The 57,671-nt window shown below is 60.0% G+C and carries 44 protein-coding genes and 1 pseudogene (1 of these 45 running past the window's edge); 18 read left to right on the forward strand and 27 right to left on the reverse strand.

Going from position 1 to position 57,671, the window contains the following annotated elements; all coding sequences use genetic code 11:
• Positions 1-902, forward strand: a 902-nt coding sequence (locus AC6FTP_RS03420) for a sulfatase-like hydrolase/transferase (RefSeq protein ID WP_497205499.1), incomplete at its 5' end; no start/stop codon positions are given.
• Positions 903-912: 10 nt separating this feature from the next.
• On the opposite strand, the gene AC6FTP_RS03425 is transcribed toward AC6FTP_RS03420, so the two are convergent.
• Positions 913-2,361: an aminoacyl-histidine dipeptidase gene (locus tag AC6FTP_RS03425; RefSeq protein WP_497205500.1), complete on the reverse strand. Its 1,449-nt coding sequence runs from the start codon at positions 2,359-2,361 to the stop codon at positions 913-915.
• Positions 2,362-2,585: 224 nt separating this feature from the next.
• Here AC6FTP_RS03425 and AC6FTP_RS03430 point away from each other — a divergent pair, with 224 nt between their 5' ends.
• The 3 genes from AC6FTP_RS03430 to AC6FTP_RS03440 are packed head-to-tail and all read left to right on the forward strand — an operon-like array spanning position 2,586 to position 6,491.
• The gene (locus AC6FTP_RS03430; RefSeq protein ID WP_497205501.1) at positions 2,586-4,064 is read left to right on the forward strand and encodes a N,N-dimethylformamidase beta subunit family domain-containing protein; all 1,479 of its coding nucleotides are present in this window, start codon (positions 2,586-2,588) and stop codon (positions 4,062-4,064) included.
• Between the two features lie 22 nt (positions 4,065-4,086).
• On the forward strand, positions 4,087-5,409 hold the full coding sequence (locus AC6FTP_RS03435; RefSeq protein ID WP_497205502.1) for a dipeptidase: 1,323 nt from the start codon (positions 4,087-4,089) through the stop codon (positions 5,407-5,409).
• A 32-nt stretch (positions 5,410-5,441) separates the two neighbouring features.
• Positions 5,442-6,491, forward strand: coding sequence for a ComEC/Rec2 family competence protein (locus AC6FTP_RS03440; RefSeq protein ID WP_497205503.1), 1,050 nt, complete (start codon positions 5,442-5,444; stop codon positions 6,489-6,491).
• Positions 6,492-6,494: 3 nt separating this feature from the next.
• On the opposite strand, the gene AC6FTP_RS03445 is transcribed toward AC6FTP_RS03440, so the two are convergent.
• Both AC6FTP_RS03445 and AC6FTP_RS03450 read right to left on the reverse strand, forming a co-directional pair.
• A complete protein-coding gene (locus AC6FTP_RS03445; protein WP_497205504.1) occupies positions 6,495-7,079 on the reverse strand; it encodes a DUF2062 domain-containing protein in 585 nt (194 codons plus the stop codon).
• 16 nt (positions 7,080-7,095) lie between these two features.
• Positions 7,096-7,896 (reverse strand): undecaprenyl-diphosphate phosphatase, encoded by an 801-nt coding sequence (locus AC6FTP_RS03450; RefSeq protein WP_497205505.1) that lies wholly within the window; start codon positions 7,894-7,896, stop codon positions 7,096-7,098.
• 158 nt (positions 7,897-8,054) lie between these two features.
• Between AC6FTP_RS03450 and AC6FTP_RS03455 the strand changes: the two genes are divergently transcribed.
• Together AC6FTP_RS03455 and AC6FTP_RS03460 are read left to right on the forward strand one after the other, a co-directional pair.
• On the forward strand, positions 8,055-9,563 hold the full coding sequence (locus AC6FTP_RS03455) for a S1C family serine protease (RefSeq protein ID WP_497205506.1): 1,509 nt from the start codon (positions 8,055-8,057) through the stop codon (positions 9,561-9,563).
• Positions 9,564-9,605: 42 nt separating this feature from the next.
• Positions 9,606-11,198 (forward strand): S1C family serine protease, encoded by a 1,593-nt coding sequence (locus AC6FTP_RS03460; RefSeq protein ID WP_497205507.1) that lies wholly within the window; start codon positions 9,606-9,608, stop codon positions 11,196-11,198.
• Between the two features lie 87 nt (positions 11,199-11,285).
• Here AC6FTP_RS03460 and AC6FTP_RS03465 read toward each other — a convergent pair whose 3' ends face one another.
• Positions 11,286-14,873: a PVC-type heme-binding CxxCH protein gene (locus AC6FTP_RS03465; RefSeq protein WP_497205508.1), complete on the reverse strand. Its 3,588-nt coding sequence runs from the start codon at positions 14,871-14,873 to the stop codon at positions 11,286-11,288.
• A 144-nt stretch (positions 14,874-15,017) separates the two neighbouring features.
• Entirely contained in the window at positions 15,018-15,830 is an 813-nt protein-coding gene (locus AC6FTP_RS03470) for a hypothetical protein (RefSeq protein WP_497205509.1), read from the reverse strand.
• Positions 15,831-15,951: 121 nt separating this feature from the next.
• Between AC6FTP_RS03470 and AC6FTP_RS03475 the strand changes: the two genes are divergently transcribed.
• From AC6FTP_RS03475 to AC6FTP_RS03490, 4 genes are all read left to right on the forward strand, one after another.
• Entirely contained in the window at positions 15,952-16,428 is a 477-nt protein-coding gene (locus AC6FTP_RS03475) for a 23S rRNA (pseudouridine(1915)-N(3))-methyltransferase RlmH (protein WP_497205510.1), read from the forward strand.
• Between the two features lie 234 nt (positions 16,429-16,662).
• Positions 16,663-19,485, forward strand: a complete 2,823-nt coding sequence (locus AC6FTP_RS03480; protein WP_497205511.1) for a PAS domain S-box protein — start codon at positions 16,663-16,665, stop codon at positions 19,483-19,485.
• Between the two features lie 26 nt (positions 19,486-19,511).
• Positions 19,512-21,821, forward strand: a complete 2,310-nt coding sequence (locus AC6FTP_RS03485) for a hybrid sensor histidine kinase/response regulator (protein WP_497205512.1) — start codon at positions 19,512-19,514, stop codon at positions 21,819-21,821.
• 72 nt (positions 21,822-21,893) lie between these two features.
• Positions 21,894-24,554, forward strand: coding sequence for a cation-translocating P-type ATPase (locus tag AC6FTP_RS03490; protein ID WP_497205513.1), 2,661 nt, complete (start codon positions 21,894-21,896; stop codon positions 24,552-24,554).
• Between the two features lie 78 nt (positions 24,555-24,632).
• On the opposite strand, the pseudogene AC6FTP_RS03495 reads toward AC6FTP_RS03490, so the two are convergent.
• The 6 genes and pseudogenes from AC6FTP_RS03495 to proS all read right to left on the reverse strand — a co-directional run bounded on the left by AC6FTP_RS03495 (position 24,633) and on the right by proS (position 29,118).
• Positions 24,633-25,341: pseudogene (locus AC6FTP_RS03495) on the reverse strand (DNA alkylation repair protein).
• A 121-nt stretch (positions 25,342-25,462) separates the two neighbouring features.
• The gene (locus AC6FTP_RS03500) at positions 25,463-25,594 is read right to left on the reverse strand and encodes a hypothetical protein (RefSeq protein ID WP_497205514.1); all 132 of its coding nucleotides are present in this window, start codon (positions 25,592-25,594) and stop codon (positions 25,463-25,465) included.
• A 12-nt stretch (positions 25,595-25,606) separates the two neighbouring features.
• Positions 25,607-26,221 carry a hypothetical protein gene (locus AC6FTP_RS03505; protein ID WP_497205515.1) on the reverse strand — a complete coding sequence of 205 codons (615 nt, stop codon included), beginning with the start codon at positions 26,219-26,221 and terminating at the stop codon, positions 25,607-25,609.
• The gene (locus AC6FTP_RS03510) at positions 26,218-26,493 is read right to left on the reverse strand and encodes a DUF2089 domain-containing protein (protein WP_497205516.1); all 276 of its coding nucleotides are present in this window, start codon (positions 26,491-26,493) and stop codon (positions 26,218-26,220) included. Before AC6FTP_RS03510 ends, AC6FTP_RS03505 begins: the two co-directional genes overlap by 4 nt.
• A gap of 221 nt (positions 26,494-26,714) precedes the next feature.
• The gene (locus AC6FTP_RS03515; protein WP_497205517.1) at positions 26,715-27,473 is read right to left on the reverse strand and encodes a ThuA domain-containing protein; all 759 of its coding nucleotides are present in this window, start codon (positions 27,471-27,473) and stop codon (positions 26,715-26,717) included.
• Between the two features lie 130 nt (positions 27,474-27,603).
• Positions 27,604-29,118, reverse strand: a complete 1,515-nt coding sequence (gene proS / locus AC6FTP_RS03520) for a proline--tRNA ligase (protein WP_497205518.1) — start codon at positions 29,116-29,118, stop codon at positions 27,604-27,606.
• Between the two features lie 82 nt (positions 29,119-29,200).
• Here proS and AC6FTP_RS03525 point away from each other — a divergent pair, with 82 nt between their 5' ends.
• The gene (locus AC6FTP_RS03525) at positions 29,201-31,351 is read left to right on the forward strand and encodes a tetratricopeptide repeat protein (protein ID WP_497205519.1); all 2,151 of its coding nucleotides are present in this window, start codon (positions 29,201-29,203) and stop codon (positions 31,349-31,351) included.
• Between the two features lie 10 nt (positions 31,352-31,361).
• Here the strand turns inward: AC6FTP_RS03525 and AC6FTP_RS03530 are convergent, their stop codons facing one another.
• Positions 31,362-32,438 carry an NHL domain-containing protein gene (locus tag AC6FTP_RS03530; protein ID WP_497205520.1) on the reverse strand — a complete coding sequence of 359 codons (1,077 nt, stop codon included), beginning with the start codon at positions 32,436-32,438 and terminating at the stop codon, positions 31,362-31,364.
• A 97-nt stretch (positions 32,439-32,535) separates the two neighbouring features.
• Between AC6FTP_RS03530 and AC6FTP_RS03535 the strand changes: the two genes are divergently transcribed.
• On the forward strand, positions 32,536-33,240 hold the full coding sequence (locus AC6FTP_RS03535; RefSeq protein ID WP_497205521.1) for a hypothetical protein: 705 nt from the start codon (positions 32,536-32,538) through the stop codon (positions 33,238-33,240).
• Positions 33,241-33,422: 182 nt separating this feature from the next.
• On the opposite strand, the gene AC6FTP_RS03540 is transcribed toward AC6FTP_RS03535, so the two are convergent.
• The 6 genes from AC6FTP_RS03540 to AC6FTP_RS03565 all read right to left on the reverse strand — a co-directional run bounded on the left by AC6FTP_RS03540 (position 33,423) and on the right by AC6FTP_RS03565 (position 40,421).
• Positions 33,423-34,415, reverse strand: a complete 993-nt coding sequence (locus AC6FTP_RS03540; protein WP_497205522.1) for a M23 family metallopeptidase — start codon at positions 34,413-34,415, stop codon at positions 33,423-33,425.
• Positions 34,416-34,454: 39 nt separating this feature from the next.
• Positions 34,455-36,728: a tetratricopeptide repeat protein gene (locus tag AC6FTP_RS03545; protein WP_497205523.1), complete on the reverse strand. Its 2,274-nt coding sequence runs from the start codon at positions 36,726-36,728 to the stop codon at positions 34,455-34,457.
• An 82-nt stretch (positions 36,729-36,810) separates the two neighbouring features.
• Positions 36,811-37,806 carry an OmpA family protein gene (locus AC6FTP_RS03550; RefSeq protein WP_497205524.1) on the reverse strand — a complete coding sequence of 332 codons (996 nt, stop codon included), beginning with the start codon at positions 37,804-37,806 and terminating at the stop codon, positions 36,811-36,813.
• 163 nt (positions 37,807-37,969) lie between these two features.
• On the reverse strand, positions 37,970-39,601 hold the full coding sequence (locus AC6FTP_RS03555) for a PrsW family glutamic-type intramembrane protease (RefSeq protein WP_497205525.1): 1,632 nt from the start codon (positions 39,599-39,601) through the stop codon (positions 37,970-37,972).
• A 21-nt stretch (positions 39,602-39,622) separates the two neighbouring features.
• Positions 39,623-39,934 carry a hypothetical protein gene (locus AC6FTP_RS03560; RefSeq protein WP_497205526.1) on the reverse strand — a complete coding sequence of 104 codons (312 nt, stop codon included), beginning with the start codon at positions 39,932-39,934 and terminating at the stop codon, positions 39,623-39,625.
• A 10-nt stretch (positions 39,935-39,944) separates the two neighbouring features.
• Positions 39,945-40,421: a GNAT family N-acetyltransferase gene (locus tag AC6FTP_RS03565; RefSeq protein WP_497205527.1), complete on the reverse strand. Its 477-nt coding sequence runs from the start codon at positions 40,419-40,421 to the stop codon at positions 39,945-39,947.
• Between the two features lie 99 nt (positions 40,422-40,520).
• Between AC6FTP_RS03565 and AC6FTP_RS03570 the strand changes: the two genes are divergently transcribed.
• Positions 40,521-41,312, forward strand: coding sequence for a helix-turn-helix domain-containing protein (locus AC6FTP_RS03570; protein ID WP_497205528.1), 792 nt, complete (start codon positions 40,521-40,523; stop codon positions 41,310-41,312).
• A gap of 12 nt (positions 41,313-41,324) precedes the next feature.
• Complete coding sequence (locus AC6FTP_RS03575; protein WP_497205529.1) at positions 41,325-42,599, forward strand: amidohydrolase family protein; 1,275 nt, start codon at positions 41,325-41,327, stop codon at positions 42,597-42,599.
• A 22-nt stretch (positions 42,600-42,621) separates the two neighbouring features.
• On the opposite strand, the gene AC6FTP_RS03580 is transcribed toward AC6FTP_RS03575, so the two are convergent.
• Together AC6FTP_RS03580 and AC6FTP_RS03585 are read right to left on the reverse strand one after the other, a co-directional pair.
• A complete protein-coding gene (locus AC6FTP_RS03580; RefSeq protein ID WP_497205530.1) occupies positions 42,622-43,011 on the reverse strand; it encodes a hypothetical protein in 390 nt (129 codons plus the stop codon).
• Positions 43,012-43,014: 3 nt separating this feature from the next.
• Positions 43,015-43,209: a hypothetical protein gene (locus tag AC6FTP_RS03585; RefSeq protein WP_497205531.1), complete on the reverse strand. Its 195-nt coding sequence runs from the start codon at positions 43,207-43,209 to the stop codon at positions 43,015-43,017.
• A 60-nt stretch (positions 43,210-43,269) separates the two neighbouring features.
• Between AC6FTP_RS03585 and AC6FTP_RS03590 the strand changes: the two genes are divergently transcribed.
• From AC6FTP_RS03590 to AC6FTP_RS03600, 3 genes are read left to right on the forward strand one after another with little or no spacing between them, the layout of a single operon-like run.
• Entirely contained in the window at positions 43,270-44,229 is a 960-nt protein-coding gene (locus AC6FTP_RS03590) for a DUF6807 domain-containing protein (protein ID WP_497205532.1), read from the forward strand.
• A gap of 58 nt (positions 44,230-44,287) precedes the next feature.
• Complete coding sequence (locus tag AC6FTP_RS03595) at positions 44,288-48,145, forward strand: LamG-like jellyroll fold domain-containing protein (RefSeq protein WP_497205533.1); 3,858 nt, start codon at positions 44,288-44,290, stop codon at positions 48,143-48,145.
• Between the two features lie 58 nt (positions 48,146-48,203).
• Entirely contained in the window at positions 48,204-49,334 is a 1,131-nt protein-coding gene (locus tag AC6FTP_RS03600; RefSeq protein WP_497205534.1) for a hypothetical protein, read from the forward strand.
• 7 nt (positions 49,335-49,341) lie between these two features.
• On the opposite strand, the gene AC6FTP_RS03605 is transcribed toward AC6FTP_RS03600, so the two are convergent.
• From AC6FTP_RS03605 to AC6FTP_RS03635, 7 genes are all read right to left on the reverse strand, one after another.
• Positions 49,342-51,129 carry a M3 family oligoendopeptidase gene (locus tag AC6FTP_RS03605; protein ID WP_497205535.1) on the reverse strand — a complete coding sequence of 596 codons (1,788 nt, stop codon included), beginning with the start codon at positions 51,127-51,129 and terminating at the stop codon, positions 49,342-49,344.
• 69 nt (positions 51,130-51,198) lie between these two features.
• Positions 51,199-51,810, reverse strand: a complete 612-nt coding sequence (locus tag AC6FTP_RS03610) for an RNA polymerase sigma factor (protein WP_497205536.1) — start codon at positions 51,808-51,810, stop codon at positions 51,199-51,201.
• Positions 51,785-52,246, reverse strand: a complete 462-nt coding sequence (locus AC6FTP_RS03615) for a Spy/CpxP family protein refolding chaperone (RefSeq protein WP_497205537.1) — start codon at positions 52,244-52,246, stop codon at positions 51,785-51,787. Before AC6FTP_RS03615 ends, AC6FTP_RS03610 begins: the two co-directional genes overlap by 26 nt.
• Positions 52,243-52,518: a hypothetical protein gene (locus AC6FTP_RS03620; RefSeq protein ID WP_497205538.1), complete on the reverse strand. Its 276-nt coding sequence runs from the start codon at positions 52,516-52,518 to the stop codon at positions 52,243-52,245. The genes AC6FTP_RS03615 and AC6FTP_RS03620 overlap by 4 nt, the downstream gene beginning before the upstream one ends.
• A 12-nt stretch (positions 52,519-52,530) precedes the next feature.
• Positions 52,531-54,663 (reverse strand): SGNH/GDSL hydrolase family protein, encoded by a 2,133-nt coding sequence (locus AC6FTP_RS03625; protein ID WP_497205539.1) that lies wholly within the window; start codon positions 54,661-54,663, stop codon positions 52,531-52,533.
• Positions 54,664-54,712: 49 nt separating this feature from the next.
• A complete protein-coding gene (locus AC6FTP_RS03630; protein ID WP_497205540.1) occupies positions 54,713-55,417 on the reverse strand; it encodes a hypothetical protein in 705 nt (234 codons plus the stop codon).
• 27 nt (positions 55,418-55,444) lie between these two features.
• Positions 55,445-56,482, reverse strand: a complete 1,038-nt coding sequence (locus AC6FTP_RS03635) for an SMP-30/gluconolactonase/LRE family protein (RefSeq protein ID WP_497205541.1) — start codon at positions 56,480-56,482, stop codon at positions 55,445-55,447.
• A 109-nt stretch (positions 56,483-56,591) separates the two neighbouring features.
• On the opposite strand from AC6FTP_RS03635, the gene AC6FTP_RS03640 reads away from it, so the two are divergent.
• Positions 56,592-57,671, forward strand: partial view of a DUF5675 family protein gene (locus tag AC6FTP_RS03640; RefSeq protein WP_497205542.1) — the 5' portion only. 525 nt of this gene lie beyond the right edge of the window; the window shows 1,080 of its 1,605 coding nt (coding positions 1-1,080); the start codon lies at positions 56,592-56,594; the stop codon falls past the right edge of the window.

A 57,671-nucleotide genomic window follows, 5' to 3' on the forward strand; every position in this document is an offset into this window, starting at 1 on the left:
ATAAGCGCTTCCAAGGTGTCGATTACTCGCCTGATCTCATTGCCGAACAGGCACGGGCCTTCGTGCGTCAGCACAAAGACAAGCCATTCTTTCTCTACTGGCCCACGACCGTGCCGCATGTGGCGCTACAAGTGCCCGATGACTCTTTGAGCGAGTACATCGGACTCTGGGACGACCCGCCCTACACCGGCGGAAAGGGCTACATCCCACATTTTAGCCCGAAGGCCGCCTACGCTGCCATGATCACGCGTATGGATCGTGAGATCGGAGGACTCATGGCGCTCGTGGCAGAGCTCGGACTCGATGAAAACACCGTCTTCATCTTCATCTCAGACAATGGCCCACTCAATGGCACCCATGCGAAGCTTGCGGGCACCGACTGCGATTTCTTCAATTCCAACCAAGGCCTGCGCGATGGCAAAGGCACGCTCTTCGAGGGCGGCATCCGCTCCCCTGGAATCGTGCGCTGGAAGGGGGAAATCAAACCTGGAAGTGTCTCGAATCGCGTCTCCGGATTCGAGGATTGGCTGCCTACGCTAGTCGATCTAGCGGATGGCAAAGACAAGATGCCTGAGGATGTCGATGGCATGAGCCTCGCGCCAACATTGCTTGGGAAAACCCAGCCCGAGCGTGAATTCCTCTACCGCGAATTTGCCGGCTACGGCGGCCAGCTTTGCGTCCGCATGGGCTCCTGGAAACTCATCAAGACAGGTCTCGCTGGTCGTAAGATGAAAGCAGCCACGGCAGTGCCAGCCACTCTGCTGTTCGATCTCTCGAAAGATGAAAAAGAAACCTCCAACGTCGCTGCCGATCACCCTGAGATCGTGGCGAAGATGGAGGCCATCATTCAGTCACAGCACACACGCAGTTCTGACTTTCCCATTGCAGGGTTAGATCATTGATCAAGATAAACTACATCGCCGCCAGCGTCGCGGTGAGCAGCTTCCAGAACTTCTGCACGGAGGAGATGCTGCAGCACTCTTTCTCGGAGTGGGCCTCATGAATGTTGGGGCCGAAGGAGATCATATCGAGGTCGGGATAGGCGATGGCGATGACGCCGCATTCGAGGCCAGCGTGGCATGCGCTGACAATCACGTCGTGGCGGAACAGTTCGCGGTAGAGCGACTTCATTTTCTCCAAGATGGGCGATTCGGCGCTGGGGCTCCAGCCGGGATAGCCAGCATCATGGACAACCTTTGCGCCGATCATCTCAAAGGGAGCGGCGAAGGTCCGAGCGACATCCGCCTTGCTCGAATCGACCGAACTGCGCTGAAGGCCGCTCCATTCCGCGTGACCATTGCCGAGCGAGATGAGCGACAGATTCGACGAAGCCTCCACCAAGCCTGGCACGACCGGACTCATGCGATAGACGCCATTCACCACGGCCTGGAGAGCGAGGACGAAGGGTCTTTGCTCATGGGCAGTCATCGTTGAGATGGAGCCGTGATCGGGCTTCATCGGCTGCGCGGTGATGCTCAGATTTGGTTCGATGAGGCGGAACTCCTCGCGGATGCCTTCGATCTCTTTTTGGAAGAGTTCATCAAAACGCGACTGATCGCGGATGGCGACCTGCGCGGTACATTGCGCCGGAATCGCGTTGCGGGCGCTGCCGCCGCGCATGGTGCTTAGAGCGACGACTTCAACACCACAGGCGCAAAGGATGCGGGCCATGAGTTTGATGGCATTGGCGCGTCCTTCGTGGATTTGCAGACCGGAGTGACCACCACGCAGGCCCGTGACGTGAATGGCGAAGTATAGCTCATCGGGGCCGAGCCTTGACTCCGTGTAGTCGAGACTCGCCAGCGTGTCCACGCCACCTGCGCAGCCGATGGTGAAGGTGTCGTCCTCCTCAGAGTCGAGATTGAGCATCGTTTTGCCCGTGAGCAGGCCGGGTTGCAGTCCGAGCGCGCCGCCCATGCCCTGCTCCTCATCCAGCGTAAAAAGTGCCTCAATGGGTGGATGTGAAAGGTCTTTCGAAGCCAGCACGGCGAGGATCGCGGCCACGCCGAGGCCATTGTCAGCACCGAGCGTGGTGCCGCGAGCCCGCACCCAGTCGCCATCCACCCACATGTCGATGCCTTGCGTGTCGAAGTCGAAGTTCAGTCCATCGGCTGCCTTGTGGACCATGTCGAGATGCGCCTGCATGATGACGGCAGGCTGGGCCTGCCGATCCGACGTCGCGGGCTTCTTGATGATCACATTGCCAGCGCTGTCGAGCATCGAAGTGAGGCCGTGGCGCTCTGCAAACTCACGCACGAAGGCCACCACACGCCCCTCACGCTTCGATGGCCGCGGTACGGCATTGAGATCGGCGAAGCAGTTCCAGAGAGAGTTGGGTTCGAGGGCGCGGATGTCGGACATGGCTCGCAGCATAGGCTTTCCAGCCAGTGTTCCAACCAAACAGATTGGCAGCCTGTCAGACGCAACCCAACGTCAGAGGTCAATGCGGTGGCTTCCCGATGGGGATGGTGTGGCGAGTTTGGTCGGCTGGGACACGTGCCCTCATTCCGATTCATCATCCGGGGTAGTGACCGCCTCACGGAACTCGAAGAAAGGAGCGTCTCACGGCGTGCTTATTCTCTGGTATGAACCTGATTGAAAAAGAAAACGCGCTGCCGGGATCGAACGATTGGCAGCTCACACGGATGAAGCCAGATGGCAGCGCGTATCGGTCGGCGGTGATCGAGGGCTACTGCTCGCGCCAGTCGGTGAAGACGGGGGAGGTGCTGGACTTCTACGTGAGCGCGAAGCCGGCGGCGAAGTTCAAGATCGAGATCTTCCGCACGGGTTACTACGGCGGCAAAGGCGCCCGCTTGATGACGGAGCTGGGGCCATTTGAGGCCAAGGAGCAGCCGACGCCGCCTGTGGGTGAGAAGCGTCTGCGCGAGTGCCAGTGGGAGAAGAGCGCCTCCCTGATGATCCCGAGTGACTGGGTCAGCGGCGTGTATCTCGGCAGGCTGACGACGCTGCCAGGAGTTCGTAGTTCGGGCTTTAGCCCGTCTGGAGAAACGAAGACCCCAGAACGGGCTGAAGCCCGAACTACGAGCGATGAACCGTATTGGCAAAGCTACGTGGTTTTCATCGTGACCGATGACCGCCCGGCGGACATTCTGCTCCAATGCAGTGACAACACCTGGCAGGCCTACAACAAATGGCCGGACAATTACTCGCTCTATACGGACCCGAAGGGAAACCAGGGCTCGACGGCGGATGTGAGCTTTGACCGGCCGTATGCGAAGTATGCGCAGATCTATGAGAACCCGCAGTCCGTGGGCAGCGGGGAGTGGCTGTGCTTTGAGTTCCCGATGGGCTTCTGGCTGGAGCAGCAGGGCTACGATGTGAGCTACTGCTCGAACGTGGACATGATCACGCCGGATCATGGCTTGAAGTGCAAGGCCTTCATCAGTGTGGGTCACGACGAATACTGGGACATCCGCCAATACCAGAGCGTGGAGAAGATGAAGGACGCGGGGGTGAACCTGCTCTTCCTCTCCGGCAACTCGGTGTGCTGGGTGACACCGTTTTCACCGAATGCGAGCGGCGCTCTGAACCGCCGCATCTTCCGTGGTGGGCCGTATGGGGGCGACTACAAGTATGCGATGGATCGCGAGAAGGACTACGGGCCGTATCCGCATCGCGGACCGGATGAAGGCTACCTGATGGGCGTGCGCAACATCGACCCGGTGAACGGTGGCGGCGACTGGGTCTGCACGAAGCCGGAGCACTGGATCTTTGAGGGCACGGGCATGAAGAAGGGCGACTCGATCCCCGGCATGATTGGTTGGGAATATCACGGCGATGCGCCGAGAGACCTGCCTGGGCTGGAGATCGTGGCCGGTGGCACGGCTTTCCAGGGCGGGCGGAATCCGCAGCAGTGGGAGGCTGTTATCTTTGATGGGCCAAAGGGAAACTTCATCTTCAATGCCTCGACCATCTGGTGGGCGCAGGGCCTGAGCAAACCGCCCGGTCACATGCCGGTGTGGAGCCACTACTCGCGTCCGCATGGCACGGACAAACGCGTGCAGCAGATCACCGCGAACCTGCTGAAGCGCGCCCTGAAATAAGTCCCACACCTTTGCTCTCCGCATGAACTCACCGCTCTCACGTCGTCATCTGATCAAGTCTCTGCCGCTGGCCGCGCTCGCCAGCAGCTTCCACATTCACGCCCGCTCGCAGGAGGCGAAGAAGCTGTGGATCACCGGCAATCCAACCATCGACAAGCCACGCGAGATCGCGATCAACCTGCTGAAGCCGACGCAGGCGCAGATCGAGCACGCGTGGGAGCTGCATTTCGGCTCGGTGGTGTTTGAGAGCTACGGCTTCGCGCCTCGCTGTGCTATTGATGCGGAGGCGATGAACGAGGCCATCAAGTCCGGCGCTTCAGCCGCAGAGATCGCCGATCTTCGTGAGTCGATCTCGATGAACCGCAACGCAACGAACGAGCGCGAGCGGAAGGAATTCCTCGATGCCTTCTATGCCGCTGGCGTGACCTGCATTTTTCAAAACACGGGCGAAGAAGGCAGCGACCCGATGCGGCTGATCAAACGTCTGGCTCATTTCACGAAGGCGACGGATCTGATGAAGCCTGCGCTCTCGAAAGTGGTCACGGCGGAGGAGATCGTGGCTTTGAAGAAGGCGGGGAATGTAGGACTGTGCTTCACGACGAACGGCGTGCCGTTGATGATGGACTGGGAGAGCGTGAAGGATGAGCTGCGCTTCGTGCGCATCTTCCACGAGCTGGGCACGCGCATGATGCATCTGACCTACAACCGGCGGAATCCCATCGGCGACGGGGCAGGGGAGCCACATGACGGCGGGCTGAGTGATTTCGGTCATGCGGCGGTCGCTGAGATGAACAAGATCGGCGTCATCGTGGACACCGCTCACAGCGGCTGGAAGACTGCCTACGATGCCGCGAAAGCCTCCGCGAAACCGATGGTGGCGAGCCACACGACCTGCGCGTCTTTGTACAAGCACTTCCGTGGCAAGCCGGACGACACGATCAAAGCCATCTGCGACACGGATGGGCTCGTGGGCATCTGCTGCATCTCGCGCTTCCTTGGCGGCAAAGGAGACATCACCGCGCTGATGGATCATCTCGATCATCTGATCAAAAAGTTCGGAGCGAAGCACGCGGGCATCGGCTGCGACGTGGCCTACACCTCCCGCTATGACAAAGAAGAGCGCGCCAAGCTCCTGAAGTCACCCGGTGGCCCCGCTGACAAGTGGGAGCACCTCTGGCCGAAGGATGATTACGTCACGACGCTGGAGGCAGAGCAGAGCATCGCCTGGAGCAACTGGCCTCTTTTCACACTCGGCATGATCATGCGCGGTCACAGCGACGATGCGATCCGTCAGGTGCTCGGTGGCAACATGCTGCGCGTGCTGAAGGCGAATGAAGTTGCCTGATGTGGCCCGTTCTGCCTGAATCAAATCACACCATGAAATCACTGCTCGCCGCCTTCTTTGCCCTCACGCTCGCTGCCAACGCACGCGAGAAGACACTCGACGTTTATTGGATCGACTCGGAGGGCGGTGGCTCGACGTTGATCGTGACACCGGAAGGTGAATCCGTGCTCGTGGACACCGGCAATCCCGGCGGTCGAGATCCGCAGCGCATCCAGAAGGTGGCGACGGAGATCGCGGGACTGAAGCGCATCGACCATGTCGTCATCACGCACTTTCATGTGGATCACTTCGGTGGTTTGGCTGAACTGGCGGCGCTGATGCCCATCGGCACTCTTTACGATAAAGGCATCACCGAAGGTAGTCCGGATGGCAAGGCGCAGGATCTACGCTGGACGCTGGCGAGCAGGCCGTATCGCGATGCCAAGGTGGAGAAGCGGGTGACGCTCGCTGCGGGTGACGTGGTGCCGCTGAAGCAAGCGGAAGGCAGTCCCAAGATCTCGCTGAAGTGCCTGGGCGCGAATCAGAAGTTCATCCCGCCGTATCCCGATCAGCCGGAGAATCCGCTCAAAGGCTCCGTGCCACCGAAGGCACCTGATCCAAGCGATAACGCAAACAGCGTCGTGCTGGTGCTCGACTTCGGTGGCTTCCGGTTCTTTGACGGGGGAGATCTGACCTGGAATGCGGAAGAGAAGCTCGTCTCACCGTTCAATCTCGTCGGGACGGTGGATCTGTATCAGGTAAATCATCACGGTCTGGATGTGAGCAACAACCCCATGCTCATTCAAAGCCTCCAGCCGACCGTTTCCGTAATGAACAACGGCCCGCGCAAAGGCACCAGCAAGTCTGCGATGGATGCACTGAAGTCCACGCCGACGATTCAAGCCATGTATCAGGTGCATGAGAACGTCCGAGAAGATCATGAGAACACGGCAGACAAGGCCTACATCGCCAACCACGGCGATCTGGCCGAAGGCTGCGCCGCGCAGCACATTCACTGCACCGTCAGTGCGGAAGGGAAGAGCTACACGATTGCGGTTCCATCGCAGAAGCATTCACGCACGTTCCAGACAAGGGCGAAATAAGGCTCATCCTTTGCTACTGTCATCGAGCGGAAGCACGGGCTGCTTGCGCTCACGATTCCAGTGCTCCAACCAGCCCCAGCTAAAATACGAGGCGACATACGACAGCGGAGCCAACAACCCGCCGAGGATGACGCCGCCGAAGAGCATGACGGGGGCGTGCTCCTTCAAGGCGAGCCACATCCCCGCGACATCTGGGGGAAGCTCGGTAGGGAAAGGCGTCGAGGGCACCTCGGTGAGCCAGGCGAGCACCCATTTCCCCACCTGATACTCAAGTGGAACGAGCGCTGCCATCGTCACCGGATTGCTCAGCCAGCACATCACGAGTGCGATGGGGATGTTCACTCGGAAGATGGCCGCGAGGATCGTGGCGGAGGGCATCTGGATGGGCAGCAATTGCAGTGTGATGAAGGTGCCGATGGCCATGCCTCCCGAAAAGGTATGCTGCGTGGGCTTCCAGACTCGCTTGTTCAGAAAGTGGAGGGCAAACCAGCGCATGAGACCGCTGTGCTTCAGCTTCCTCGGATGTTTGAGGAAGCGGATCGTTTTAAAAACGGTGCGGCGGAAGTAGCCTCGGACGTAGTCGAGCATGGGCGCGAGGATGAGATCAGTGACCCGACTTGGCCGCCATCACCAGCAATAGGACGCCGAGGATGATGCGATACCACGCAAAGCCGACAAAGGTGTGACTCTGAACGAAGTGGATGAGCCACTTCACGACGACGAAAGCGGAGATGGCAGAGACGAGGGTGCCGAGCGCTAGCAGACCCCAGTCTTGCTGAGCGGCCTCGCCATCAAGGAAGGCGGAGACAATCTTCAAACCGCCCGCTGCCATCAGCGTCGGAATGCCAAGCAGGAAGGAAAATTCCGTTGCAGCCGGGCGCGCGATGCCGAAGGCCATGGCCATCAGGATGCTGGCCCCAGAGCGGGATGTGCCAGGAAAGACGGCGGCGATCAACTGCGCCACCGCCACCGCGACAACGACGGCCCAGGTAATCTCGACGACGCCTGTCTTGCCACGATACAGACGCTCCAAGACGAGGATGATGATGCCGCCAATGAGCGTCGCCCAGGCCACGGGGGCGATGGTTTCCGGCAATTCGATGTCGAGCTTCTTGATCACCAGTCCGCCAGCCGCGGTGATCAAGAATGCCGCGCCAAGCTTCATGAGGTAATCCTGCGTCGTGCGATCCCCCAGCGTGGTGAGGAGATGCTTCACGCGCTTCGTAAAGACAGCCAGCACGGCCAGCACGGCTCCACTCTGGATCACCACATCAAAGAGATCACCCTGCTTCGGCAGCCAGCCCAGATTTTGAGGAATGAGCAGGTGCCCGGTGGAGGAGATGGGCAGGAATTCGGTAACTCCTTCGATGATTCCAAGGATGATGACGGCGAGCCAGTCGGGCATGTGGGTGGGAAAAAGAAACGAGAGTGAAGTTGGCGGCGTGAACAGTCGGGCGGGTGGCGTTGAATGCAAGCCTCCCGGCAGGAAAGCCAACGTTTTGACGAAGCTCTTGTCATAGTCGCGCCCTGCTGCGTATCTTTCCCGTCACGAGATCCCGAATCATGAATCCACGCCATATTTTGCCTGTCCTCGCCCTGCTCTGCGGGGTTTGTTTGAATCCAACCGCCCACAGCCAGGAAGCGCCAAACGCCAGCCAGGCCATCGACATGAACTCGGGCGAGTGGGAGGGCATCGTGAACATCGACGTCTCCGTGCTCTTCCCCGACTTCCGCGAGCCGTGGAACGCCGGGCAGCCTTCGGGCGGCAGCGGCACCGGATTCCTCATCGGCAAAAACCGTTTCCTGACCAACGCCCACGTCGTCAGCAATGCGACGAAGATCGTGATCCGCACCACGAACGACCCACAGCCGCATCCCGCGCGCATCGTCCACGTCGCGCATGACTGTGACCTGGCGATCATTGAGGCCGAGGACGGCGCTCCCTTTGAGAAGCTGAAGCAACTCACCTTCGGCGGCATTCCAAAGCTCAACACGGAAGTGATCGCAGTCGGTTATCCGATCGGCGGTGACCGCATCTCCGTCACACGCGGGGTGGTCTCTCGCATCGACTTCCGCACCTTCAGCCACAGCGGTGTGGATTCGCATCTTTCCATCCAGGTCGATGCGGCCATCAATCCCGGCAACTCCGGCGGACCTGTGCTGCAAAGCGGCAAAGTCGTCGGCGTGGCCTTCCAGGGCTTCAGTGGCAGCGTGGCGCAGAATGTCGGCTACATCATTCCCGTGCCCGTCATCCAGCGCTTCCTCAAAGATGTCGATGACGGCAAATACGATCACTACGTGGACCTCGCCATCACCGATTTTGCGGTCGAAAACTCCGCTCAAAAGAAGGCGCTTGGCATCGGCGATGACGGCATCGGCGTGATGATTGCCGATGTGGAGCCTGCCGGCAGTGGTGCTGGCATTTTGCAGCGTGGCGATGTGCTGCTCGCCATGGATGGCAATCCCGTGTTGAACAACGGGCTGATCCGCTTCGAAGGCGAACTGATGGACATGAACGAAGTCGTCGAGCGCAAGTTCGCCGGGGACAAATTGAAGCTCTCCTATCTGCACAATGGCAAGAAGCTGGAGAAGGAGATCGAGCTGAAGCGCTTCGATCCCTATGTCCGGCTGGGTTCTCAATACAATCAACGCCCGCGCTACATTGTCTATGCAGGGCTCGTCTTCCAGCCGATGGACCGCAATCTGATGGACGCCCACCAAGTGCGCGATTCCGTGGCGAACTTCCTTTTCGACAACTACCTCACAGACAAACTTTACGTCGAGCGGCCGGAGCCCGTGATGCTCACCTCCGTGCTCTCCGACGAGGTGAACACGCATTTCAGCGTGTATGCTCAGAGCGTGATCGACGAGATCAACGGGGTGAAAATCCGCAACCTCCAGGACGTGGCCGAAGCCCTGAAGAAGGAGGGTGAAAAGAAAGAGTTCGTCGTCATCAAACTGCTGGAGAAAGGCCGCCCGATCGTGCTGAAGCGCGACCTCGCCGAAGCTGCACATCCCCGCATCATGCAGACGTATGGCATCCCCGAGGACTCCTACCTCGGCAACGAATAATCCGACATGGCGACACCACCTCGATCCCAACATTTGCCCGCCATGAAGACTTTTCTCTCGCTTACTCTCGCTCTCACCACCGGCCTCACCTTTGCGCAGGCGCCCGACAAGAAGGATGCCACCATCTGGCCCACTCCTTTGGCACCCGCACAGCCACCGGTCGGCATCCGCAAACCCATCGGCACCATGATTCGTCCGCCGCAGCTTCCGCAGGCGGTGATCAACACGAACTCACTGCTCAAGGTCAACGTCACCTACCAGAACTACAACGTCCAGATCCCCTGGCAGAAGGAAAGCGCTGGAGGACGTCGTGGCCTCGGTGTCGTGCTGCCAAACAACCGCGTGCTCGTCACCGCGCAGATGGTGGCGGATGCGAACTACATCGAACTCGAGCTGCCCGAGAGCGGCCAGAAGATCCCAGCGAAGGTCGAAGCCGTCGATTATGAGGCGAATCTCGCCTTGCTGGCACCGAACTCGCCAGCCAAGGAGAAAGCATTCTTCACCGGTCTCACTGGTGTGCAGGTGGACACCTCGGCGCGGATTGGCGATTCCCTCTCGGTTTGGCAGGCAGGTCGAGTGGGTGACCTCATCGTCACGCCCATGCGCATCAGCAAAGTCATGACGCAGGGCTACATCGTCGATAACGCCGCCTTCCTCGTCTATGAAGCCACGGGCATCATCCGCAGTGAGTCGAACAGCTTCACGCTCCCCATTGTGAAAGGTGGCAAGCTCGCCGCACTGCTGCTGCGTTACGACTCGAAGAACCAGGTCGCCACGCTCCTGCCTGCACCCATCATCCAGCACTTCCTCAAAGATGTGGCTGACGGCAAGTATGATGGCTTCCCCTCGCTCGGCATCGAGTTTCAGGTCACGCTGGATGAACAGTTCCGCGAGTACCTCGGACTCAAGGACAATGCTCCAGGTGTCTTCATCAGCAAGGTCATGAAGGGCGGCTCCTCCGACAAAGCAGGTGTGAAGCCAGGCGACATCCTGACTTCCATCAATGGCTTCAGCATCGACTCGCGTGGCGACTACCAGGACCCGCAGTTCGGTGCCGTCAGCGCCAGCCATCTCGTGCGTGGGAAGTCCTTCGTCGGTGATGATGTGGAGATGAAAGTCATCCGCGATGGCAAGGAAATCGTGCTCAAGAGCAAGCTCACCCGCAAGCAGCCCGATGACTACCTCGTGCGGCCATACCTCTTCGATAAAGGACCGAAGTATGTGCTCAGTGGTGGCGTGCTTTTCCAGGAACTCACCTCTGCCTACCTGAATTCCTTTGGCGCTGAACAGCGTGGTGGAGCGCTGCTGCGTCTCCAACGCATCGCCACGAATCCCGATGAGTTTGAAAAAGAAGGCCGCAAAAAAGTGGTCTTCATCGGTGCCGTGCTCCCCACCACCAGCACACAAGGCTACGAGCGCATGAGCGGGCAGGTCGTCGAGGAAGTCAACGGCAAGAAGATCACCGAACTCGCCGATGTGGCCGCCGCTTTGAAGGAACCGAAGGATGGCCTGCACATCCTGAAGCTACGTGAGTTTCCCTTCATTCTGCACCTCGACGCCCTGCGGGTGGAGCGCGATAACATGCAGCTTCTGAACGGCGTCTTCCGCGTCAGCGAGCTTTCGAGGTTGGAGTAATACAGAGAGTGGTCTGCACAGTCCTCTGTGCGGAAGGATTGCCTCGCTGATTCCAGACCGCACAGAGGACTGCGCGGACCACTCTGCTTACTCCAGCGTGATCCCCTGCCAGTAGCCGAACTCCATGCTCCAGCCGTTGGCGTGGCCTTCGAGGCGGAGCGTGATCTCCTGGCCCTTCCATTTCGCCAGATCGACCTCCACAGTCTTCCAGCGCGGCTTGTCATGGTCCACGGTCATCGTCTTGACCTCTTGACCGTTGACCAAAACCTTGACCACCCAATCCCCCCGATCATCGGCCGCAACGTTGAAGGTCAACTTCGTCTTCTCGACCTTTAGCTTTCGCTCAAAGCTCGCTGGCGTCTTCTTGTCCGGGAAGGGGTGCATGAGCAGCACGTTCGTTTTGCCGTGGTATTCGGCCAGTTTGACCGGGGTGCGCTCAAAATCGGGCGCGTTGACCTTCCAATCGGGATTCCAGAGGCTGACGCTCTCCCAATCAATGGCACGCCAGTTGGTGCCTTTGGGTTTGGCGGAGACTTCGGCAAATTCGACGCCTTTGATCAAGAGGTCTTTCTTCGCCGGTGTCAGCGGACCTTCCTCCGGCGGAGCCAGGATGTACCAGATCATGTCGCGGAAAGCGGTGTCGGGGAACGCGCCGAAGCCCATGGGCATGAGGCTCTGTTTCGTGTTCGTAAGCGTGGCGATCTGATCGCGCGGCACGACCTGCGCGGCACCACCGGCTCCGAGGAGTTTCACATGGCTCGGGGTGTCTTCGACCACTCGGCCCGCAAGCGTGCGGCCGTCCTTCGTACTCACGGTGAAGTTCTCGTAGCCATTGCCGATGATCTGGTTCGGATCGATCACGTTGGCGAGGAGCGCATCAAGATTGCTGCGACCACTGCCGATGAGGTCGGGGCCGACCTTTTGCCCGCCGCCGTGGAACTCGTGGCAAACCATGCACGTCGCTGTGAAGAGCAACTTGCCGTTTGCGAGGTCGGGCTCGCCGGTCAAAGCGGCCTGCCTCTTCGTGGCGATGAGTGACTTCATATCCTCCGATGAATCCTGCCACGCGCCGAGCACTTTGAAGGCCTGATCGCGGATGGCTTTGTCCTTACTGGTGGCCAGCGCCCGCCGCACCGGAGCCGGAAAGCCACTGGAGCTGACTTTGCCCTCGGCGATGGCTTCGAGCATGGATTTCGTCCAAGTCGCACGGCTGCCAAGAGCTTCGAGGGCGGCGGTGCGGATGTTGAAGTCTTTCGATGCTGCCTGCAAGAGCAGCGGCGCGATGAAATCATCGCTCCCAAGGTCCGCCGCCGCACGAATCGCCGCCACGGCGAGTGCTGTGGATGTGCTGGGAGCGAGCAACGGCTTGATGCCTTCCTTCACCGCGTCCGTCTTCACCTTCCGCAGTGATTGCAGCACCACGATGCGGTCCCTCTCCGGCTTCGAGACATCGTGCAACGCCGTGATCATCTCCTTCACCGCCGCTGCATCGCCCCACAGCACCGCGAGCGTCTGGGCGGAATTGCCAACGTCGATCCGTTTGTGATGCCTCCATCTGTCGAGCTTAGCAGAAACGTCTTTTGTAGGTTTGATCACGCCGCCTTCCTGGCCTTTCACGAGTCCATCCAAAGCATGGGCAAGCAGGACGTCATGAAGCTCAATCTTTTCGCAAAACTCGACCGCGAGATCGAGGTTCGTCGCCTTTCGAGTGTCGCACAGGCGGCGCATGGCTTTGTGGGAGAGGACGCGGGAGAGGGGCTGGGTGGTGGGGACGAGTGATGTGAATACTTCGAGTGTTTTCGGTGTGGCAGCGGCCATCATCGGCTCCATCGCCATCCAAATGTGAAAAGGTAGAATGCCGTCGGCATCACCTTTGCTGGCACTAAGTAGCGCTGAAAGTGTTTGAAGCCCCTCGGGAGGGAGAATTGCGGATGATTTGTCCACGGTAAGTCGGACATTCGAGTGCTGTCTGACCGCGATAGCAACAGCAGCCCTCACACTAGGATCAGCATCTCCAGCAAGTTTTGGGAGAAGCTCGACACCTGTTACTTCAGAGCCGACCGCTCCCATAGCTCTAGCAAACCAAATTTTGTGGAAGGAGTCTGTGCTGTCGGCAGCACGGAGGACATCGGTGTTTTTTCCCATGTTTTCGAGCGCCCAGAAGGCTTCGGCATTTTTTGCCTGATAGGCATCCTTGGTGAGCGCTTCCAATTCGGACAGTGTGAGCCTGTTCCTCTCCACCAGCATCCTTCTCGCCATCCGGCGCATCCAGTTGTTGGGGTGCTCCAGGGTCTTCACGAGGTCGGCGGTGGAGAGTCTTTTGAGGTCGAGGGGAGCGTGGTCACGGGTGGGTGTAGCACGAACTTCCAAGTTCGTGGCGTTGGGAACGGACTTGGAAGTCCGTTCTACAGTGACGACGCGCCAGATGCGGCCGCGTTCGCGGTCCACTCCTTCGGGGTTGGCTTTGGCGTTTTGGTAGCAGGGATACTTGTCGCACCAGTCCATGATCCAGAGGAAGCCATCGGGGCCGGTCTGGGTGCTGACGGGGCGGAACCAGCCGTCGTTGGCGCGCAGGAAGTCGCGACGTGGCTCGCATTTGAAGGTGGCACCGACGGGCGTGAGGACTTCCTCGTGGATGGCGTTGTCGTGGATGTTGCCGATGAAGGCGTGGCCGTGCGTGTCGGCGGGATAGCGGCCGCCTTGATAAATCTGCACACCGGCATAGGCGGCGCGGAAGTGTTTGTGTTTCACGATGCTGGGCAGCAGTTCGTAGGCATACGGATTCTCCGGCGCACCGCCCTGGCGGACGTAGATGCCGCCGGGAGCCATGTGGAAGAAGTGATCGATGACGCAGGCGCTGACGAAGAAGTTCCCCGCAGCGTCGTAGTCGCAACCCCAGGGATTGCTGGTGCCATCGGCGAAGACTTCGAATTCCCACTTCGCTTCTTTTTCACGACTCATCGGGCGTGCGCGACCAATTCCGGCATCGAATTTGAAGCCTTCGCTCTCGGGCTGGCCGGGGCGGCGGACTTTGCTGTTGGTGAAGACGCCGTGGGTCATGTAAAGCCAGCCGTCGGGGCCCCAGGTGAAGCTGTTGACGAGCTCGTGCGTGTCCTCGCGACCGAAACCGGTCAGCACGACGCGCCAGGCATCCGGTTTGTCGTCGCCGTCGTCATCGCGGAAGTGGATCAAATGGGGCTGCTGGCCGATGTAGATGCCGTTGTCGCCGCAAAGGATGGCGGAGGCGAGATCGAGGCCTTCGACGAAGACGGTGCGCTTGTCGGCCTCGCCATTGTTGTCGGTGTCTTCGAGGATGATGACGCGGTCGCGGGGGATCTTTTCGCCCAACTTCGGCATCGGGTGATATTGGTCATCCTTCGCCTCGCCGCCAAAGGGTGCAGGATTATCGGAGCCATTCGGGTATTCGTAGGCCTCTACGACCCACAGGCGCCCACGATGGTCCCAGGTCATGGCGACAGGATTCTGCACCATCGGCTCGTGCGCAAAGCAGCGGACTTCGTAGCCATCAGGGACGCTCATTTTGGCGCGGGCTTCCTCCGGCGTTGGGCAGGCGGTCTGGGCGGCTTTGCGCTCGCCTTCCATTTCCTTGCCTGCTCCGAGGAGCTGGGCAGCGATGATGAGGTAAGTGATGGTGGCGGAAAGCAGCTTCTTCATGGTGGCATCATGCTACGAGAAGCTGGCCGAGGATTAGCAGACAAATTTTTGGGGAAATCAGCCAAGATGATGAGCGGAGACACAAAAAGCCCCGCATCATTGCTGAAGCGGGGCTTGATGAGAAAGAACTCAGAAGCTGACGAACTACTGTGGTGGCACGCGGAAGAGCTTGCCGGTATAAGGGCACTTCACTTCCATGCCCGTGGGCAAGCCGGTGACATCGACGAGCTGGTGCTTGGCGGCATACGGGCTGTTCACGAAACCAGCGCGCCCTGGGATGGCACTGCCGTAAGGCAGATCGGATGCTGGAGCCGAAGCGGTGGGAGCGGGTGCAGGCTCCAGGTTGGGTTCAGGTGCTGGCGTTGGCTGAGTCATCGCCGCCACATTCGTGTTTGGCTTTACCGATGACGGTGCCGAAGGCTTTGGCTCGCTGCGAGGTTCCGGCTCAGGATTGTGCACTACACGAGGCGTGGTGCGGACTCGGGGAGTCGGCGCAGCTGCGACACGAGGGGCGCTGTTGTCCACCCCGTTTGGTACGATGAATGGCTTCTGTGTGTATGGGCAGACGACTTTAGCACCGGGGCTCATCCCACGAACATCGACGAGGCGTCCTGGAGTCGTGTAAGGGGTGCGGACGTAGCCAGGGAGATCAGCGACGACACGTGCGACAGGAAGATCACCTGAAATCTGTGAAGGCGGCGGAGTGTTGACTGGAGGCTGAAAGGTCCGCTTCGTAGCGCTGGCGGATGAAGTCGAGTTGGTTTTTGATGCTACTATTTGGCGCGAAGCCGCAGAGCCACCCAGCGGTGCGCCGGATGGATTACTCATATAGTAGGAGATCAATCCGCGGCTTTGGATCTGATTCAATGCTTCGCGGGGAGGCATCGAACAGGAGACAACGGCCATGACGGTAAAACCGAGCAATGGCAGACGAAAGAGCGCTTGTGGTGAGTTCATGGGAATCGAATTTTTAATTTCGCGTTCCTATTTTAGTGAACTTTTTTGTTTTTGCAACAACAATGACTATAGGAAGTAGCTGGATCAGCTTTATTATCCATTAATGTTATATTTATCACAGGTGGCCTTTTCGTTCTTTTGCCGCCAGTCTAAGGTTATGCATTGGAAAATCATCACCGTCGGCAAACCAGCTCTGCCGTGGACTCGGACAGCGCTGGATGACTATCTGCGAAGGCTCAAGCGAGCGGTTCGGGTCGAGCATGTCATTGTCAAAGAGGGACCGCGTGACCAGGTGGAAAGTCATCTGCTACAAGCCAGCGCAGATAGTCTGCGGATTGTTCTGGATGAACGTGGGAAAGCCTATCGAAGCATCGAACTTGCTCAGTGGATTCAGGATCATGATCTTCGTGGTACAAAGCGGGCCAGCCTTATCATAGGTGGTGCTGAGGGCCATTCTCAGGCTTTCCGCAAAACGGCGGATGAGTGCTGGACGCTTTCCTCCCTCACTCTTCAGCATGAGATCGCTCTCGTGGTTCTGGTGGAGCAGCTATATCGCGCCTACAGCATCCTCCGGAAAGAGCCTTATCATCGTGAATAGTGAATATGGCGGGAAACACGAAAAAGCGCTGAATTGAGAATCAGAATTGAGCAGCTTTCTCCTTGTTGATAAGCTAAGCTTTGCTTATATTTCAAAAAAACCAAGTTTCTATCTTCTGGGCCTCTCATGTCATCGTCTGTCCTCCGAAACGTGATCCAACCCCGTCAACCACCGGGCTCTGACACGATGCCTTTGCCGTCTCAGGAAAGTGCCCCACCTTACTGGGGAGAGGATATGGAAAAGGTTTTAGGGGTTCTGGTGGAAAATGCGCCTGTCGCCATGGCGATGTTTGATCAGCATCTGAGATATATGCTGGCCAATCGTGCCTGGGTTGAGGAATTTGGCCTCTCGGGCGTAACACCGCTGCTGGGTCGCAGCCAGTTCGATATCTTCCCCAGCCTGCATCCAGGCTGGCGTCAGGTCTATGAAAGAGCGCTTCAGGGGCACATCATCCGCAGCGAGCATGATGCTCTCGCAGGGCCTGATGGGCGGCGCATTATTTACCGCTGGGAGGTGCGCCCGTGGCGTCGGCAGGCAGATGCAAGCGTCGGTGGGCTGATGATTATTTGTGAGCGCTTCGGTGAGAATGCATCAGCGCCGGACTCGGGTGGGGAAGATTCCCAGCTCATCGTCCCGACCGCCAGCGCTCCCAAATCCGTCCTGCAAGATCTGGCTGTGCCGATGGTCACCCTTAATGTGCTGGGAGTCATCCACCAGGCAAATCTGGCGGCCACGAACGTTTGCCTTGCCCGTGGTTTGAAGGAAGGGGAAACGGAATTTTGGGAGGCATTTGGCGATCCCCCGCAGTCTGGTCTTTTGAAGCAGCAGGTGCTTTCCACGCTTGAGACACTCGCTGATCCAAACGAGCCAGGATATGTCACTCTCACCCTGCCATCTGTCATGGCGACCAACCTGACTCCGTGGGGGGCGGCGGTGGAACTCAGCAATGTCAGTCGTCCCCCCCGATGGTTGTTGACCCGATCGGATCACGCCGACGGCATGCAGCTTTTCACTGCCCTGGCGCTGCCGCCTGAGCCCGCTCCGCGAGTGGCTCTACCCCCGGCAAATTTACCAGCCATCGCGACAGCGCTGGCTTCTATCGCACAGCCGCCAAGTGCAGAGAGTCTTGGCAACAGCCTCGAAATTCGCCGCCTTCAGGACGATCTAGCTCGTGCTCGTCAGGAACTGCGAACTCTGCACGAAGCAGAGCGGACTTTTTCCCAGCATGAAACGCATTTGCGGCATTATCTGGATTCACTGCCCTTCGGCGTGCTCGTGCTTGATGAGTTGGGCGCGCCTTTGTTTCAAAACCAGCCGCTCATGCGACTGCTCGGACGCTCGGTGCAAAAGGACGAATCCGTGGAGCAATGGCTCGCAGCCGCCTGCCCCAACGACACCCATCGTGAACATATCGCCACGCTCTGGCGCGAAGACGTGTGGCGTCGGCAACTCACCCGCACTTTCACACTCGCCACAGCAGACGGCCTGCTCAAGGACCTCGAGTTTCAACCCGCAGGCATGCCGGGCGGCGGACTGCTCGTCAGCATCCAGGATGCCACTGAGAAATGCCGTCATGAGGAGCAACTCCGTGCCACGGAGGCGAAATTCCGTGCCTTGCTTCAGGAAGCCCCCCTGCCCATCGTCCTGATGGACAAGGCGGGTTCCGTCTTTGAGGTCAACCACCTTGCCGAAGAAATGCTCGGTCACCCGAAGAATGAGCTGCGCCGCCATCCCCTCGACCGTTGGTTGGAACCTCAAAGTGGCATCGCTCACGCGAAAGCCCTGCGTGATCTCCGCCTACGTAATCAACGCAGTGCCAGTCTCGAAGTGAGTATTCTTCAAGACGGCTCAGAGCCCCGACCTGTCAGATTGCATCTAGCACAGGTCATGGATGCAGAGGGTGAGCCTCATTGCACCATCCACTACTTCGAGCTTGAGCCGGCTTCCATCACCCGCGACGCGGCAGCTCTTGGTGCTGCTTTCACTTCTTTCCCAGCTTCACCACCGACACAGGCTGGCCAGCGCAGCGTCTCCAGCCAGGCGTTGCTTTTCCAAACCAACGTCCATGGCCGGATCAAGACCTGCTCCGAGCGTGGGCTCGACCTGCTCGGCCTATCCGGAGAGGAGGCCCTCGGACGTCCTCTGCATCTGCACTTCCGCCCGTCCGACGCCACCGGCTTTTACGCTGACCTTGGCGAGTGGGCGAAAAATCCAGGTGCCATCACCGAACTCGTCTGCTTCTCTCATGCTGGCACCCGCCATCCCGTTCGGGTCAAAGTTCAGCCACTTGGCAGCGGGGGGCACGACTTCGCCCTCCATGAAATCACGGAAGCCGCCGCCCCTGCCCGACAGAGTCTGCCAGAGACTATTTCCCACGCGGACTCTGCCATGCTCCAGATGGCTGATAGACTGCCTTGCCCTGCGGTCAATCTGACCCGCGAGAAGCTCCTGCTCTCCGAGACCCATCACCGGATCAAGAACCACCTCCAGATCATCTCCAGCCTGCTGAATCTGGAATCCAACAGCACCATCGACCCCACTGCGCGCGGTGCCCTGCGTTCCAGCCAGAACCGTGTCCGCTCCATCGCCGACCTCCATCAGCACCTTTATCAGGTCGCCCTCGGAGCAGGGGATGACTTTCGTGAGTTCGCGGTAGTCCTGCTTCAGCGCCTGCGCGAATGCTACGGAGTCACCTCCGAGCGCGTCCAGGTTCTCCTCGATCTCAAACCTGGCGTGGTTCAGCAGGAGTGGCTCATGCCCCTGGCCCTCACTTTGAATGAAACCCTCTCCAACTGCTTCGAGCACGCCTTCCCAGACGGGCGCACGGGCGAGATCCAAATCTCCCTTCGATACAGTGGCAGGACCGGTGAGCTTACCGTCTCAGACAATGGCATCGGCCTCTCTGAAAGTGTCCGTCCGGGCAGCAGCTCAGGCCTCGGTCTGAAGATTCTAGCCGTCTTCGCCGAGCAAATGCGCGGCCAACTCCAGCTCTCCCGACCTGAACGAGGCGGAACCGAAATTCGTTTGCGATTTCCTATAGCAAGTTCTGATATTTAGAGTTAGCTTGGTTTTGCTAACTCCAAATGACCGGTTTTGACCGAATCCGCATATTAATCGTCGAGAACGAAGGTCTCGTCGGCTGTGACATGGCCGCGTTTCTGAACGACCTCGGATATCGTGTCGTGGGCACTTGCTCCACCAGCGATGACGCCATTCGGCTCTTCGATGATCTCCGCCCAGACCTCGTGTTGATGGACGTCCACCTCGACGGCCCCACCGATGGCATCGAAACCGCCCTCCGCCTCCAGAAGCGCGGTCCTGTGGCCATCGTCTATGTCACCGCCTGCGCCGATCTGGAAACCGTGAATCGCGCCCGCGAAACCCACCCCCAGGGTTACCTCCTCAAACCCTTCAGCCACGACGAACTCCGCCTCACCGTCGAAGTCGCCGCCACCCGAGTTCAGGAGGAGATCGAGCGCCGCCGCCGCGAGCAGAGCTACTTCGAGACCTTCGAAAGTCTGGCTGATGGCGTCATCGTAGCCGATCTCGCCGGCCTCATCGTCTTCAGCAATCCCGCCTCCGCGCGCGTCACCGGCTGGTCCCAGCAGGAGAGTGTGGGCCGCTCCTTGCATGAGGTCTTTCGCATCTACCTGCCCAGTGGCGAGCCCGCCATGGTCGAGCTGGCCACACCTTCCCAGCCCTCTCAGGAGCGCACTGTCTGGCTCACCACTCGCGAGGGCCAGCGCGTCGCCGTCCAGGACCGTTCCACCCCGTTGCGGGACCAGCGCGGCCAGCTCACCGGCGTCGTCATCCTTTTCCGCGCACTCCCTGCCTCATCTGCAGTCGCCATCACCGCTGCCGAGCCTGACACGAGCAGTTCCACCCAGGCACCGCTCGTCGATGTCGTCGAAAGCATCTCCGATCCCCTCATCACTCTTGATGGGCGCTGGCGCATCACCTACGCGAATGCCAGCGCACAGCAGCTCTTCGGGCGCAGTTCAGAGAAGCTCCTCGGCGCCGATCTCTGGGATCTCCTGCCCGCAGCTACGCGTGAAGAGCACTACAGCTCCCTTGGGCGTGCCATGCTGCACCGCGAGTCTGTCAGCCGGGAACTCTACCTGGAGGAAAAGCAAATCTGGATCGAACTGCGAGGCTATCCCTTTGCCGAAGGGCTCCTGCTCCTGCTCCAGGACATCACCTCCAAGCGTGAAGAAGCCGAGCGCCGCAGCCGCCTCGACCGCCTCGAATCCCTCGGCCTGCTCGCGAGAGGTTTTGCGCATGAGTTCAATAACCTGCTCACCGTCCTGCTCGGCAATCTCTCGCTCGCCGAGATGCGTCTGCGCACCGTCATTCAGCTCCCCGAGATCCACACCGCCAAGCAGGCCACCCTCCAGGCCCAGGGCCTTGTCCAGCAGTTGCTCACCTTTGCACGCGGTGGAGCGCCCATCAAACGGCCCACCCAACCCGGCGAACTCATCGAGCAGTTCTTCCAGCATCACAGCCGCGCCGCGCGCATCGAGTACTGCCTGGAGATTGTCCCGAATCTACCCACGCTCGCCATCGACCCCGCCCAGATCCGCCGCCTGCTTGGCAATCTCATTCGTAACTCCGAGCAGGCCCAGCCCGACGGCGGCGTCATCACCGTTCGCTGTCATCCCCATGATCCAGGGGAAACTTATCCGCATGAGCTCACAGGCGATCAGCCATCCAGCCCCACAGGCATCCTGATCGAGGTCCAGGATCAGGGCGAAGGCATCTCCACCGAGAACCTTGCGCACATCTTCGAGCCCTACTTCAGCACACGCAAAGCCGAAAACGCCACAGGCCTTGGACTCACCGTTTGCGAAAGCATCGCCAAAGCCCACGGCGGCTCCATTTCCGTCCGCAGCGAGCTGGGCAAAGGCACCAATGTCAGCCTCTATCTCCCCGTCGATGCCGATGGAGAGGAAGTCGATGACCTCGGCCTCAGCCGTGCCTTTGAAACAGCTCCTCAAGCCGCCATCACCCGCATCCTCGTGCTGGAGGATGATCCTCTCGTCCGCGCCCTCATCGTCCGCAATCTCACCAGTCAGAACTACGAAGTCACCGAAACTGCTGAAGGCAGCGAGACCGTCCGTGCTTATCAGGAGGCCAGGCAAAACAACCGCGCCTTCGATCTGGTCATCCTCGACCTCAGCATCCCGAATGGCATGGGCGGTGTCCGCACGATGGAGAAACTCCGCCAATACGATCCCGAAGTGCTCGCCATCGTCTCCTCCGGCTACAGCGACGACCCCGTCATGGCCAAACCCGCCAGCTACGGTTTTGCTGCCGTTCTTCCAAAGCCCTACGAACCCGCTGACATGATCCGCCTCGTGAAGAGCGTCCTCAATCAGCGAGCCGTCGGCAAGTGACAGAGTGCCGCCAGAGACAAAAGAGCAAAAACATTGCACAGCGGGTGCCGGTTTGCTGTCGTAGCATCCACCATGCCTGCGTTCACCCCTCTCAACTGGCACGCTGAGAAAATCGAAACCACGCTGACCACGCTGCAAAGCGAAGCCCGCTCCGGCCTCTCCGGCCCCGACTCAGCAGCAAGACTCAGCGAACACGGGCCAAACGAACTGCCCGAAGCCAAACACAAAGCGCTCTGGAAAGTCTTCGCCGCCCAGTTTGCCAGCCCGCTCATTTACATCCTCTTCGCCGCTGCGATCATCTCGTTTGCGATGTCTCATGCGAGTGATGCGGTCGTGATCCTGATCGTCGTGCTGATCAATGCCGTCATCGGTGCCATCCAGGAAGGCCGGGCTGAACACTCCATGACAGCACTGCGGAAGCTTTCGACTCTCAAAGTCCGCGTCGTGCGTGATGGTGCCGAATCCAGCATCGAAGCTCGTGATCTCGTGCCGGGCGACATCCTCCTGCTCGGTGCAGGGGACCAAGTCGGTGCCGATGCACGTCTTCTCGAAGCCGCCGCCCTGGAGGCCACTGAGGCGGCGCTCACCGGCGAGTCGCTGCCCGTTTTAAAACACACCGATGTGCTGCCTCAGGACGCTTCTCTGGGGGATCGAAAAAACATGATCTACTCCGGCACGCATCTCACGGCTGGCCGTGGACGCGCCGTCGTCGTCGCCACAGGTCTGCAAACCGAGGTTGGCAAGATCGCGCGCATGACAGCGACTGCGGAAGAACCAAAAACGCCGTTGGAGCAGCGCCTCCATCAGTTCGGGCAATGGCTCGTCGTCGCCAGCATCGTGCTCTTTGCCCTCGTGCTCGCCTTTGGCCTCATGCGCGGCATCAAGTTTGTGGACATCTTCATGGTCGCCATCAGTCAGATGGTCTCGATGGTGCCCGAGGGCCTGCCCGTGGCCGTGACCATCGCTCTCGCCGTCGGCATGCAGCGCATGGCACGGCGCGGAGCCATCGTGCGTCGTCTCGCCGCCGTGGAGACGCTGGGATCGACGAGCATCATTTGCAGCGACAAAACCGGCACACTCACGAAGAACGAGATGACCTTCACCACGCTCGTTCTGCCAGACGGACGCCGCATTGAGGCAACCGGCGCGGGTTACTCCCCCGAAGGCAGGCTGCACCTTGATGGCAAGGATATCACCGCGACAGACGACCCTGCCCTGAAGTCCCTGCTCGAAGCCGTGGTGCTCTGCAACGACGCCCAGCTCGTCCCACCCGATGCCGGTGACGCCCGTTGGCGTGCCCTCGGCGATCCCACGGAGGCAGCACTGCTCACCGTGGCTTTCAAAGGCTGCGTGGAGCCGGATTCGCTTCGCCATCACCATCCCCGCCGCGCCGAGATCCCCTTCGACTCCGCCGCCAAGATGATGGCCACTCAGCATGGCCACCGCATCCTCATCAAAGGTGCGCCCGAGATGCTCCTCGATCTTTGCGATTCCTCGACACTCGATCTGGCCAGGATGCATGAAACCGCCGTCGAACTCGCTGCACAGGCCTTGCGGGTGCTCGCCGTCGCCGAGATTGATCAGGCGGAACTCGATGAAAAAGCCGGGTTCGAGCCCTTCCGCGGACGATTGCGTTTCCTGGGCCTGCTGGGCCAGATGGACCCGCCTCGCGATGAAGCAAAACTCGCCGTCGCGGAATGTCTGGATGCAGGTATCCGGCCCGTGATGGTCACTGGCGATCACAAAGCCACCGGCCTCGCCATCGCCACTGCCCTCGGCATCGCCAGACCTGGCGACATCGCCGTCGATGGCAGCGAACTCGAACTCATGCCCGAACAAGACCTGCGGGCAAACCTGGACCGCATCTCCGTCTTTGCCCGCGTGCATCCGGCGCAGAAACTGCGAATTGTCGAAGCCTTCCAATCCCAGAGACAAGTCGTCGCCATGACCGGTGACGGAGTGAATGACGCCCCCGCGCTTGCCACCGCTGATGTCGGCGTCGCCATGGGCATCACCGGCACCGAGGTCGCCAAAGGGGCCGCGAAGATCGTCATCACCGACGACAACTTCGCCACCATCGTCAAAGCCGTCGAAGAGGGCCGTCTCGTTTATCAGAACCTCAAGAAGGTGGTGCTCTTTTTGTTCGCCACTTCCATTGATGAAGTTGTTGTGCTGCTGCTCGCCCTGCTTTGCGGTTACCCTCTGCCTTTGGCCGCCGTGCAGATCCTGTGGATCAACATTGTCACAGAAGGCACTGTCACGGTGAACCTCGTCATGGAAGGTCTGGAAGGCGACGAAATGCGCCGCAGGCCGACACCCATGAACGAGCCGCTCATCACCCGCCCCATGTGGCAGCGCATGGCGCTCATGGTCACGACCAGCGTCGCTGCCATCTTCGGTTTCTTCGTCTGGCGGCTGCAAAGCGGTGCGCCCTTTGAACTCGTGCAAACAGAGACCTTCACGCTCGTCGCCATCAGCCAGTGGTTCAACGTGCTGAACTGCCGCAGCGCCCTCAAATCATCCCTCAATCTCGACGTGCTCAAAAACGTCTGGCTCGTCGGCGGGCTACTGCTGGGAAATCTGCTTCATCTTTTCGTCATCTACAGCGAGACGATGAACCACATCTTCCATACCGTTCCGATTCCGCTCACTGATTTCTTCCTGCTAGGTCTGATCGGCAGTAGCGTGCTCTGGGCCGAGGAGATTCGGAAGTGGTTTGCACGGCGGCGCTGAGGAAAGTGGCCGGGATTGAATCCTGTGCGTCTGATGCGGAGGGAAGAGGAGGCAATCCTGTTCCTCTTTCTGGATGGGTTACGATTTCATCGCCAGGTAGGCTTTTCGGGTCTTTTCGGGGAGTTTTTCGAGGGCGTAGCGCAGCATGGTGCGGGGCATTTTGGCGGCGTGTGAGTCGAGGAAGGTCCGCAGCGGCTTCACATCGCGTTTGCCGACCTCGCGGAGCATCCAGCCGCAGGCTTTGTGCATGAGATCATGGGGATGAGATAAAAAGAGCGCACCGAGCCGGAGAGTATCGGCGTAATCGCCAGCGCGGATGAAGGCCTGCGTGGCGAGGACGGCGATGCTCCCAGAGGCTGGTGGAGGCGGCGAGGGTATCGAGTACGGAACGATCACGCTGCAGCAGCCAGGTGCCGAGGATGTGAGGGGCGCTGCTATCGACGAGGTCCCAGTTGTTGATCCATTTCGTGTTCGCGAGGTAGAGGCTGACGATGCGCTGCTGGGCGGCGGTGTCCCTTTTGGCCCGGCTGAAACGGCGCACGAGCACCAGCAGGGCGAGGAGCCGCTCTTCATGCCATTCGGAGTGCAGCAGGTCCAAGACGTCCGCCTCGCGGAGGGCATCGGTGTGGGGCAGCTCCGCACGGATTTGGGGCACCTTGAGCCCGAGAAAGTGATCGCCCTCACCATACTCACCGGGCCCCGTTTTGAAAAAACGCCGGGCGATGGCTACCTGGGAGGGATGAGAGGCTTCGCGGAGCTTTTGACGTAGTTCGGGGAGATTCAGCATGACTGTAGCCTACCTATTTAGCGACCATTGCCAGCATCGGTGGGCGGCATTCGACTGAAGCGAATGAGCAGCGCTGCGATCAAGATCGGCGTGCCCAAAATGGCAGCGGCGAGCAGCAGGTTCATGGCCTGGGAGTTGAGGTGTGGTGGCTGGCGTTGCGTGCTGGAAGATCCGGCGTGCAGTCGAGGTGCAGTTTGACCAGTGCCGCTGCCGCCAGCAGGAGGACAATCCAGGAGAGGAGCCCTTTTTTCATGATCGCGGGAGGTTACAGGAGCTGAAAAAGCTGCCCGATGAGCACTTTCGAGAGCAGCTCAGCCAGTAACAGGACGATGACAAAGGTGCCGACAGCCTTGCCGCCACGGAGGTTGCAGCAGTGGGAGAAGGACTTCCACATCAGCGCCACCATCCACACGCTGCAGGTGAGCATGAAAAGCGTGACGAGGGCGAACACGACGGCATCCGGCCCTGCGGCGGGCAGTTCCGGGACCTGACCTGGCTTGAGGCCGATGATGGATTTCGTCAACGCATCGCTGAAGCGATGAAATCCCGGTGTGAGGCAGGCGAGTGCCACCAGCATCGTCGGCCAGCGAGCGAAAGCCTGCGTGCCGACAAGGTCGATGCTGCGAAAGGCGGTCTTGGAGATGATCCGGCCTGCGATGAGGAGCAGCACAGCGAGGCTGATCCAGTCGATGAAACCCTCGGTCACGAAGAGCCACCACGGCCCGCTTTTTCCGGCATGAGTGTCCAGCACGCCGTCGAAATGAAGCCCCTGTCCGGCCCCGATCAGACCGGTGAGTGTGATGGCAGCCAACCCAAGCAGGAGCGCGGTGCCCCCGGCGATGCGGTGGAAGGGATGGAAGAGGATTTGGCTCAGTTTCATGGTGTGGGAGGTGTGGGTTGGAGCTTGGCGATGACCTCATCGAGCCGGTTGCGCACGGTGGGGTAACTGACCTTCAGCAGCGCGGCCATTTCCTTGAGGCTGCCGCTGGCTTTGACGAAGTCGCAGATGAAGGCCTGATCCTCCGCCGAGAGCGCAGCGAGCACGGGGAGTGGGTAAATACCCTCCACTTCGGTCCCGCAATGGTCGCAAGCGAGCCGCTTGACCTGGAGTCGATGCTCACAGCTCGGGCAGGTGACGGGGAATCGCTTCATTTGAATAATATTGATACGAGGTTCAATATTATTCAAGTTTGTTTCACTAAATCAAACGGTTACACAAGGGGGCCAATTCCGAAACCCCAGTCACCACGCCTCGATGGGACCCGAACTCCGCAGGAGTTTCCCATCACCCGTTCGCGGGCATTGGTGCTGAATCTGCCAGGGGGCGTTCCTCTTCGAAAGGGGTGATGTGGGATGAAGTCGGTGGCTCCGTTTCAATGCACTGTCCCACCTCGCGTCGTGATCTTTTCCCGAGCCTGCTCCACCGGCACATGGCGCGGCGTGTTCGCCGCCACGCCTTGCGGTTGCGCCCAGCGGATGCCATTCGCGATCACGCGCTGCACGTCTGGGTGATGGTAGATCGGGTACACCTCATGCCCAGGGCTGAAGTAAAAGATGCGTCCACTGCCACGCGTCCATGTGGCACCACTGCGGAAGATTTCGCCGCCTTGAAACCAAGAGACAAAGATCAGCTCGTCCGGCGTCGGGATGCCGAAGGGCTCGCCATACATCTCGGATTGCTCGATCTCGATGCAATCGCCCAGCCCCGCGGCGATGGGGTGGCCAGGATTCACCACCCACACGCGTTCGCGCTCGCCCGCCTCGCGCCAGCACAGCGCGCAGGTCGTGCCCATGAGCCGCTTGAAGACCTTTGACCAATGCCCGGAGTGCAAAACGATCAGCCCCATGCCCGCGAGCACCCGCTGTTGTACCCTCGTCACAGTTTCATCCAGCACCGCATCGTGCGCCGCGTGTCCCCACCAGAGCAGGACATCGGTTTCATCCAAAACGGACTGTGGGAGCCCTTGTTCTGGTTCATCCAGCGTCGCTGTGCGGATGACAAAGTCCGCATTCACCCCCAAAGCCTCCGCCAGTGCTCCGTGGATTCCCGTTGGGTAAATGGCTGCGACAGCAGGGTTCTGGCGCTCGTGGACGAACTCGTTCCAGAGGGTGACTCGGATAAGGTTGGGCATGTCGATAGGGTTTATGCCGGGAGCTGATCCCTATTGCTTTTTCATCGCGAACGAAGCTTCTGCGTCTTTCATCCGACCTGTCTTGCGAGTCTTATCTCGCAAGACTTTGGCCGACGATGGAAACCAGCACTCAATAACTCCGCGCGAACACCACACGCTTCGAGCTGGGTTTGCCAGTGAGGAAGCATTTGCCCTCTTCGGCGAACTCATCACTCAGCGGGATGCAGCGGATGGTGATCTTCATGTCTTTGGCGATCTTGTCTTCCTCTTCGTTGCTACCGGCCCAATGCATGAGGGCAAAGCCGCCGGGTCCGCTTTCGGCGAAGAAGGCCTGGAACTCCTCCATGGTGTCCATCTTCTTCATGTTCGCGTCACGCATCTCGGTGGCGCGCTTGAGGAGGCTGTCCTGGATGTCTTGGAGACGCTCGGTGACGTCGCGGATGAGATCTTCTTTGGGGATGAACTCTTTCGCCTTCGGTCCCTGATCGCGACGGCAGACGGCGACGCTGCGGCTGGTGATGTCGCGTGGTCCCATTTCAAGGCGAAGGGGGACGCCTTTTTTGATCCACTCCCAGTTCTTCGCACCGCCCTGGAGGTCACGTTTATCGACGTGAACACGAAGAGGCTCGCCGTGGAAGGTCTGGGTGCGCAGAGTGGTGGCGAGCGCCTCGCAGGCCTCGATGACTTCCTGACGCGTGTCTTCTTTCGGAGTGACGGGGAGGATGACGATCTGATGCGGGCTCATGCGTGGTGGCAGGATGACGCCGTCGTCATCGCCATGCGCCATGATGAGCGTGCCGATGAGGCGCGTGCTCATGCCCCAGCTCGTGGTGTGCGCGTGCTGGCGGGTGTTGTCGCGTCCCAGGAACTGGATACCTGCGGCTTTGGCGAAGTTTTGACCGAGGTAGTGGCTGGTGCCAGCCTGGATGGCCTTCTTGTCCTGCACCATGGCCTCGACCGTGTAGGTATCGACCGCACCTGGGAAGCGCTCGTTCTCCGTCTTCACGCCAGGGATCACGGGGATGGCGAGGTGGTTACGCAGGAAGTCGGCATACACTTTGTGCATGAGCTTGGTTTCCGTGATGGCCTCCTCAGCAGTCTCGTGGGCGGTGTGGCCTTCCTGCCAGAGGAACTCGGCTGTGCGGAGGAAGAGGCGCGGGCGCATTTCCCAGCGCATGACGTTGGCCCATTGATTGATGAGCAGGGGCAGGTCACGGTAGCTCTGCACCCAGCGGGCAAAGGCAGCACCGATGATGGTTTCGGAGGTCGGGCGGATGACGAAAGGCTCCTCCAGCTTGCCGGTGGGGATGAGCTTCGTGCTGCCATCGGGCTGCTTCTGCGCTTCGAGACGATGATGCGTGACTACGGCGCACTCGGTGGCGAATCCTTCGGCGTGCTGGGCTTCTTTTTCTAGGTAGCTCAGCGGGATGAGCAGGGGGAAGTAGGCGTTCACATGCCCGGTTTCCTTGAACTTCACATCGAGCTGCTTTTGGATGTTTTCCCACAGGCCGTAACCCCAGGGCTTGATGACCATGCAGCCACGCACCTCGGAGTTTTCAGCGAGATCAGCGGCGCGGACGACCTGCTGATACCACTCGGGGAAGTCTTTTTCACGGGTTGGGGAAATGGCGGAGGCTTGGCTCATGGGGCGCGGAGTATGGGACGATCTGGCGCGCAATCAAGCGGGGAGCTGTCAGCCCGTCTTGACGGCAGGACACCTGATGCCCATGCTCGGCTTCGAATTCATGCGCCACGACACCTGCTTTATTTTCTTCCGCCTGTTCCCTTGGGTGACAGTCCTGGCCGCGTCCAGCCTGCACGCGCAGGAGTCTGCGGAAGCCTGCCTGAGAGAGTACCCTGCTTTGTACACCTTGGAGACGGGTTCCACACCGGCAGAAACCGCCACCCAGCGGGTGATGCGCACGCATGGTCTGCTGGCCACGAAGCTGAAGATGACTCCTGAGGCCGTTGCGAAGATACTGCCGCCTTTGGCAAAAAGGCTGCACACGGACAAGTCCGCACCGAAATTCGACCGTGCCTGCGCCAGTTTCGTCGCGGGGTTCTTTGCCGAAGCGCAAACGCTGGCCTTGGAAGCGGGAGACACAGCCCATCGTGCTGATCCACGCCAGCCTGGAGCAGTGATCAGCGCTCTGCGCCTGGCCGCCTTCTCGGCGATGGAGCAGGGGCAGCAGGAGGCAGCGCTCAAGTTCATCAGCGTCGCTCTGGGGGAGACGAGCTCGGATCGTGATCTGCCGACTTGGACGCAGCTTCAGACCGCCAATGCGCGCGCCTTTGCCGGGCTAAAGATGCTCAAAGATGAGGAGCAGACGCTGCGCTACATCTACACTGAACACGAGCGCATCCTCGGTGCTCGCCATGCCGACTCGGTGCGTCATCACAGCACTCTCGCCGGCACACTCTACCAGCATGGCCATGATGCCGAGGCCGAGCGTGAGACGCGGGCGGTTTTGAAAAGTACGCTGCTACTCCACGGCCCGAAACATGAGCAGACTCAGGTGGTGCAAAAGAACCTCGCGCGGGTGCTGGAAGTGCTAGGACGTCATGCCGAGGCGGAATCGCTGCGGCGGGAAGTTTTGGCCGCGCAGATGGAGATGTATGGTGGTGGTGCAGCCAGCACACTGCGCAGCCGTGAGCAACTGGTGAAGAACCTCTCCGAACAGAAAAAGCATGCCGAAGCTGAGATCGAGTCACGCACGCTCACGGAGCACAGCGAACGCGTGAACGGCGCGGATGCCGTCACCACACTCAGCGGGCGCAGCAGCCTCGCTCTCGCCATCCATGAGCAGGGCCGGCATGAGGAGTCGGTGAAAATGCTGCGTCCACTGGAGGCGGACTGCATCCGCGTGCTCGGGCCTGATCATGTGGACACGCTGCGTGTCCGCCATGCCCTCGGCACCTGTTTGAACGCACTCAAGCAACACACCGAAGCAGAAAGTGTGCTCACACAAGTGCTGGAGGCACGGAAGCAAGTGCTGCCCGCAGACGACATCACCACCCTAGACACACGCCACCAGCTCAGCATCGCCTATCTCGGGCAGGAAAAGATTGGAGAGGCCATCGCCGAATTGCGCCTCGCTCTGACTGGCTATGAAAATGCCCTTGGTAAAGATCATGCCAGATACAAAGCCGCAAACATGACCTCAAACGAACTGGTGAAGCTCAAGGCAGGCCGGGAATTCCTCATCAGCGAGCGGCGCGGAAACGTCGCTAAAACAGCTCAAAAGCTCGGCGCAGAACACCAGCAGACAATCCTTGAGCGGGTGAACATGGCAGACCTGATGCTGGACCTTGGAGAACGTGATGCAGCCCTGAAGGAGTATCAAAACGCCCTGGATTCATGTAGGCGCCTCTTAGGCGATGACCACCTCGGCACTCTCGAACTCCTCCAGAAAGTCGCCACCATGAAGCTGGAGATGAACCGGTTTGCAGAGGCGGAGTCACTGCTGCGCCAGCTTCTCGATCACATGGCACGACAGCCGAACGTAGCCCCCCTCAAGCGCCATGAAGCACGCTACCATCTGGGTATCTGCGTGGGAAACTTGGGGAGAATCAAGGAAGCCAAAGAACTCGTCAAAAGCAGCTACGAGGCCATCATCACAAACCCCGAGGCCAATCCCAAGTATGTGGAAAGCATGAAGAGTGTTTTGGATCAGCTGACACAGCTCGACCAACCACGCTCTATCGGCACTTTCGATACAGGGACTCTCTCGAAACCGCTGAAGCCGACGTTGATCGGCAATCAGAAAGGCACCACCACCGCTGGAGCCCCCATCTTCACCGATGGCGGCATTCCGTTTGATGCCTCGTCTCTGCTGGCCCCGATGGGCATCCATAGGCCGGTGGAGATCAAGCGGTGAGCTTATCCGCTCACTTCCGCAGCACACGCACCTTGTGCGCTTCACTGTCGCCGATGTAGATGCCACCGTCGGCATCGGCATAGACTCCATGCGGGCGGGCCATCTCGCACTTCAGCGGATCACCATCGCCGCCGTTGCCCTTCTGGCCGTTGCCTGCGATGAGATGGAGCAGCCCGGTCTTCGCCTCGACCATGCGGATGGTGTGGCTTTCGCAATCCGCCAGCCAGGCGTTGCCTTCCGCATCCACGGCGATGCCTTTCGGACCGCTCAGCGTAGCTTCCTTGGCCGGGCCGCCATTGCCGGTGAGACCCTTTTTGCCCGTGCCTGCGATGTGATGGATCTTACCGGCAGCGAGGTCGAACTTGAAGACCTGGTTCCCTTCGCGCGTGCAGAGCCAGAGGTTGCCCACTTTGTCGAAATCGAGCGAGCGCGGACCATTCAGCGGCGTGCCTTCGATGGGGGCGCCATCCGGCGTTGGGCCGGCTTTGCCGATGCCGGCAAAGGTGCTGATGCTGCCCGACTTCATGTCGATCTTACGAATGACGTGATTGCCGATGTCGCAGACGTAAAGCGAGCCATCGGGACCGAACTGGATGCTGTGCGGCTGCTTGAACTGCGCCTGCGCGGCGGGGCCGCCATCGCCGCTGTAGCCGGGTTTGCCGTTGCCTGCGATGGTGGTAATGACGCCAGTCTTCATGGCCACCTTGCGCACGGCGTGGTTCGTCATATCCACGATGTAAAGATCACCCGCCGCATCGAAGCGCAGCTCATGGGGAAGATTGAAGGTGGCCTGCAAAGCCTGGCCGCCATCGCCGCTGTAGCCTTTCTGGCCTGAGCCCGCGACGGTGTGGATGATGCCATCCGGCGTCACCTTGCGGATGCGCTGGCCGGTGTACTCGCAGAAGTAGATGGCACCGTCTGGACCACGCGTGACGCCGAAAGGATTGTCGATCTGGGCCTTCGTGGCCGGACCGCCATCACCTCCGCCACCCTTTTCACCAGTGCCAGCGAAGGTGGAGATTTTCCAGTCAGCAGCGGTGGCAGACAGACTGACGGCAAAGGCAAGGGTGGTGAGAGTACGGATCATGGCGGGATGGCACTACGAGTCGCAGCATCCTCTCTTTCGGACAGGAAAATCTTGTTCCGCATCGGCGGTCGGGTAGCATCGCGGGCCTTTCCTGCCTTTGAATCAATTCGTCACCATCCTCCGCCGCTGTCTGCTGCTGATCATCGCCAGCAGCGCCTGGGCGTTTGCGGCCCAGCCGCCCCCGGAACTGAGCCTGGAGATGGAGCGGCTGAAGTTCGAGCGCTCGATGATCGAAGTCAGCCTCGCGCCGCTGAAAAAGCATCTTCTGGAACTGGCCGGAGTGGAGAGAAAACGCGCCGAAGCCCGCGACTACGCAGGGGCCATCGCCGCGCGCAATGAACGCCGCAAAATCGAGGATGAACTCGCGCGTCTGGACAAGGAACTGCTGCTGCTGCAAATGCGCGAACAATCTCTCAAAGCCAGCACACTGCCGGACAAAATCGATCTGCCGCTGGATCAGGCAAAGCTCACTGGCGTGAAGCGCGTCGGCGGAGCCCTCACTGGCTGGAGCAAGCCCGGTGCCGCAGCTTCATGGAATCTTCCCGCCCTGCCGCTCGGCGGCTACGAAGTGGTCATCCGCTATCGCTGTGGCGCGCTGGATGGCGGCATGCTGGAGGTGAAAGAGGCCAAATACCGTCTCACCAGCCAGATCGACACGACATTGAAAGGGCCGCAGGAGAAGAACCTCGGCACCCTCAAGATCACCGACGGCTCCAGCACTCTCACACTGACGGCCACGACGCTCGTGAAGGACAATTTGATGGATCTGCTGTCACTCGGGCTCGTGCCTGCTTCGCGCTGAGGTTCTCAGTTCTCAGTTCTCAGTTCTCAGTTCTCAGTTCTCAGTTCTCAGTTCTCAGTTCTCAGTTCTCAGTTCTCAGTTCTCAGTTCTCCAAAAAAGGGGGTGGGAGCGGTCAAGTCATCGCTCTTAAAAACTGCGCACTGAGAACTGAGCACTTCTCCCCGCCAACACCCACAGTCCATTCACAGACCCGCCATCAACTGCACAAACCGCAGCCCTTCCACTGTGAGCTTGCCGCTGTTGCTGATGAGCCCGCGCGTCTGGTAGTAGAGCGGGGTGCTGCTTTCTTTGAGCCAGGTCAAAGCGGCGCCGCCGGTGGTCTGTGAACCTGCGGCGATGGAGAGCGGCAGGCCCCAGCGGCTGCATTTGATCTTCCAGGAGGGCGCGACTGTGGCGGCACCCTCGCGCAGCCAGGGGTACCTTTGCAAAAGCTCCAGCCGAGCGCTGCCGGGCACGGTGATCTCAAACTGCGCCGTGCTCTGCTTCACCCAGGCGGCGACGGAGAGTGTGGGGTTCTTTGCATGAGCAAGGTAGAGTTCCTGGAGGTCCAGCCCGAGGAGGTTCATGCCGTTGTAGATGCCGTGATGGTTCGGCGAGGTGATGCCTGTGCTGTACCATGCTTCGAACTGCTCATTGAGCATCACATTCAGCTCCACATGCACATGCGCGCGGCGCTGGTCGATCCCGCTGCCCGTGTAGCCCATGCGGGCGATGACCTGCCCGGCGGCGACCTTTGTGCCGACGGCGACCTTGGCTTCTTTGAGATGCGCGTAGAGGGAGAAAAACGGTCCCTCTCCCCATTCATGCTTGATGACGATGTAGCTGCCGTAGTTGCTCTTCCCCGAAGGCGTCACATGCACCACTTCGCCAGCGAGGATGGCACACACGTCATCGAGCGGATCTCCCCGCGCATCACGCTGGAGCGGCTTCACATCCATGCCCTCGTGGAAACGTGCATAGGCGATGCCGCCGCTCACCCGGCGCGGATCACGCCAGAAGCCAAACTGGCCGCCTTCCCACGGGTAGCTGACCTGCCCTTCGAAGTTGCGATCCACGAACTGGAAGTACTCTGGCCCGCCGCCATTGAGGAGGGCGTCATTGGCTGTGGGCAGGCGCAGATCGAGAGCCGCGCATGGCAGGGAACTCAGGGCAAGGAGGCAGAGAAGAAGTCGCATGGGGGAGACGGAGTGTAGCACGATCTCAGGTGAAGCAGGCTAGGGTCTTTGAAGCATCATCCTCAGTCGTTGAGCATCGGCGAAGCTGGGATCAATGGCGATGGCGCGGCTGGTGGCTTCCAGGGCTTCGTGTTTTTGGCCGAGTTGAGCGTGGATGGTGGCTCTCGCGTAAGGGATGGCAGGATCGCCGGGCTCGGCGGACTCGCCTTGTTTGAGGGCGGCGATGGCTTCGGCGGTCTGGCCTTGTTGATTCAGGGCGAGACCAAGGTTGTACGAGGCACGGGCATATCTCGGCTGCACGCGCACACATTCGCGCAGAGCCGATACAGTGGCGGCGAGGTCGCCGGTTTCGCTGAGGGCGAGTCCGAGTTCGTAATGATACTGCGCTTCATTGGGCGCGAGCTTGATGGCATCTCGCAGTTTTTGGATGGTCTGAGCGGTGTTGCCTGCGGTGCTGTGCAGCATGGCGAGATCGTGATGGAAGGGCGGCGAGTTCGGGTCCCACTGGATCGCGGTTTCCATGTGCTTGATGGCGCTGGGGAGATCTCGCCGCGCATAGTGCCACTGGCCGAGTTGCATCTGGCCGCTGGGCTGGTCGGCATTGAGCTGGAGCATGTGCTGCATGTCCTTCGCTGCGGCGGAGTTCACGTCGATGGAATCACGCAAAGCCCAAGCTGCGGTGACACGGACGCTGCGTGCAGGATCGGTGAGCAGCTTTTCGAGGTCGGCACGCACGCCAGGAGCTTGCAGCGCAGGTTCGAGCGTTCTAGCGGCGGATTGTCGGACGAGCGGGTGCGCATGTTGGAGCTGCTTTTGCAAAGCGGCGACGACAGGCGGCTCGGTGGCCCAGCGATCGAGCACGAGACTGGCGCTGGCTTTCCAGTGCGGGATTTCATCCGTGTCGAGCAGGGCGATGAGGCCATCGCGTGCCGATGGATCGCCTTGTCGGGCTTTGGCGATGAGCGTGGCTCGTGTCCGTGTCTTGCGATTCATCTTTTCACCCCACCACTTCTCGGTCGCGGCGAGCGACCAGTCCGTGTCTTTGTCCGTGTGGCATTTGTTGCAGGCGTTTGGCACGCCAAACTGCTTTGTCAGCAGCGGATCAGGGATGGTGAAGCCGTGATCGTGGCGCGGGTGCCGCTGCATGTAAGTGGTCTGCGGCATGTGGCAGTTGATGCATTGATTACCAGTGCTCTCGGCTCCGTGAAAGCTATGCGCCTCAGGCGCGATGACGGGTGCATTTGGGAAACCTCCGGCGGTGTGGCAGCGCACGCAGAGTTGGTTGCCGGGCAGGATCGGCTTCATGCTGTGCATGTCGTGGCAGTCCATGCAGCGCACGCCAGCGTGATACATGCGGCTGCTGATGAAGCTGGAGAATTCGTAGTTCTCTTCGCGGATCTGGCCGTCTGGATAGTAGAGATCGCTGCCGTCGGTGATGGTGAGGAGGTAGTGATCGAAAATGGACTCTCCAGGCACGAAGTCGCCGGTGATCTCACCACGCCGCACGTGGCAGCCTGCGCAGTTGTCGATGTGCTGATCCCGCGTCCAGCCGGACTTGATGGCGGGGTTTTGCACATGGGCTTTCATCGGTCCGTGGCAGGACTCGCAGCTCACGGTCATCTCCGCCATGGAGGTGTGGTAGGTGTCCGTGGCGACGTCGTAGTTTTTTCGCACGCGGGTGTTGTGACAGCTCGCGCACATCTGATTCCAGATCATGCCGCGTCCGGTCCAGTGGCCCCACTCGCCAGGCTTGCGGTCCTCGTTGCCATAGACGTTGAACCAGTCGCCCTTTTTCGGATCAAAGCAGGCCTCCATGGTATGAAGTGCACCGCGTGGCCCCTCGACGAGAAATTGCCGCAGCGGATCATGGCCGATGACGCGCTTCACGGGATAGGGCGTCGTTTTGTTATCGAAGCCGAGAGACACGATCTCGAAGCCATCGGCCGACTTGCGTGCTTCAGTCGTTTGTGTGCCGCTTTGAAAGGCCTTCGGTGGCTGGAAGGCAGCGAGATCGAGCTCATCATTGGGCAAACGTTCGGCGAGGCCGTGATGCGAGCTTTTCCACTTCTCAAACTCCACCGCATGACAGGCGCGGCAGGATTCGGAGCCCGCGTATTGCGCGAAGGTAGCCTTCTCGTCCTGCATGACGAAGGCCTCCACCGGCTTCGGCGGAGGAAGCGGCACAGGGGTGTAACTCGGTGCAGGCCAGAGCACCCAGGCGATGAGAGCGATCAAACCCACGAGGCCACCGCCGAGCACGAGTGCAGCCTTGGCATTCGTGGCGGGTTCAGGAGTGAGGGGCGGTTTCTTCATGCGCGGTTACTTCCATACGCAGGAAAGCCGGGCTGCGTCAACGAAGTGACACGGTCCGGCTTTCTTTGAATGCTATGGAAGATTACTTCTCGACCCGCACGAGAGCCACGCGGCGGTTCTTGGCGCGGCCTTCATCGCTGCTGTTGCTGGCGATGGGGCACTGATAGCCGACACCGCATGGCGTGAGGCGCGAGGCCGCTGCGGGCACGCGCTCACTCAGCGCGGCGACGACGGCTGCCGCGCGCTTTTTAGAGAGATCGATGTTATCATCGAAGCCACCGACGACATCGGTATGACCGACGACGAGCAGGCGCAGGGAGGCATCCGCCTTCAGCAGCTTCTCCACTTCATCCAGCGTCGGGCCGGACTCGCCCTTCAGCGTGGCGGAGCCGGTATCAAAGTAGAAGCCGTAGAGATTGACGCCGCCTTGGTCGATGAGGGCGGAGGCCATCTCTTCCGCCTTCACCACGACCATCTTTTCCTCCATGGCCGCAGACTCGATGACATCCAGCGCGATGATGGGCGCGCCCTTGGTCGCCTTCAGTCCTGGAGGCGTGTTCCCTGTCGTGTAGTTCACGATGTAGAGCGAGAGGTGGGTCGAGCCTTTCTTCGCGGCGATGTATTGGCCGCCGACGTAGCTCAGGGCAAACGTGCCTGAGGGGCGGTTGTTGTAGCGACCGCAGAAGAGCCTGCCGCCACCCAAGCTCAGCGCGCCCTCGCTGCCTTCCCAGAGGATTTCCCAGCCTTTGTCGGCCAGTTCAGTTTTGTAGTTCCGTGCGACTTCCAGTGCCGTGCGATTGGCATCCGTGCTGACATAGGAGACACGCGTGACTTTGCCCTCCAGCTCCAGCGTTTTCTCAAAGGCACCCTTGCTGCCATTGGCGATGGGTTTCGTCATTTTGCCAAGCGGCAGTGTGTAAGCTTCAAAGGCCTTCTCATCATAATAAGTAATGCGGGTGGCGTCATAGCGCTTCAGTCCGAGCGGATCTTTGGAGCCCGGAATATCTGCGGCATCGGCAGCGAGCATGAGCGAAGGCATAGCCAAGACGGCTAGGAGAGCGAGGATAGGTTTATTCATCAGTGGAGGGGGAATAGAGAGAGCCTTCGCGTCATTCTGTTCAGAACTCGATGAAAAGTAATCGTGCCGCTGAATCTCTTTTGGCCTTGGGCCACGGCGCTGAGAGCACTGCCTCTATGAAAGTGGCGGCGGGGCGGTGGCGCACAGTCGGTCTCCTCTGGCCTCACCGGGAAGACAAACCTCCCTCAAACCGCCGCCAGTAGATCACGGCCACCGGCAGGATCGATGCACAGCTTTTTGCCGCATCCACGACAGCGAGCCAGGTGCCATCTTGCACCGCTGTGATGATCAAACTTACTGCGATCACCAGAGCGGAGCCGATGAGAAAAATCGCCGCCGGTGAGATCGTCTGCCGCACCTGTGGCATCTCTTTCTCCACCTCATCCCAGAATCGCCAGGCCAGCAGCGCGAGGATGAGCATGGGCACATACGAACTCAGTCCTGTGATCTGCGGCGCATCGTAATCATAGACAGCATGTGCCACGACGATCATCGCAAAGGTGCTGATGAACTCCTGCACGCGGTGGAAGCGGCTGCGCAGCATGTCGTAAAGCGCATGTGTGGTCAGCCCGGTCATGGCGATGTGCATGAAGTTGGCTGAGAGGAAGCGCGGCAGGGCCACGCCGTTCCCATAGTCGGCGTAGTAGTCCATGTTCTCCTCCAGCGCGAAACCGAGGCCGACAAACGCGCCCGTCATCAGCGCCATTGCCGGGATGCGCCGCCACACGAGCCAGGGCATGAAAAGCGATGCCAGGGCCAGCTTGCAGATCTCTTCACGAAACCCCACGCCGATGATCAAATGCCAGAGGTCATACGGGAAGGGCACGTCATCACCACCGATCCCCATCGTGTCTTCCTGCCAGGCTATCATCGACACCGTGGGCCAGATGCTCGCGATGCCTGCCACGATGGGTGCGATGGGCCAGGACCATCGCCACGGCTGCATGGGAGAATGCATGACCAGCAGCACATACCAAAGCCCTGCCGCGAGTCCCGTGAGAGCCAGTGCGAGGTAGGGCACCGTTTCAAAACGATGCTTCAAAAGCCCGCGCCACTGCATGGCCAGATCTCCGAGCACGATGCCTGCCTCATGTTCCAAGATGGGGGGCACCTCGTCCAGCCAGCCGTTGCTCGTCATCGTGCGCAGGCTTGTCTCATCCTTCAGGTTCAAAGCCAGATGCACTGCCGTCTCACGTGCCTGTTTGGCATCGGGAAAGAGAGAGCCTTCACGAATCATCGCTGCGAGTGCGTCTGAGTCATGATCAGTCCTCAGCAGCAAGCTCGCGTAAAATTCATTGGCAAAGGGTGGCGGCTTTTCCTGCCCCGCCAGATCACGAAGACGGGTCACTGCTTCTTGGTTCGGTGTGCCATTTTCGGCGAGATAGGCAGCGAGGTAGTTTTCAAAGGCCTGCCTTTCCACCCCGGCCGACACATGCTTCTCGATCAAAGGCCGCACTTCATAAGTCAGCAGTTTGCCCGACTTCGTGTAGCTGCTGTCATTAGGCATCTCCATCTCCAAAACATCCTTGAGCACCTTCAGGCTGGGCATCAGCTTTCGCAGCCAGCGTGCCAGCGCGCGGGGCGTAGGTTCCGTGGCGCTGTGGAGCCGCTGCCATTCTTTGCGAATCGCCTGCTCCATTGGGTCCACCACCGCATCGTGACCTCGCTCAGGCTGCATTTGCGTGATGACCCAGGATAGAAAAAAAGCGCCGAGCACAATGCCCACAGAGAGTTTTTTCAGCACATCGGCACGGCGTGACCAGTAATGCAGCCGCGAGCGCCATCCGGTAATCATGATCGAGTCAGCAGTGGGGGCTTACTTTTTCCACCAGTCCTGCTCACGTTCCCAGGGCGCAGGTTCTGGCTCACCGGCAGGCTTCGCGGCTTCGGCTGTCGGTGCCTCCTGGTGCGAAGCCTCCTCCTCCATCTCCATCAGCAGTTGGATGTGAGGCGCAGGCTTCGTCGTGCGCCGCCAGATCAGCCAGGCCCAGCAGGCAAAGAAGCCGAGCATGAAGAAGAGGAACGCCAGATTGATCATCACGAACCAATCCATCCCCGCCACATGCTCGCCTGCCATCCCGGACTGGGGACGCTGAAAGTAAGCTGGGGAGGCGAGGATACCGCTCATGACAGGTCGGTTACGTTTTGTCAGCAAAGACCAGCCGCATCGGAATCATGCTGGAGAAGCCAAATCCATGGCTGGCAAAGAACGTCTGCGACTCCGCACTGATGCGATCCGTGAGCAACGTGATGCGTTTGAAGCTCTTCTGTCGGGCAAACTTGACCGCGTAGTCCAGCAACCGTCCACCATACCCCTGACGGCGATGCTGCGGATGCACGATCACGTCCTCCATGAGCACCACCGGCCCACCCTCGGCCGTGCTGATCGTGAAGAGCAGGTTCACCATCCCGATCACCTGATGATCGGTGCGCAGCACAAAGATGCGGCCCAGCCTCGGCTGCTCAAGAATCATGCGCAACCCCTGCTCCTGCTTGGTCTTGTCAGGGTTAAAATCAGCCTCTTCGCTAAACAGCGCCACCAGCAGTTCCACGAGCTGCGGCAGATCTTCGATGGTGGCCGGCTCGATGCGCGGCTCGGTGACGGATGACGACATGGCCCCGAGTATGGAGGCAGCCCTCCCCGATGGCAACGGGCTTCCTGCCTGAACATCATTCGCGTGAAAATAAGTGGTGCCACCGTTTCTCTCCCCCTCATGCCACCCAGGCGTTCCCACTTATCCCTCTCGACAGACTTTAGTGCGGAAGCATTGCGAGACCTCTTTGACACTCTGCCCGACGTTCAGGCATGGATCAAAGATGCGCAGCGACGCTACCTTTGGGTCAATCGCACCTTCCTGCTGAACTACGGCATGACCAACCTCAACGAGGTGCTCGGCAAGACGGACGACGACCTCTCGCCCCCACATCTCGCCGCGCACTTCCGCGAAGGTGACGAAGCCGTGCTCGCTGGCAAGACTGTGCAGAGCCGTCTGGAACTCGTCGGTCGCTACGATCACACTGCTTCTTGGTGCTTCACCACGAAGCGCCCCGTGCTCGATGGCAAAGGCCGCGCCATCGGCACCACAGGCATCACCCGCGTGCTCGATGCCTCGCAGATCGATCAGCGCGGCGACATCCGCCTCGGCGTAGTCATCGCGATGATGATGCGGCGTCTCGGCAAAGCCGTCACGAATGCCGAGATGGCAAAAGCCGCCGGTATGTCATCGCGGGCCTTTGAGCGATCCTTTTTCCGCGAGTACGGCTTGCCACCTCAGCAGTATTTGAAGCGACTGCGCATCCAGACCGCGTGTCGCCTGCTTGTGGATACTCGCGAATATATCGCTGCCATCGCCCAGCGCTGCGCCTTCGCTGATCAAAGCCACCTCACGCGTGAATTCCGCCGCGTCACGAAGACCACGCCTGCAGCCTACCGCGAGGAATTCGCCGCCGCGAATGTTCCAAGCCCTGCCGCTTTTGTTCTATCTAACGCCAAACGGAAACGATAGCCTTAAAGCACCATGAAGCTCCAATCTGGCTCCACCCTCATCCACAACGGCCAGCTCGTCGATGGCACGGGCGCACCTCCGATCCCGAATGCCGCCGTCATCGTCACTGACGGCCTCATCAGCTATGCTGGTACCGCAGCGAATGCACCCGCGTTGCCCGATGCCCGCGTCATCGACGCCAAAGGCGGCACCATCATGCCGGGACTCATCGAGGCGCACATTCATCTGACTTACTTCAACGTCACCGAGTTGCAGGATCTCGACATCAAGTTCCCCGTCGAATACGTCACGCTGCAATCCGCCGTGAACGCCAAGACCGCGCTCGAATGCGGCTACACCAGCGCCCGCAGCGGCGGTTGCCTGCACAACATCGACGTGTGGATGAAAAAGGCCATCGAGGAGGACATGATCCCCGGCCCGCGTTTGTCAGCCAGTGGCCGCGAGATCTGCGGCGCGGGTGGTTTGATGGACTGGAACCCCGATTACCGCCGCATCGGCATGGAAGGAATCGTTTTCATCGTGAATGGCCCCGACGACGCCCGCACCGCCGTGCGCAAGCTCGTCAAAGACGGCATCGAGTGGGTGAAAACCTATCCCACGGGCGATGCCGCCTCACCCGACATCAACGACCACCACACGCTGTGCATGACCTTCGAGGAAATGCATGCCGTCGTCGCCACCGCGCACAATCACGGCCTCAAAGTCACCGGCCACTGCCGCGCCCGTGATGGCATCTACAACGCACTCAAGGCCGGTTACGACGCCATCGAGCACGGCACCTTCATGGACGACGAATGCCTCGAACTCTTGCTCAAGCGCAACGTACCCATGTGCCCAGGCCTCGGCTTCGAGCTATTCAGCGTCCAACGCGGCAAGGAATTCGGCCTCTCGCAGCGTGTGCTAGACGGTCATCAAGAAACCCTCGAAGCCGGAGCTGAAAGCGCCCGCCGGGTGCTCAAAGCAGGCGGCACACTCGGCCTCGGCGGCGATTACGGCTTCGGCTGGACGCCGCACGGCACTTACGCGCAGGAGCTGACCTTCTTCGTGAACTACGTCGGCTTCACCCCGCTCCAAACCATCACCTGTGCCACCCTCGGCGGCGCGAAGATGATGGGCCGCGCCCACGAGCTTGGCTCCCTCGAAAAAGGCAAACTCGCCGATGTCCTCGTCGTGAACGGCGACGTGCTCCAGGACATCTCCATCCTCGAAAACCGCGACAACCTGATCGCCGTGATGCAGGGCGGCGTCATCAAGGCTGGAACGATGGTGCGTCCTCCATCGGCTTGAACCCATTTGGCCCATGCTCGTGTTACTTCTCCATCTGATCGCAAAACGCTCGGAACGCCTTCACCTCATCCTCCGTCGCCACACCCGCCACGATGTGGCTCGCGAGGCTGCGAATGACGAAAGCCTGATCAGCGGGGAGGGCGAGCTTTTTGATCACAAGTGCGATGATCGAAGCAAACGTGTTTCCATTGTAAAAACAGAACGGAGCCTTGCGGTGGCAGCGTCGGCAAAGATCCACCGCCTCGTCCAAACTCATGCTTTGCGTGTGATTAGCCTCCCAGAGCGCCTTCGTGATGTCATGGCCGTCCGAAGTGCGCTTATGCAGTGCGTTCTTGGCCGCGTAGAGCACCGCATTCTGTGCCGTGACGATTTCCCAGGTGTAGTCCGCCAGCCAGGCACGAGTCGCGCTCATGGTTCACTTCGCCTCTTGCTTGCTGGCTTGCTTGATTTGTTTCAGTTCCTCCACGCCGGCACTCTTGAGATAGCCCTTGCCCGTCTTGGCATACACCGGCTCTGCCGCGAAACGATCCTGCATCGCCAGCCCTTCGGCCATCAATTCCTGAAACAAGGGGCTGCTCAGTAGTTTCGGATCAATCGACGTCGTATCCATGGGCAAATTCTACTGTTCCCTTTTCCGCCCCGCAATGATTCATTCCATCCCAGCCAAACCATGAAACTCCCTCTTCTGCTTCTTTGGGCGTGTGCCGTGGGCCAACTCATAGCCGCCGACATCACCGCCGAAAAGCTCGGCTCCGTTCTCCACTTCGCCATCAACGGCAAAGCTATCTGCGATTACCAGATGGAGCCCGGCGGTGTCCCGGAAGGCGTGAATCCCATCTTCAAACACGGCGCTCATCTGCATCCCGTTTATTCGCCCAGCGGCAAGCTCGTCACCGGCAATCATCAAGCCGATCACCTTTGGCAGCGCGGTATCTGGCTCGCATGGACGAAGACCGAGTTTGGCGACTCGCATCCCGATTTCTGGAACATGGGCAAGACCGACGCCAAAAGCGGTGCCTCGCTGCCCGCCGAGGTCCGCTATGTCAAACTCGACAAATCATGGGGTGGTGCTGACGGCGGAGGTTTCATCAGCCAGCACGTCTTTCTCGATCACAGCCACACACCTGACCAAAAAGTGCTCAATGAGACCTGGGAGGTGCAGGTCTCGCAAAAAACACTCGATGGAGTGCTCGCGAACATTATCGACCTCACCAGCACGCAGACCTGCGCCGGTGCCACGCCGCTCAAACTCCCCAAATACCACTACGGCGGCCTCGGCGTGCGCGGCAGCGAGCAGTGGAACCCTGTCGATGCCGTCACCATGCTCACAAGCGAAGGCCACGACCGCAAAAACGGAGACAACACCAAAGCCAAATGGGTCCACCTCGGCGGCCAGGTCGATGGCACGCCCACTGGCATCGTCGTGCTGATTCATCCGAGCAACTTCCGCTTCCCGCAGCCCCTGCGCCTCAATCCCAAAAACCCTCAGCTCTGTGTCGCTCCCTCACAGGATGGTGACTGGTCCATCGACCCCGGCAAACCCTACGTTTCCAAATACCGTCTCCTCATCCACGACGGCAAACCGGACGCAAAATGGATCGAGGCGCAGTGGCAGAGCTACGCGAAATGAACTGGATCAACCACGGAATACACTGAACACACGGAACTGACTCTAACCAATCTCTCAAATGCCCCGACGTATCCTCACTCTTCTTATTTCCGTGTGTTCCGTGTGTTCCGTGGTCAAAGCCGCCGATCTCTTCGACAAAACCAACCTCGCCGCCTGGTGCATTGTGCCTTTCGATGCGGCGAAGCGCTCCCCCGAAGCCCGCGCCGAGATGGTCGCGAAGATGGGCCTCAAAAAAGTCGCCTACGATTGGCGTGCGGAGCATGTCGCCGAGTTCGAGCGAGAGATCTTGGCCTACCAAAAGCACGGCATCGAGATGTTCGCCTTCTGGGGCATGCATGACGAGGCCTTCCGGCTCTTCGAGGAGTACAAGCTCCATCCGCAGCTCTGGATCATGATGCAGGGCGCTGGCGACACACAGGACGCCAAAGTGAAATCCGCCGCGGAAGGTCTGCTGCCCATTTTAGCCAAAGCGAAGAAGATCGGCAGCCAGGTCGGCATTTACAACCATGGCGGCTGGGGCGGAGAGCCGGAGAACATGGTCGCCGTGTGCGACTACCTCAAAAAGAACCACGGCACCGACAACATCGGCATCATCTACAATCTCCACCACGGCCACAGCCACCTCGACCGCCTTCCCAAAGCCATCGAGGCCATGAAGCCGCATCTTCTTTGCCTCAACCTCAACGGCATGGACATCGCAGGCGATACAAAGGGCCGCAAAATCCTCCCGCTTGGTGTCGGCACCGAGGACGTGAAAATGTTGCGCATCATCCGCGCCAGCGGCTACAGCGGCCCCATCGGTATTCTCAATCACACCAACGAAGACGCCGAAGGCCGCCTGCTCGACAACCTCGACGGCTTGAAGTGGCTCGTGCCGCAACTCGACGACGCACCGCCCACCGCGAAGCCCAAGTATCGCACCTGGGATGAGGCGAAGGTCCAAGCTGCTGCCGCTCCCGCGATCACCGCCAAGCTTGCCGTGATCGGCCAAGGCGTGCCGTCGTTGAGCAAAGAATTCGGTGATGCCTTGAAGGGCAGCTATTTCCAACTCGATAACGAACCCTTCCGCACGCTGCCACTCACCATCGAGTGCCGCGCCAAACTCACCGGCAAGGAACGCTTCAACATCCTCGTCGCCTCCGACGCCAAATCATCGGCCACCCATTGGGAACTCTACACCCATGCCGGGCGCGGCACTCTCGCACTCTACATGCCCGGACGCGGCGGCGACTTCGATTCGCAGGTCAATGTCTGTGACGGCGAGTGGCACAACCTGCTCGCCAGCATCGATGAGAAGAACGTCACGCTGTGGATCGACGGCAAACAGGTGCTCGAAAAGCCCGTGCAGCCGCTCCAAGGCACGCCCAAGGCAGGCGGCATCGCCTTTGGCAGCCTCGTCGATCACTCGATCGGCTGCGATGGCCTCATCGACGACGCCCGCATCTCACGCGGCGTCATGAAGCCGCGCAAAGGCGACTCCCCACGCCTGCGCATGGATAACACCCTCGGCCTCTGGGACTTCGACGACCTCCACGCGCTCCTCCCACCGCCCGCGCCCACTCCCGCCGAGTTCAAGCCCGACCTCCCGCCGCTCAACAAAGACGACAACCAGCACTGGCGTGAGTTCGTGAACCGCGAGCGCACCTTCGACTTCTACGGCAAGCAGGCCTTGAAGTTCATGAATCAAACGCTGCCCGAGCTCATCCCCGCCTTCCCCGGCATGGACGGCGGCCAGCAAGGCCACTGGGGCAACCAGAACGACCAAGTGACGTGGAAAGACGGTCGCTGGTCCGCGAGTGATCTTGGGAGCGTCTTTAGCGGTGTCTTCAAAGGCTCAGGCGTGACGGTAAACAAAGGCGTGTGCGTGCGCTTCAATGACAAAGCGGCTGTATTTGATCCTGAGCGCATGGCGTGGCGCTTGGAATGGTCGGGAGGCTTCATCAAGCTCAACGACAACCGCCACGGCTTCATGGCCGGCGCGCCGATGGATGGCAAAGTCATCTCCAAAGAAGAAAAGAAGCTCGCCGGCACCTACCGTGGCTTTTTCCGCCGCATCAATGAGGTCAATATCGTCACCAGCGAGACGCCCTTACCCGCACCAGGCCCCGCCCAATGGCCGCAGTGGATCGAAACCAAGGGCGAACTCGGCACGCAGACGCCCTTCGCGACGGATCGCATCACGATCCCGTTCGAGAATCCGTATGGCACGCTGTTCTTCATCACCGCGCACGATTTCTTCAGCGATGGCACCGCCGCCATCGCCACGATGACGGGCGAGGTCTGGCTGGTGAAAGGTATTGATGAGAAGCTGGAGAAGATCCGCTGGAAACGCTTCGCCACCGGCCTGCACCAGCCGCTGGGCATGAAGGTCGTGAAGGACAAACTCTACGTCCTCGGCCGCGATCAGATCACCTGCCTGCACGACCTGAATGGCGATGACGAAGCTGATTTCTACGAGTGCGTCACGAACGCGATGACCACCTCGCCCGGCGGCCACGATTTCATCATCGGGCTGGAAACCGATGTGCAAGGCCGCTGGTATTTCGCCTCAGGCAATCAAGGCGTGTGCCGAATCACCGGGCATCGTAAGCTCGACGTTCTCGCCACCGGCTTCCGCAATCCAAACGGCCTCGGCATCTCACCCGATGGCCGTTTCATCACCACGAGCGTGCAAGAAGGCGATTGGACCCCCGCCACGAGCCTCTGCCAGATCGAACTCGGCAAAAACGAAGGCGCTCACTTCGGTGCCGGCGGCCCGAAGAACAACCAACCGCCCGAGCCCGTGCTCATGTACATGCCGCGTGGAGAAGATAACAGCGCCAGCAGCCAGGCCTTCATCTCCGGCGACAAGTGGGCCTCGCTCAAAGGCGATGGCAACCTCATCCACCTGTCCTCAGGCGGGGGCAGCGCGTGGCTCGTGATGCGGCAGAACGTCAAAGGCCGCTGGCAGGGCGCGGCGGTGCGCATCAGCGGCAATTTCGACTCTGGCCCGCAAGCCGCGCGTTTCAATCCGAACGACGGTCATCTCTATGTGAACGGCATGCAGGGCTGGGGCAGCTACACGCCCAAGGACGGCTGCTTCCAGCGAGTGCGCTTCACCGGTGGCGACAAACCGGTGCCCGTCGGCTTTGAGGCTCGCGACAACGGCGTCCTCATCCGCTTCAACCAACCCGTGAAGGACGCCAATGCCGCCACCTGCTTCGCGCAATGCTGGAACTACCGCTACGGCCCGCAATACGGCTCGCCCGAGTATTCCGTGAAGTATGCCGACACGCCGGGGCATGATCCGCTGGAGGTGCGCAGCGTGCAAAAGCTCGACGGCGGCAAGACGCTCTTCCTCGAAATCCCTCAAATCGTCACCGCGAGCCAGATCCACCTCCGCGTGAGCACCGGTCACGACATCTTCCTAACCGCGCACGCTTTGGCCGAACCCTTCACCGACTTACCCAGCTACGCGAAGATCGCCAAAACGAATCACGCAGCACAAATCGGCCTCACCGCACCGACACCGAGCAAACCCAACCCCTGGGCCAAAGGCGAAGGCGGGCGCGAACTCATCATCGAAGCCGCTTTAGGTCTCCAATACGTCCAGAAACAACTCACCGCCAAAGCAGGCGAGAAACTCACCATCGTCTTCAAAAACCCCGACGTCGTGCCGCACAACTGGCTGCTCGCCAAACCCGGCTCTCTGCAAAAGCTAGGCGACAAGTGCAATCTCATGATCACCGACCCGCAAGGCCTCGCGAAGCACTACGTCCCCGACAGCGACGACGTGATCGCCTACACTGACATGACCAATCCGAAGGGCGAATTCACCATCCACATCACCGCCCCGAAGGAAAAAAGCGATTACCCGTATTTGTGCACGTTCCCCGGCCACTGGATGGTCATGAACGGCGTGCTGAAGGTGGAGTAGCAGCATGTCACAATTCGAGTTTGCCACACAGTCCATCCTGCTATAAAGCCGATCATATATGATCAACCTCATCTCCAACCCTGCGGATCTGAAGCCTTCCACGACCTGGCAGGAAACCATCTGGGCCTACACCGCCGAGGAGGAATTGGTCGATCACACGACGAAGGCCCGCCTTTGTGTGGCGACTCTGCTTCCCTTTAAAGACAAGCAGCCGGACTGGGAGGGCTTCACCAAAAGCGTGCGCTGGATGCAGCAGTGCGGCGACCACTATGGCGTGGAGATGGTCTTCGTGCTGAATGCTGACACGGGTTACATTTTCGATCTCAGCAACGAAATGTATGCCGAGGTGCTGAAGCGCTTCAGGGCGGAGTTTCCGACCACGAAGTTCATCGCTGGAGTCACCGCGCGTGGGGCGGAGAAGGACGAGGTTTTCAAAGCCGAGCGCTACTGGCCGCTGCTCGACATCGCCCAGAGTCACGACAACGGCGAGGTGATGATCATGACCTCGCGTCTGCTGAACATCCTGGAACCCGAGGCGCGTCGCGATGCCTACTTCGAGATCGCCGAGCACATCACGCATCCGGCCATCGCCCACGCGCTTGAGCCTTCCTTTGTGCCATGGGCCACGCCTTATGAGCCCTGGCTGCTGCATGAGATCGCCAATCATCCGAAGTATGTTGGCGGCAAAGTCAGCACGCTCGATGAGCCGCACTTCCTCTACTGGTCAGCCATGTGCAAAGGGCTGAACCTGCCCTTTGCCCCGCACAGCGGCGATGATTATGGCATCGCCACCGCGATACGGCTCGGCCTGCCTTTGCTCATCGGTGCCGGCGTCAGCGCCTGCCCGCTCATCGCCGCAGCGCGTGACATGTGGCTGCTCGACAGCGTGGCGGACAAGAAGTGCAAGACCGGCACGGGACGCTTCGACACGCGGGTGTACAAGCTCTTTGAAGCCTTCCAATCCTTTGAGGATCTCGTCTTCCGCCTGAACGAAAAGATGAGCGCCGCGCCCTACAAGCACAGCACGGCGCATGTCCTGCATCACCTCGGTTTGATCGACGCTCCAGAGTCGCACCCCGACTGCAAAGACGTGCGCGGAGCCGATGAGTCCCTGCGCATGGAGGAAGCCATGCGCCGACCTCTACGCGTGGCGAAGCGGCTAGGCATTCCGGGTTTCGAGCCGAAGTAAACCTGGATCAAGTCAGCGCCTCATACGCCAGCAACGACGGCTCCATGGCCTTCAGAGCCGTGGCCCAGAACTCGGGATTCGTGAGATCCTCGCCGAGCGTCTGTTTCACGACCTCTTCGCAGGTGGCGCTTCCAGTCATGGAGAGGAAGGCCTCGTAGCGTGGCAGGAATGCCGCGCCTTCGACTTTGAACCGGGCGAACAGTGCCTGGCTGAGCAGATACCCGAAGACATAGGGGAAGTTGTAGAAGGAGACGCCGGTGATGAAGAAATGCATCTTGTAGGCCCAGAACATCGGGTCGATGCCGTCGTCGAGCAGTGTGTCGCCGTAGAGCTTGCGCTGCGCTTCGGTCATCAGCTCGCGAAGTCGTGAAACGGAGACTTCACCGCTGGCGCGCTCGGTATAGAAGGACTTCTCGAACTCATAGCGCATGGGGATGTTGATCAGGTAAGCATGAGCACGGAGCATCTCTTGATCGAGCAGATAAGCTTTCGTGTCTTCGGTGATGCCTGGATCATTCATGAGGCCGCTGAGCAAGATCATCTCACCGAAGTTCGAGGCTGTTTCAGCGAGCGTCATCGGATAGTTGGCAGCAAACGAACGCGCCGGGCGAAGAACGCAGGAATGCCAGGCGTGACCGACCTCATGCGCCAGCGTGACCATGTCATGCACTGTGCTGTGGAAGGTCATGTACACACGTTCTTCGTGCTTGAGCTGCGATCCGGTGCAGAACGCGCCGGGGCGCTTGCCAGCTCGTGGCTGGGCCTCGATCCATTGTTGGGCGAGCATTTCACGGAAGTAGGAGCCGAGCTTCGGATACGCGGCGCTGAAGGCCTTATCGACCGTGGCGCAGGCTTCGTCCCACGAGAGCGGCTTTTCCTCTGGCGCAGCGATCTGCGGGGCTTCGAGGTCGAAGTAATGCAGCGCTGGCGTGCCCTGGATCTTCGCTGCTTTACGCAAGGCGCGACGCGGCAGTTCGATGTGCGTGTGGATGGCCTCCATCATCGCATCGAGAGACTTCCGGCTCATCGCACCATCAAAGAGCGGTGTGTCCAGGAAGTGCGGGATGCCACGGCTGCCATACAAGCTCAGCCTCGTTCCAGCGATGCCATTCAAACCTGCAGCGAGGGTGACGGCGTGATCGTTCCAAGGCTTCTGTCCATCATGAAAAGCCGCTTCACGCAGCTTGCGATCCGGTTCGGACATCAAAGCGCGTCGGCGTGACATCGGCACGCTTTCCTTGTGACCATCGGGGAAGGTCATCTCGAACTCCATCTTGCCCGTGAGCGTGTCGTAGAGCCGTCCCCAGGCATGCAGTCCGTTCACATTGAGATCGGCGGCCAGCGCTTCCATCTCCGACTTCATCTGATGCTGGCCTTCATAGCGCATCCGCTTCACTGCATGCTTAGCGTTTTTCAAAGAGGCATCGCCGAGCAAAGTCGCGAACTCAGCATCGCTCAAAGCCGCCAGTGCCGAGCGCAGGGAAGCCTGGAGCTTCGTGCTTTCGGCTTCCAGTGTTGAGATCCATGCCTCATCGGCCTTCACGGCCTCGTTGTTCGCATCGTCCGCCGACAAGCAACCGAGATAGGCCGAGAGATGGCCAAGACGGTCTGCGAGCGATTCCAGCGCATTGATTACATGGATGATGTCGGCCACGTTGCTGCCAAGAGCAGAGGCTTGCGTTTTCAGCGCCTCGACATCGCTCACGAGAATGGTTTTGAAGTCAGTGTAGTCAGCGTTGCCAAAGCCGGAGAACCAGGATTCGAGAGACCAGCGGTCGGGTGTGGAGGTGGACATGCTCTTTTGTTACGAGGAAGCGGGCGTGGTGCAAGCAAAGTAGCCTGCATCGCTCCGAGTGATGAGCGGCTATTTCTCCTCTTCCCACCACTGCATGAGCATTTGGCGGGCGCGGTAAAGGCGGCCTTCGACGCCGCGGACGGAGGTGCTCAGCACTTCGGCGCACTCCTCATGGCTCAGGCCTTCCATGGTGGTGAGCATCAGGGCTGCGCGGAGTTTTTCTGGCAGCATGGCCAGGCCGCGCTCCAGCTTCTGCATCTCGCTCTGCCACTCGGCGCTGGTGGCGGGGCTGTGCTTCGGGCACTCGGGCGAATGCGCCACGTCATCCAGTGCGACGGTATTTTCTCGCTGCCGTGTGGCTCGGGTCTTGGCCCGGTCCCGGCAGAGATTCAGAGCGATCTGATAAAGCCAGGTCGAGAGCCGCGCACGACCTTCAAACTCGGGCAGCGCCTGCCACGCACGGATAAAGGCATCCTGGCAGACTTCGCGGGCATCCTCCGTGCAGTGCAGCCAGCGGCAGCAGAAGCCATAGAGCCGTTCCTCATGCTGCTGCACGATCCATTCGAAGGCGGCCATGTCTCCTACCTGGGCGGCACGGATCTTCTGCTGCTCCACACTGGCGTGCGTGGCAGCTTCCGGCTCCATGAAGAGGAGATCAAGGCTCGCGGGTAAGGCTGTCATGGGTCCACTCAAGAAGTCGTTTGGCCTGCGCGGGGCGGAGATGTCGCTTCATGGCGAAGAAATGCTCCAGCGTGAGATGTTGGAGCTCACCCTGGCACTTGTTCAGCCGCTCCAGCGCTGATTTGAGCCGCGCATCATTCACATCAGCTCCACTGATCGCCGATGCGACCTCGAGACCTGCCGCGCGGATCTCTCCACGCAGTCGCACGCGCTGCTGCTCGAACTCGGTTTCGATGGGTTCCAGCATGTCATGCTGCTCAGGCGTCAAATCGAGGTGCTCATGCATCCAAGCATGGAAATCCGGCTCTGTGTGATCCTGCGCGTGGCTCTCCCCATGGCGATGAAGCACCCAGTCGGTGACGAACCACGCAGTGCCACCCGCCAGGACGACGGAGCAGAGCACGGAGATGAGCAGCCACTTCGCGCGCGAGGTCATTTCGGCAGGCCCTCGCGGAAAAGTTTCATCGTCGGTGGAACGGTGTGAGTGGTGTCGCGCGAGGCCATGGACCAGCAGACCATGCCCGCTGTGATCATGCCGGAGATGGCGGCCAAAAGGAGCAGCCACTGCACAAAGGAGCGCCAGCGTTTTGCCCGGCCATCATCCACCTTTACCCGCGCCATGATCGTGCTTTCCAGCGACGCAGGCACCACACCCGGCATCGCCGAGGCGGCGCGCTTGAGCATGGAGTTGAGATCGGCGTCGTTCATGACGAAAGCGGGTTACTCCAGGATCACCGTCGCGCGCTGGGTTGGCTTGGCGCTGAGTTCCAGCACGGCCATGGCAGCGGCATCGTTGGCGGATTTGGCGGTAGGCACGAGCGACCAGGTGCGGTAGCCTGGCGCGGTGTTCAGCGTCAGGCGTACGTTGAGACCGAACTGGCTGTTGCCATTGTCCAGCGCCCACTCGTGTAGGTAGAGATAGGTGCGGGGGATGGTGAGCTGGATTTGATGCCGGCTTCCACCGCTGGAAGTGTGCGTGGATTGAAACTCCTTCGCGGCAAATGCGGCGGAGTATCCGGTGCCAAAGGCCCAGGGGGAAATGTCATGCACATGCCCTTTGCCAGGGGCGGCGGAGCCGGTGACGCGCAGGGGGGCGGTGCTTCCAGCTTCGAGGCGCTTGCCATAGCTGCGCGCATCCAGATTCACATCGAGCTGCCATGCGGCGGCTCCAGAGCTCGCGGCATCCAGCAGCATTTCATCGCCACTGACATCACAGATCAGCGTGAGTCGGGAAGGGTCAGCTTTGACTTCCAAACTAACTTTGCCCGTGCTCTCCGACGCTGGCGTGAGTGGCACGGGCTGATTCAGGCCGACATTCCGTACGAGCGTGATCTCGCGTGTGCTGGTGAGCGTGAGGCCTGAAGTGGTGAGGCTCAGTTTGAGGGGGGAGCGGGAGACTGGCGGGCCGTTTTGCGGGAGATCAAAGCCGAGATCGAGAGGATGTGCCGCACCGGGCTTGAGATCAAATTTACCATTCAGCGGGGTTCCGAGAAACTCCGCCTGCCAGGTGCCGCTGAAGTCGTTCTGACTTGTGTTGATGATCTGACCACCCGCCACGAAGCGCTGCTCCTGATTGAAGAGCGTGTCGCCGCTCCACACGATGGCCGCAGGCTGCAACGGGGCGCGCAGCGTGACGATGCTGGCACGCTTGCCGGAGATGATGAGCACAGGCAGGCGGGCAACGCTTTCCTCCGCTGGTAGGGATGCGCTAGAGCTGCGCGCATACTTAATGGTGAGCGTCTGCTTGGCACCCGCCGCCAAGGTGATCTCGGGCTGCAGCTCGCGTGGCTTCCAGCCTCCGGCGATCAGGGGCAGGAGGGTGAATGACTGGCTCTGCTGGCTTGGATTGATCAAGGTGAAGCGCGCTTCCAGGGCTGCGCCATTCTCACGCCAGTTGGCATAGGGCGTTTGGATGGACCAGGGGACATTCGCCGTGCCATCAAGCATGGATTGAAACAAGGCGCTGCCGAGCCGCGCGTGCAGGCCGGGGCGGGGGAGGAAGACGCCGTCCTGGCTTTCATAAAACAGGCTGCGGTAGGTGGTGATGAAGCGATCAAATTTTTGTGCATCGTCACGTGCATCGGAAGGTGGGAGATCGAGCAGGCGGGTGATGTCGCCGAGGTCGGCAAACATCCAGCCTTCCTCCTCGGCGAGTTCACGAAGCGCATCCGAGATCGGGGCTGTGATGCCGAGGGTCGTTTCTGGCTTGGCACTCATCGGCAGCCAGGGTGCAGTAAGAATGACATCAGCCTTCAGTGCTTTGGCGGCCTCCACTGCCTGACGTGTGGCATTGGCAAATGCCTGGGGCGACATGCCGGATTCCGCCTCCGCCAGCCCGTGGCAGATCAGCACCAGATCCACCGGTGACTGCCTTGCCACCGAGCCGAGCATCGCCGCTGTATCCACGATGCCGCCTTCGGTCGAAAGTGCGCGTATCGTGAGGCTGGGAGCGAGTGCGTCAGCCCCGGCATTTTTTCCTGCTTCATAAATGCCGCCCGTGTAGAAAAACTGGTTTGCCAGCTCGCGGCTGAAATAGGCCGGGAAGGTGGACAGGACGCCCAGATCCGCCACCTCAGACCAGATCTGCATCTCCCGCTCACCCACCAGTGCGAGGATGTGGAGCGGTTCCCTTTGGGAAAGCTTCCGCCAGGCATTCGGCAGCAGCTTTTGCAGACGCTGCTGGCGTGCTTCGCTCAGTTCGAAGGTGTCGCGTCCCTGCGGTGGCTTGGGAGCGGGCAGTCTTTTTTCCAGTTCACGGGCCTGCTCCGTCGGCGTTTGGGCGCTCAATGACCATAGGCAGGCACTGGCAAGCAGGCCCGCCGTGAGGAGGCAAAGGGGTTGGAGACGTGGCATCCGTCGTTCATCGCCGTGGCTGGCAGATTTTTCCAGTGCAAAGACGGGCTCACTCCTCCGGCTTGAGCACTCGTGGTGCGGAAGTGAAGTCCGCTGGCAGAGGCACGCCGAATACCTGCGGCTGCTCCAGTTTGCCACGCTCGGCCTTCGGTGTGAGGTGATCAAAGAAAGCCTCGAAGCTCAGGCTGCATTGCAGGCGGCGCTGGCTGCTGTCGATCTTCGGGTTCAGTTCGATGATGGCAGAGTCAAAGGGGGGCTGGGTTTTGAGCCGCTTGGCCTGGGCACGGGTTTCCTCGATGGACACTGACTTGTCTTTGATCACAGCGATGAGCTTTTCTAAATCCGCGCGCGTGATGTCTCCCCACAGTTTCCGCCATTGATCAGGCTGCACGAGCGGCGCCTGCACATTCACCCAGCGCTTCTGCTTCGGCGTCACCTGCTCCCAAAAGCCAACGATGAGGAGAAATGGCTCCGCGATCTCAAACTGCCGCATCGCATCGCCCAGCCCGACAGGCGTGCCGTGCTTCGCCGCCTTCGGGTTCACGGGCACGCGGCCATGATTCAAGTTTGCACTGGCCGGGATGTCCCACTTTTGCGTGTAACCTTTCGGTTCATAACCGCCGAAGAAGGTGTCGCGCAGCCACTTTTCAAAGATCAGGCCGTGGGACTGGACCTCGCGCGCAACGAGGGATGCCGAACACAACACCAAGCCTGCGATCAGCCAAGCGGCGGCTCGTTTGCAGGCTTTCGTCATTCGGCATTCGCTCATTCGTCATTCCTTTCACAGTCCTTTGACCTTCGTCTTCACGCGCAGCAGGAACATGTCCGCCGTGATGTAGAGCGTGCTTTTGTCTTTGCCGCCCCAGGCGCAGTTGGCGGTGGCTTGTCCGGTGAGGATGTTGCCGAGGTGCTTGCCGTTCTTGTCGAGGATCAGCACGCCGCCGGGGCCGGTGGTCCAGATATTGCCGAGGCTGTCCACCTTCATGCCATCGCAGCCGCCTTTGCGTTCAGGGGACTTGAGCTTCTGGGCGTTGAAGATCTCGCGGCCATTGGCTGGCTTCGGCACGATGACGCCATTGATCACTCCAGCGATGCCGCCCTTGCCTTTGACGCCGAGGTCGTAGGCCATGATGCGGGTGTTGTCTTTGTCGGACACGGCGACGTACAGTGTCTTTTCATCCGGGCTGAGCGCGATGCCGTTCGGCCACTGGATGTCATCAATCAGCAGCATGGCGGGTGTTGTCACTCCTGCGACGGGATGCACCGCATAGATGCCATGGTAAGGCGCATCCGGCGTGGTGCCTTTCTTCAGGCCGTAAGGTGGATCGGTGAAGAAGACGGTGCCCTTGCTGCTGATGACAAGGTCGTTCGGGCTGTTGAAGCGCTTGCCTTGGAAGTTGTCGGCGAGGCTGGTGAACTTACCGTCCTTCTCCAGCCTTGCGATGCGGCGCTCGCCATGCTGGCAGAGCACGAGTTGCCCGTTGGCATCCACTGCGAGCCCGTTGGAGCCCTGGCCGCCATCGCCGGAAAGGTTCCCGCTGGGCTTGAGCACGACGGAGGCGGCCTTCTCGCCTTCTTTCCAGCCAAAGACCGTGTTCTCCGGCACATCGGAGAAGACGATGCCGCTGTCTTTCCAAACCGGGCCTTCCGACCAGTTGAAGCCGCTCGCGAGCACCTCGATCTTCGAGTCGGAATCGAGGAGGGCATCCAGCGCCGGGTCGAGCTTCTCGATGCTGCCTTTGAACTCGGGCAGGGGATCAGCGGAGAAGGCCAGGGTAGTAAAGAGGATGGCGAGACTGGAAAGAGCGGTCGGTTTCATGGAGGTGCAGCGAGGCTAGCGATGGGCCTGAAGCAGAGCCAGCCTATTTTTTCCCAACGATCAGTGCCATGAGCCCGTTTCTGGACACACGTCACCCTGAAATATCCTTATGAAGCTGAAACTGACTCGTAACACTTACACGACCCGCAGCACTATCGGAGAACTGAGCATTGATGGGAAATCGGAGTGCTTCATTCTCGAAGATCCCGTCCGCCCAGAGAAGATCAAAGGTGAGACGGCGATACCCGCAGGCTCTTACGAGGTGATCATCACGCACTCGCCACGATTCGAGCGTGATCTGCCGCTGCTGCTGGACGTGCCGAACTATGAGGGCGTCCGCATTCACACAGGCAATACGGCCGCAGATACGGAGGGCTGCCTGCTGCCAGGCCGTTCCAAGGCGGTGGATTTCGTGGGGGATAGCCGCACGGCCTTCAATGGGTTGTTTGCCAAGATTCGCGCAGCGCTGAAGTCGGGCGACAAAGTGACCCTGGAGATCATCGAGGGCGGGGTGTCACCCTTCATGCCTACTGTGCTGGGCGGCGAAAAGATTGCCGTCGCCGTGCTGGTGGCACAGGGCTGGCGGGTGTTGGCTGATCCGCTGCGTTTGCGCGCGAAGGATGACGAGCAATCGGAGATCCTGGCGCGTCTGCCGCATGGACTGCTTCTGGATGGCACAGGACAGCCTTCGAAGCGTGGCTGGGTGCATGTGAAAGCTGTGTTGGAGGGTGGTCTGGTCGAGGGTTATGTCTCGCAGGACTTTGTGGAGCCTTTCGCTTTCGCGCCTGATCCATCAGTTCCACTTCCGAAGAAAGGCGAGCTGACGCCGACCTCCGCTGCTGACAGTGCGGAGCTGCTTTTCCGAGTAAACGATACCGCGCTGAACCTGCGCAAGAAGCCGGAGGCCGACAAAGACGGCCACATCATCGCCCGGCTGCCGCGAGGTCATTTAGTGACCCGTCTCGCTGTGGTGAAGGATGCGCCTCTCTGGTGGGAGGTCAGCACCATCGTGGAGGGGGAAAGCCTGCGCGGTTTTGTACACAGCGGTCTGCTGGAGCCTCAAGCGGGCTCTATTTCCCCTGCCACTGCTTCAAGTGTGGTGGAGTCGTCGGAGGTGCAACTCACGGAGAAGGCGCTGGATCTCATCATTGAATTTGAGGGCATCGACCAAGCTGGAAAATGGCCCGGC

The sequence above is a fragment of the Prosthecobacter sp. genome (assembly GCF_044378005.1).
Classification (GTDB): domain Bacteria; phylum Verrucomicrobiota; class Verrucomicrobiia; order Verrucomicrobiales; family Verrucomicrobiaceae; genus Prosthecobacter.

What these genes read in the sequence shown, in the direction of transcription:
- AC6FTP_RS03425 (WP_497205500.1), bottom strand. Translation starts at nt 2,361, where the DNA reads ATGTCCGACATCCGCGCCCTCGAACCCAACTCTCTCTGGAACTGCTTC.
- AC6FTP_RS03430 (WP_497205501.1), top strand. Translation starts at nt 2,586, where the DNA reads ATGAACCTGATTGAAAAAGAAAACGCGCTGCCGGGATCGAACGATTGG.
- AC6FTP_RS03435 (WP_497205502.1), top strand. Translation starts at nt 4,087, where the DNA reads ATGAACTCACCGCTCTCACGTCGTCATCTGATCAAGTCTCTGCCGCTG.
- AC6FTP_RS03440 (WP_497205503.1), top strand. Translation starts at nt 5,442, where the DNA reads ATGAAATCACTGCTCGCCGCCTTCTTTGCCCTCACGCTCGCTGCCAAC.
- AC6FTP_RS03445 (WP_497205504.1), bottom strand. Translation starts at nt 7,079, where the DNA reads ATGCTCGACTACGTCCGAGGCTACTTCCGCCGCACCGTTTTTAAAACG.
- AC6FTP_RS03450 (WP_497205505.1), bottom strand. Translation starts at nt 7,896, where the DNA reads ATGCCCGACTGGCTCGCCGTCATCATCCTTGGAATCATCGAAGGAGTT.
- AC6FTP_RS03455 (WP_497205506.1), top strand. Translation starts at nt 8,055, where the DNA reads ATGAATCCACGCCATATTTTGCCTGTCCTCGCCCTGCTCTGCGGGGTT.
- AC6FTP_RS03460 (WP_497205507.1), top strand. Translation starts at nt 9,606, where the DNA reads ATGAAGACTTTTCTCTCGCTTACTCTCGCTCTCACCACCGGCCTCACC.
- AC6FTP_RS03465 (WP_497205508.1), bottom strand. Translation starts at nt 14,873, where the DNA reads ATGAAGAAGCTGCTTTCCGCCACCATCACTTACCTCATCATCGCTGCC.
- AC6FTP_RS03470 (WP_497205509.1), bottom strand. Translation starts at nt 15,830, where the DNA reads ATGAACTCACCACAAGCGCTCTTTCGTCTGCCATTGCTCGGTTTTACC.
- AC6FTP_RS03480 (WP_497205511.1), top strand. Translation starts at nt 16,663, where the DNA reads ATGGAAAAGGTTTTAGGGGTTCTGGTGGAAAATGCGCCTGTCGCCATG.
- AC6FTP_RS03485 (WP_497205512.1), top strand. Translation starts at nt 19,512, where the DNA reads ATGACCGGTTTTGACCGAATCCGCATATTAATCGTCGAGAACGAAGGT.
- AC6FTP_RS03490 (WP_497205513.1), top strand. Translation starts at nt 21,894, where the DNA reads ATGCCTGCGTTCACCCCTCTCAACTGGCACGCTGAGAAAATCGAAACC.
- AC6FTP_RS03500 (WP_497205514.1), bottom strand. Translation starts at nt 25,594, where the DNA reads ATGAAAAAAGGGCTCCTCTCCTGGATTGTCCTCCTGCTGGCGGCAGCG.
- AC6FTP_RS03505 (WP_497205515.1), bottom strand. Translation starts at nt 26,221, where the DNA reads ATGAAACTGAGCCAAATCCTCTTCCATCCCTTCCACCGCATCGCCGGG.
- AC6FTP_RS03510 (WP_497205516.1), bottom strand. Translation starts at nt 26,493, where the DNA reads ATGAAGCGATTCCCCGTCACCTGCCCGAGCTGTGAGCATCGACTCCAG.
- AC6FTP_RS03515 (WP_497205517.1), bottom strand. Translation starts at nt 27,473, where the DNA reads ATGCCCAACCTTATCCGAGTCACCCTCTGGAACGAGTTCGTCCACGAG.
- proS (WP_497205518.1), bottom strand. Translation starts at nt 29,118, where the DNA reads ATGAGCCAAGCCTCCGCCATTTCCCCAACCCGTGAAAAAGACTTCCCC.
- AC6FTP_RS03525 (WP_497205519.1), top strand. Translation starts at nt 29,201, where the DNA reads ATGCTCGGCTTCGAATTCATGCGCCACGACACCTGCTTTATTTTCTTC.
- AC6FTP_RS03530 (WP_497205520.1), bottom strand. Translation starts at nt 32,438, where the DNA reads ATGATCCGTACTCTCACCACCCTTGCCTTTGCCGTCAGTCTGTCTGCC.
- AC6FTP_RS03540 (WP_497205522.1), bottom strand. Translation starts at nt 34,415, where the DNA reads ATGCGACTTCTTCTCTGCCTCCTTGCCCTGAGTTCCCTGCCATGCGCG.
- AC6FTP_RS03545 (WP_497205523.1), bottom strand. Translation starts at nt 36,728, where the DNA reads ATGAAGAAACCGCCCCTCACTCCTGAACCCGCCACGAATGCCAAGGCT.
- AC6FTP_RS03550 (WP_497205524.1), bottom strand. Translation starts at nt 37,806, where the DNA reads ATGAATAAACCTATCCTCGCTCTCCTAGCCGTCTTGGCTATGCCTTCG.
- AC6FTP_RS03555 (WP_497205525.1), bottom strand. Translation starts at nt 39,601, where the DNA reads ATGATTACCGGATGGCGCTCGCGGCTGCATTACTGGTCACGCCGTGCC.
- AC6FTP_RS03560 (WP_497205526.1), bottom strand. Translation starts at nt 39,934, where the DNA reads ATGAGCGGTATCCTCGCCTCCCCAGCTTACTTTCAGCGTCCCCAGTCC.
- AC6FTP_RS03565 (WP_497205527.1), bottom strand. Translation starts at nt 40,421, where the DNA reads ATGTCGTCATCCGTCACCGAGCCGCGCATCGAGCCGGCCACCATCGAA.
- AC6FTP_RS03570 (WP_497205528.1), top strand. Translation starts at nt 40,521, where the DNA reads ATGCCACCCAGGCGTTCCCACTTATCCCTCTCGACAGACTTTAGTGCG.
- AC6FTP_RS03575 (WP_497205529.1), top strand. Translation starts at nt 41,325, where the DNA reads ATGAAGCTCCAATCTGGCTCCACCCTCATCCACAACGGCCAGCTCGTC.
- AC6FTP_RS03580 (WP_497205530.1), bottom strand. Translation starts at nt 43,011, where the DNA reads ATGAGCGCGACTCGTGCCTGGCTGGCGGACTACACCTGGGAAATCGTC.
- AC6FTP_RS03585 (WP_497205531.1), bottom strand. Translation starts at nt 43,209, where the DNA reads ATGGATACGACGTCGATTGATCCGAAACTACTGAGCAGCCCCTTGTTT.
- AC6FTP_RS03590 (WP_497205532.1), top strand. Translation starts at nt 43,270, where the DNA reads ATGAAACTCCCTCTTCTGCTTCTTTGGGCGTGTGCCGTGGGCCAACTC.
- AC6FTP_RS03595 (WP_497205533.1), top strand. Translation starts at nt 44,288, where the DNA reads ATGCCCCGACGTATCCTCACTCTTCTTATTTCCGTGTGTTCCGTGTGT.
- AC6FTP_RS03600 (WP_497205534.1), top strand. Translation starts at nt 48,204, where the DNA reads ATGATCAACCTCATCTCCAACCCTGCGGATCTGAAGCCTTCCACGACC.
- AC6FTP_RS03605 (WP_497205535.1), bottom strand. Translation starts at nt 51,129, where the DNA reads ATGTCCACCTCCACACCCGACCGCTGGTCTCTCGAATCCTGGTTCTCC.
- AC6FTP_RS03610 (WP_497205536.1), bottom strand. Translation starts at nt 51,810, where the DNA reads ATGACAGCCTTACCCGCGAGCCTTGATCTCCTCTTCATGGAGCCGGAA.
- AC6FTP_RS03615 (WP_497205537.1), bottom strand. Translation starts at nt 52,246, where the DNA reads ATGACCTCGCGCGCGAAGTGGCTGCTCATCTCCGTGCTCTGCTCCGTC.
- AC6FTP_RS03620 (WP_497205538.1), bottom strand. Translation starts at nt 52,518, where the DNA reads ATGAACGACGCCGATCTCAACTCCATGCTCAAGCGCGCCGCCTCGGCG.
- AC6FTP_RS03625 (WP_497205539.1), bottom strand. Translation starts at nt 54,663, where the DNA reads ATGCCACGTCTCCAACCCCTTTGCCTCCTCACGGCGGGCCTGCTTGCC.
- AC6FTP_RS03630 (WP_497205540.1), bottom strand. Translation starts at nt 55,417, where the DNA reads ATGACGAAAGCCTGCAAACGAGCCGCCGCTTGGCTGATCGCAGGCTTG.
- AC6FTP_RS03635 (WP_497205541.1), bottom strand. Translation starts at nt 56,482, where the DNA reads ATGAAACCGACCGCTCTTTCCAGTCTCGCCATCCTCTTTACTACCCTG.